Raw genomic sequence first — 55,993 nt, 5'->3', positions numbered from 1 at the left:
GTCTTCGCTGCCGAGACCAACCGGAGATTCCGCCATCGGATCGTGCTCGACCCGGCCACCGCGGACCCCGACAACGTCTGGCTCGGCGTCACGTTCCGCACGTCGAAGACCTATGTGGACGTGCGTGCCGGGCAGGCTGTGCTGGCCGACGGCACCCCGCTGACGTCGGCCGACGAGGACGAGCGTCTCGAGATGTTCCGGCTGCGTCGCCGGGAGAACCAGGAGACCGACTTCGCCTACCCCCGCCTCACCTGCACCCTGAGCCCGAGCGACCTCCGGCCGCCGCTACCTGCCTACTTCATGACTGCGTAGCGCACGATCGCCAGGCCGTTGTCGAACCCGGTGGCCTCGATCAGCTTCAGGTCGTGCTGGTCCTCGAAGATGCGGGTGCCCTTGCCGCGTGACGCCGGGCAGACCAGCATCCGGACCTCGTCGACGAGGCCGGCGGCCAGCATCGAGTGCATGAGCTTCAAGCTGCCCCACAGCCAGATGTTCTTGCCCTCCTGCTCCTTCAACTCGCGGATGGTGGCGGCCGGGTCGCGGGTCACGGTCGCGGCGGGGAAATCGCCCCAAGGGGCGTCGTCCAGCTTCGAGGACGCGACGAACTTGGTGTGGCTGTTGAGCTTCCTGCCCCACTCGCCCTGGTCCTCGGCGTAGGGCCAGTAGTCCTTGGACATGGCGTAGGTGTTGGCGCCGAGGATCATCGTGTCGACCGAGTCGATGAACCCCATCATGTTCGTCTTGTAGGGGGTTTCGACGTTGTCGTCGAACGGTTCGGCGGCGACGAAGCTGAGCCCGCCGTCCGCTTCCGCGGCGATGTTGTCGACGGTGACCCACTGCTGGACGATGAGCTTGCGCATGGTGACTTTCCCATCAGGTCGGATTCGGGGAACGGGTGGCGCCGAGGACGATGTTGGTCGGCCGGCGACATGACGTCCAATGCCAAATCCCCGGGAAACACATCAACGAACCTGATGAACGTCGCCCCGCTACTGCCAGTGCCGGTCCCCGAGCAGCGCCGCCTCGGCGCCTCCGTCGGCGAAGATCACCTGGCCGGTGACGAAGTGGTTGTCCGGGCCCGCCAGCCAGTCGATGAGGTGCGCGATCCACTCCGGTCGCCCGGGGAAACCGCCGAGGGGTTGCGGCGCGGCTGCCTCGACGGCGGCCCGCACCGCGTCGTCGTCGAGGATCCAGGCGGCGGCCGGGGTGTCCACGACACCGGGGGCGACCGCGTTGAGCGGGATGCCGGCGCCGGCCCACTCGGGCGTCGGCGCGGCCCGCCGCACCCACGCGTTCAGCGCACGCTTGGCGATGCCGTAGGCGGTGTCCCGCAGCGCCGGATCGGCGGCCACCAACGCGGTCGCGGTTGCTTCGTCGCCGTCGGCGCAGGCCCGCAGCACGCGTTCGTCCGCCCGTTCCAGTGCCGCGGTCGACGATACGGCGACGGCCCGCGGAGCCGGGCTGCCGGCCAGCAGGGGGCGCAACCCCTCCAGCGTCGCGACCGTGCCGAAGAAGTTCGTCTCCATCAGCCCGGTGCGGCCGCCGCCGGCGATCGCCAGCACCGCATCGATCTGTCCGCGCGCTGCCACCTGCTCGACGAGCGACCGGCGCCCGGCCGGCGTCGAGAGGTCGGCGACGACCTCCGCATCGTCGAGGTCGCAGCCGATGACCGTCGCCCCTTGCTTGCGCAGGATCGCCGCGGTGGCGGCGCCGATGCCCGACGCCGAGCCGGTGACGACGTACGTCCGCCCGGTCATCGGTCGTCCCGCCCCGCGCCGCCTTCGGCCGGTTCGACGAGGAACGGTCCGGCTTTGCGTCGGAAGTGCACCCGGCTGCCCACTTCGGCGAGGACGATCAGCGCGGCGAGCTTGAGCCCGCCGGTCAGCGGGACGCTGTCGACCGGCAACGTGTAGGCCAGCACCACCGTGCTCCCCGCGTCGAGCAGCAGTGCGGAGCCCCAGATGACCGTGCACGTGCGCACCACCTGCCGGAAGGCCGGCTCGGCGCGCCACGCGTCGTTGATGCGATCGCGCAGCGCGCCGCCGGTGAACAGCCGCAGGGCGTTCAGGTAGTACGGCGTCCGCCAGAGGGTGACGAGGATCCAGACGCCGGCCACCGCGGTGAGCACGCCGTCGCGGGCCAGCAGGGCCCGCGGGCTGCCGGTCAGGAAGGACAGCGCGACGCTGAGCAGCAGGACGGTCATGACCAGGCCGGCGATCATGTCGATCCGCCGCTTCGTGATCACCGAGTGCACCGTCGTGGCGGCCGGCGCGACCAGGCCGAGCATCAGGGCGAGCCACTGGTCGACGCCGGCCGCGCGCAGCCCGTAGAAGATCGCCATCGGGGCGGCCGCGTTGACCAGCAAGCTCATGACTATCACGCGTTGTGGGTTGCCCGTGCTGACGGGCGCACTGTTGACCATGCAGTCAATAATACTGACCGCAGGGTCAATAGCAAGGGTGTTCGAGGCCGAGGCGCATGGTGTGGGTCGGTGTCAGCTCCTGGTCTGCATACCGCCGAGCAGGATCTCCGCGAGCTTCGCCGCGTAGTCGTGCGGCTCGACGTCGGGATGCTCTTCGAGGTAGGCGAGCATGATGTCGATCGAGCCCTGGTAGGTGACCGCCATGACCCTGGTGTCGAAGTCGCCGAGGCTGCCTTCGGCCTGGCCGCGGCGGAAGAGGTCCTCCTGCCCGCGGTAGGTCTGCTCGTAGAAGTCGGCGGTCACCCGTTCGCCGTCGGTGCCGCGCAGGTTCTGCGCGATGCGGGTGAGCGCGATCAGCTCGGTGCGGCGGGTACGGATCTGCTCGGCGGCGGCGCGCAGCGCGGCCCGGATGATGTCGGGCACGGGCAGGCTGAGGTCGAGCGCGTCGACGATGTGCCCCCGCAGGGTGTCCATCGTCGCCTTCGCCGTCTGCTCCATCAGGTCGTCCTTGCCGGCGAAGTAGTGCCAGACCAGCCCCTTGGCGACGTCCGCACGTGCGGCGATCCGGGTCAGCGAAGTGCTCTCGTAGCCGCGTTCGGCGACCTCCTGGATTGTCGCCACCATGATCTGTCGACGCCGCTCGTCCTCGCTGAGGCGCTGGCGCGGGCCGCGCTGCGGGCGGGGAGCGGTCGGCTTCGGCAAGGGCTCCCCGTTCACGGCGGGGATGCTACTGGCCGGCGCGGGTGGCGACGTGTGACGCGCGCACCGGTCGGGTACATGCACGAATGCCCATTTTGAACCGAATCCGTGCCTTCCTCCGGAGCCCGCAGGGCCGCCGGGTCACCGAACAGGGGCGCCGGATGGCGTCCGACCCGCGCAACCGCGAGCGGCTGCGCAGCTTCCTCTCACGTCGGCGCAGCCGCTGATCAGCGCTCGCGCGGGGCGTCCGCGAGGGTCTGCCGCAGCCAGCCGATGATCGTGGTGAGCGCTTCGGGGAGCCTCGTCACCGCGCAGTGACCCGTGCCGGGCATGAGATCGACGACGGTGTCGCGGCAGCCCTGGAACACGAGCGTGTCGTGCTGCGGGACGTGGACGTCGTCGGCTCCGTTGACGACGAGCATCGGGCCGTTGCGGTCCTGGTCGAGCAGCGGGCGCAGGGTGAACGGGGCGAGGCGTTCGGAGATCTCCTGCGGGCTCGGCGGGTGGTCGAAACCCAGCGCGTTGCCGACGATCCCGTCCATCCCGAACCGGTTCGGGCCGGCGCCGCTGAAGGCCGCTTCGACCGGGCCGCCGAGCACGACGGCGGCGTCGACGTCACCGGCCAGCCCGGATCGTGCCGAGAAGTGGCCGCCCATCGAGATGCCGACGTGCGCCACGCGGCCGTCGCCGAGGCCTCGGGCGTGCGCGACGAGCCCACGAACGACCTCGGCGCCGCCGGCGCCGGTCATGGGCACCGACGACTCGCCGGTACCTGGGATGTCGAAGGCGAGCACGCGCAGGTGCAGCCGGGCGGCGAGCAGCACCATGATCCCGTGCACGTCCATCTTCCACGTGTCCACACCGCCGCTGGCGATCACAACCGGGCCGTCGGGGTCGAGATCGGGCGGTGCGAACAGGTGCACCGGCACCGGGGTGGTGCCGCCCTGGTAGGGGAGCTGCAGGGTCTCGCGGTGGAAGTGTACGCCGAAGCCGGGTGCTGCGAGCTGGTACTGCTCGAGCTGGTTCGCCAGCGCGGCACGCTTGGCATCGTCGGCGAGCGTTGGGAACTTGGCCCACCCGTAGGCCAGCGCCGCTCGCTGGTGCGATCCGGCGTCGGCGTAGGACCGGGCGAGCGTCGACCATTCCGTGGCCCAGCCGCCAGGAGCCTCGGTCCACATGTCGGTGACTGCGGCGCGCACGGCGTCGACGTCGGTCGGCGGCAGCCCGCCGTTGATCATCTGCGGGTAGCGCTCGGTGAACAGGTCCTGCGGGTCGAGCGGCCAGCGGAAGGGCACGACGTCCAGCTTATCCGGTTGCATGTAGAAGCACCGGCAATTCCACCAGCAATTTGCGGACCGAATTGTTCGGACGGTCTCGCGGAATGTGCTTGATCCGGTACTGTCGAGGATGGCGCCCTGCTCCAACTGCTGCTGACTTTCGGGAACGCCGTTTGCGAACGGCGTCCGCGAGCTGCTAACCTCTTTGCGAACACTGATCGCAAAGAGGAGTCGGCCATGGGCACTCGATACGCGCACAACGGGGCCGTCCGCATCGCCTTCGAAGACCTCGGCGGCGCGGGCGGCGAGCCGTTGCTGCTGGTCATGGGGCTGGGCGTATCGCGGGTCCGGTGGCCGGAGGGGTTCGTGTCGGCGCTGGTCGAGGCGGGTTTCCACGTTGTCGCCTACGACCAGCGCGACGCGGGGGAGTCCAGTCGGCTCGTCGACGCCGAGCAGGTGCACCCGTTCGTCGGGCTCTTCCGGCGCCGGGCCGTCGCCTACACGGCCGAGGAAATGACCGACGATGCGGTGGCCGTGCTCGACGCGGTCGGGTGGACCTCCGCCCACCTCTTCGGCCATTCGCTGGGCGGGCTGCTCGCCCAGCGCATCGCGCTGCGCCACCCCGACCGGGTGCGGACGATCACCGTGTCCGCGGCCATGCCGAGCGATGCCCGCGGCCTCGCCCAGCTGCGGCACGTCCGGCTCGGGTTCGTCGTGTGGGCGGCACGGCTGCGCACGCCCGAGGGCCCCGAGGGTGAGATCGCCGCCGGGATGGCGATGGCGCGGCGGATCGCGTCACCCGGCTACCCGTTCGACGCCGCGGGCGCGCGGGCGACCGTCGAGCGCGAGGTCGAGATCGCGCGCGGCGCCCACGACAGCGACGCGATGGGGCGCCAGACGGGCGCGACCTGGCACGGTGGCCGGCTCGCCGACGTTCGGGTCCCGACGCTCGTCCTGCACGGCGAGCAGGACCCCGTCGTCCGGCCGTCGGCGGCGCGCGCCACCGCTGCAGCCGTTCCGGGTGCCCGGCTGGTCCTGCTGCCCGGCGTCGGCCACGACCTGCCGCGCGAGTTGTGGCCGCAGATCGCGGGCGAGGTTGCTGCGCTCGCCGAACGCGCGAACGCCTGATTCGCGTCCCGCCGGCGGTCGTGTTCACGACGACGCCGCACCACGCGCACGCTCAGGTCGTGGCGGTTTGCAGCGGGCGGTAGCTCGCGATGACGACGCCGGTGTGGAGGTCGGTTTGCTCGGTCAACTCCAGCTCCACACGGGGCCGACCCCTGGCGAAGAGCTGCTGACCGGTCGCGAGCACGATCGGGCAGATCCAGAGGTTCAGCTCGTCGACGAGACCGTGTTCGAGCAGGGACCACATCAGCGTTGCGCTGCCGTACATCATGATGTCCCCGCCGTCTTCTGCTCTGATCTTCGCGAGCTCTCGGACGGCATCTCCCTTCAGCAGTGTCGCGTTCCACGTGAGCGGCTCGGCGAGCGTCGTGGAGGCGACGAGCTTGGGCATGTCGTTGAGCCTGTCCGCATACGGCCCGGAGCTGTTCGGCCACGCCTTCGAGAACATCTCGTAGGTGCGTCGACCGCACAGGAAGTAGTCACAGGAGTTCAGGCGCTCGAGTGAGCGCATCGCGCCCACCTCACCGAAGTACCGGTTGGCCCAGCCCCCGTGCTCGGATCCGGCCATTCCACCGGGGTCTTCGACGACGCCGTCCAGTGTCACCAACGTCGAAGCAATGATCTTGCGCAATGGATCTTCTCCTCGAAACGCAGCGGATGGATCACGGGCCTCAGTTCACGGGCGTGTACGTGTTCACGACGATGCCGCACGCGTAGGACCTGGAGCGGTCGAGCGTGAGTCGGAGACCGCCGGGGACGGACCGGAACGGTGACTCACCGCGGCCGACCGCCGTCGGGTTGATGTAGAGCTGGTATTCGTCGACCACGCCCGCGGCGGCGAGCGCGGCAGCGAATCCCGTGCCGCCGACGGCGATCATGTCGGCGCCCGGCCCCGCCTTGAGGCGCGTGATGGTCGCAGCAAGCTCGCCTCCTGCCCACCGGGTGCGCGGCCATCGGAAATGACCGCTTTCGGCAGTGGAGAACACGATCTTCTCCGCGTCGCCGACCTTTCGGGCGAAGGCGAAGTCGGGCTCGTCGGGATGACTCTCAGCGGTTCGCCCCCAGTGGTCGAGGTAGCCCTCCTCGACCATTTTGCGGCTGAGGAGTATCCGGTCGACCGCGCGGAACGTCTCGTTGAAGTCCCGCTTGAGCTCGTCGTCCCAGGGCCAGTTCTGCCCCCAGTCCCAGACCTGCCACTGCACCGCCGGGTCGGCCGCTTCGACATAGCCGTCGGCGGACGTCTGCATCTGCACGATGAGCCTGCTCACGCGGGAACCCCGGCCAGTGTGCTGCGCGCCCAGTCCCGAAGCGACGTGGTCGTCGTGGTTTCCTCGTCGCGAGGTGTCAGCGCCCACGGCTGGGCGTCGTTGAAGCTGCGGGCGGTCTCGACGAAAGCGTCGGCGAAGGACGGCGACATGCCTGATGCGAGCATGCCCGTCCGCGCCGCGTCGTAGCTGAGTTGCTCGTACCCCACACCGGGCAGCCCGGCGGCCTCCGCCAGGATCGCCGTCGCCTCCGTCATCGTGAGGTCGGCATGGCCGTGGATCTCGTGGACGCCGAGCCGCGGATGGAGCTGCGTCAGCAGTTCGGCGGCCCGTTGCCCGACGTCGCGCGCGGCCACCGTCGGCATCGGCCGATGAGCGGTGAAGGGGGTGCGGAACACGCCGGTGTTCTCCGCCTGTGCCCTGAAACCGAGCCCGTCGGTGAAGTTCTCCATGAACCAGCCCGCACGCAGCACGATCGGCTCGGGGACCGAGCAGTCGTGCAGCCGCTCCTCCATCAGGGCCGCGCCGAGGGATGTGCCGCGGCGCAGGTGCGCGTTCAGCCCGCTGAGCAGCACCACGCGAGGCACGCCGCTGCCGCGGATGGCGCCTTCGAGCCGTTCCGCGGTCGCATCCTCGCGGGCGTGCAGATCAACGCTGGCAAGGTCGAACGGAACGATCACGAACGCCCCGTCGGCATGCTCGAAGGCGCGCTCGAGCGCCGCGGCGTCATCGACGCCGAGCCCGCGGCTGCGGGCAACGGCCCGTACCTCGTGGCCATGGCTGATGAGGAGTCGCTCGACCACGCGCCCCGTCTTGCCCGTTGCGCCGACGACGACGTACGTGCGGCGCTCACCCGACTGGTGGTTCTTCATCACTGGTGCACCGCCGTCGCCGCCAGGGCCGCGATCGCGAATGTCATCATCGTTGTCTCCTTCGTTCGGTGACGACGATGCCGGGTGATGATCGATAGGTCCAATGCCAATTCTCGCCGGGACGTATGCCTAGAACTTATGCATGCTGCGCGAACCTCAGTCGAGGCAGAACTCGTTGCCCTCCGGGTCGGTCATCACGATGAACCCGGCTTCCATCGGGGGAGCGGGCTCGACACGGCGCACCCGGGTGGCCCCCAGCGCGACGAGCCGCGTGCACTCGGCCTCCAGCGCGGCCATCCGCTCCTCGCCCACGAGGCCGGGGGCGGCGCGCACGTCGAGGTGGACGCGGTTCTTCACGACCTTGCCCTCCGGGACCTTCTGGAAGAACAGCCGCGGGCCCCGCTTGTCGGGGTCCTGGAGGGCGGATCTCGAATCGCGCTCGTCGGCCGGCACGCCGATGCTGTCCAGGAAGTCGTCCCACGCGGCCAGCGGGTCGGCCCCCTCGGCCAGCTCGACGCCGGGCGGGGCGGGGTGGACGTAGCCCAGCACGTCGCGCCAGAAGATCGACAGGGCCCGCGGGTCGTGGGCGTCGAACGTGACCTGGACGTGGCGGCTCATCGGCTGCTCCGTTCCTCGGGGGTGGGTGCGCGATCATCGTCCCGCGGTGGGTTCGCGGAACTTGGTCCGGTCCGGCCGGCGGTACTTGGCACTGGCCTCCCGCCGTCGTCGTCGTCGATGGTGGTCGTCGTGATCGAGTTCCGCCATTCGACCTCCGTCTGGGAACGGTTCCCGCAGCTCGTCCCAGCGGTGCTGCGGGTCGAGGGGTTCCGCGGTGACAACATGGCCGGGCCGGCCGTCGACTCGCGAGTAGCAGCGCACGTCGCCCGGGCGATCGAGCGGCTTGCCACCACATCGATCGCGGAGCTGCCCGAGGTCGGGTCGTGGCGGCGGGCGTTCGCGGAGATGGGGCTCAAGCCGACGCAGTACCGCTGCGCGTCGGAGTCGTTGCTGCGGCGGTTGGCCAAGCACGGCTCGCTGCCGCAGGTGCATCCGCTGGTCGACCTGTGCAACGCGGTCTCCGTTGCGTTCGCGATCCCGGTCGCCGTGCTCGACCTGGGCAGCATCACCGGTGCGCTGGAGGTCCGGCCGGCGTCCGGCGACGAGCGCTACGAGACGTTCTCCGGGGAGATCGAGCACCCTGCGCCCGGGGAGATCGTGTTCGTCGACGCCGCCGGCGATGCGCACGCCCGCCGCTGGACGAACCGCCAGAGCGGTGCATCGGCGGTTCGCGCCGACACCACCGACGTGCTGATCGTGGCCGAGGGCCTGCACCCCTCGGCGTCGCGGGACGTGCCGCGGCTCGCGGAGGTGCTGGCCGCCGAGCTGGCCGAACTCTGGGGCCTCACGGCGAAGATGGACGTGCTCAGCCGCGAGCACCCGACCTTCGCCGCGTAGGCGCGCTGAGCGCGTTCAGCATGCTCAGGATGTCGGCGACGAGGCGGGCCGTGCCCCGGCGGCGGCGCCAGGCGACGACGGCCACGACGGCTGCGCAGGCAGCGGGCAGGACAATCGTCTCGGGGCCGAGCCGGATCCCGCTGATCACCGTCGCGATGAGCATGTGGACGACCAGCGCCGTCGCGGCCGCGCCGCAGATCCGCGGGATCAGCATCCCGATCGCCGCGGCGATCTCGAGGATCCCGATCAGGTAGGTGCCGAGGGTGTCGAAGCCGAGCGCGGCGTACGCGGCGACGTACTGCGGGTCGGTGCTGAACTTCGGCATCGACGCCATCAGGTAGAAGGCGGCGAGCACAACCTGCAGCACCCAGCACCACATGGAGCTGGACCGGTACGCGGTCGATCGGGCGGTCATGGTGGCTCCTTCGCAACGGACCGCGGAGGTCGCGGTGTTGCTCGGGACGTCGAAGCCGCCGGCCGGGTCCGGACACGCCCATCGGGAATAGTGAGGTGCGCGTCCCCGAACTCTCGACGAAGGAGCTGCAGGCGCCATGCTGGTCGCGTACAACTTCACCCGGATCGCCGTGCTCGTGCGGCGGTGGTTCGAGATCTCCGCCGAGGCCGTCATGGAGCACGGCGCCCGCGTCGAGCTGCAGCTGCTCGCCCCGCAACCGCACCGCGGAACCGAGTCGGCCGCGCAGCGGACCGTCATCGACGAGGCGTTCTGGCGTGCCGACCTGTTCGGCCGCCTCGACCGCCCGGCGGACCCCTTCTCCGCAGCGCACTACCACCCGCGGTTCGACGGGATCGAACCCAGCGAGCGCGTCTGGTCGGCCGAGCTCACCGCCGACCCGTGGGAGTGGCTGGCCGGGCAGCTCAACAGCGTCGAGGACCGCCTGCGGGAGGCCGGCCTCGACGCGGGGATCGCCGCCGACGACGCCGACGAGATCCGCGCGTTCGTCCCGGACATCGTGGCAACGGCACAACGCTTCAGCCCTGAGCGGCCGGCGACCCGCGACGACGACTTCCGGCTCACCCGCGACGCCGCCGAGCGCGTCCGGCGGATGCTCACCCTCATCCCGGACCCGGCCCTGATCGACCGCGACTACCTCGGGCCGTGGATCCGGCAGCCCTGATCGGGGATGGGCACCCGATGGCGACCGACGCACCACCCACGGCGTGGAACGCGATCCCGCTTGCCGACCGCATGGGCTGGGCGCGCCGGCACATGCGGCGGACGGCCGCGGCGGGGGCCGCCCTGCCACCGATGCCCGACGTCCGGCTGGCGGCGACGGTGCACGTCGACCTCAAGTCGGCGCTGATGATGGTGGCCTGCGTCGAGGCCGGCGCGCAGGTGAAGGTGCACCCGGCCGACGCGGCCACGACGCGGGCCGACGTGGTGGCGCACCTCGCCGGCCTCGGCATCCCGATCGCCGACGTCGCGACCTGCGTGGCGTGGCGGCCGACGCACACCCTGGAGATGGGCGGCGACATCGCCGTGGCCGCCGGCCCGGGTTCGGGCATCCGCGCCGGCATCGAGGTGACCCGCACCGGCCTGACCCGCCTGGCCGCCGCCCGGATCGACCATCCGGTCTTCGACCTCGACGGCGTGCCGCTCAAGCACGACCTGCACAACCGGTTCGCCGGCGTGCCGCTCAAGCACGACCTGCACAACCGGTTCGCCGTCGGCACGAGCACGTGGCACGCGTTCACCGCGCGCACCAACCTCTCACTGCACGGCCAGGTCGTGGGCGTAATCGGGTTCGGTGAGGTGGGCGCCGGGCTCGCGCACGCTGCCCGGACGCTCGGCGCGAGGGTCGTCGTAGCCGAGCCCGATCCGGCCCGCGCCACGATGGCTGCCTTCGGCGGCTTCGAGGTCGCCGCGCTGCCGGAGACGGCCGCACGCGCCGACGTGCTGGTGACGGCGACCGGTCGCGACAATGTCGTGTCCGCTGCCGTCATCGGCGCGCTGAAGGACGGCTGCATCCTGCTCAACGCCGGCCACTCGGCTGCCGAGATCGCGGTGGCTGCGCTGGGCGCCGGCACGCCGGTGCTGCCGCACGTCACCCAACACCGCGTGGAGGGGCGCGCCGTCTTCCTCTTCGCCGGCGGCCACATCGCCAACCTGGCAGCGGGCGACGGCGACAGCCTCAACGCCTTCGACGTCACCGCGGCGCTGATGACGGCAGCCATCGGCTGGACCGTCGAGCACGGCACGGACCACCCACCCGGCATCCACCCGCTCCCCGACGCAGCCTGGCGGCCGGCGATCACACTCGACGGATGAGTCGCCACCTCCGGCCCGGTGAGTCGACACTTCTGGCCCGGTGAGTCGACACTTCTGGCCCGGTGAGTCGACACCTCTGGCCCGGTGAGTCGACACTTCCAGCACGGCGAGTCGGCACCTCCAGCACGGTGAGCCGGCACTTCTGGCACGGCGAGTTCCACGTTTCGGCGGGCGAGTCGCGCGTTCCGGAGCGGTGAGTCGACGCCTTGACTACGGCGGGTCGCCCGCCGGGGTTGACCGTCGACAACGACGTTATGGCTGATGTGAGCGCTCACAAACCGCCAAAGCGTCGTTGTCGACGCTCGGCCGGCGGCGGCGGGTGCGGGAGTTGGGGCTGGGCCGGGCGCGAGTCGGGAGCGGTGAGTCGCGCGTTTCGGCGGGTGAGGCGGGTTCTTGACGTGGCTCGTCGGGTGGGTTCGTGGCGGATGGTCTCGCGGCTGTGGTGGTCCTGTCGGGCTTGGCGGTCGCGTTCTTCAAGGGCGCCCTCGCCGGGCGGGCAGATCTCCGGGATGGTTGGGTCGTGCCATCCCGTCGACCTCTTGGGGGATACCACACGGCCGCCCGTGGGCGGAGCTTGCTTTGTTGTGTTGCGGTTTTGTTGAGGGCCGCCCACGGGCGGCCGTGTGGTGGGGATTTCCCAGGTCGACGGGATGGCACTCTCAGCCCCGCCTGTGGGTGGCGGCACGCCGGTTTGGGCGACCTCGCAGAGCTCGTTGTGTTCTCGCAGAGGTTGTGCGGTCTGCGACGTCGCACCTGGGTCTGCGCGGTCGGAAACGGCGTCCAGATTTGGGGGGTGTAGATAAGTACACTCTTCGCGTCTCAGCCTTCATTCACTGGCCGATGATCTTCAATCCGACTAAAATGGAGTCATGTCCCCGGGTCTCGACGCCACACTCGACGGTATCGCCGAGTTACAGGTCGAGGCTGCCACCGGAACGTTCCCCGATAGGTTTCTTGCCTCCCGGGATATGGAACGGGTGGTCCGGGAGATCGACCGGTCGCGGGTGCAGTTCGTCGCCGATTTTCTGCGGGAGGGTGGGTTCGGGTCGCTCGGCTACCGGGCGCCGATCGGTGCTCTCGCGGACTCCTGGAACATCGACTGGGGCACGGCCCGCCAGTACGTGAACGCCGCGCAGAACCTGTGCCCGCAGGTGGGCTTGACCGGCACCGTCCTGGAGCCTCGGATGCCGATCTGCGCGGCGGCGTTCGCGGCCGCGAGGATCGGGTTGGGGCACGTCGATGTGATCCGGAAGGTGCTGGAGTCCGGTGAAGCGTCCCGACTCAGCGCCGCCATGTGTGATGAGGTCGAGCGGCGGGTCGTGGAGTACGCCCTGCTCAACCGGCCGTCGGAAGTTTTCACGTTCGGGATGGACGTCGTGCGCGGTCTGGACCAGGACGGACCCGAACCCGACGACGGACCGGAGTCCGAGGTCAACGAGCTGTCCATCACCCCGCACCCGGACCGGCGCGGCGGGGTGATCAAGGGGCGGTTCGACAACGCGGTCCTGTTCGCCACCATCGCTACCTTGATCGACGCGAAGTCGAAGCCGGCGGGATCGGATGATCAGCGCAGCAGCAAGCAGCGCCAGGCCGAAGCGTTGGCCGACGTCTGCGGGTATGTGCTGGACCACGGCGATGTCCCGCAGTCCGGTGGGCACCGGCCCCATCTCAACGTGCACATCCCGCTCGCCGAGCTGGAAGCCCGGGTGCGGACCGCGATCCTGGACTTCGGTGGCTACATCAGCACCAAAGACCTGCGGCAGCTCGCCTGCAACGCGGCCGTCATCCCGATCGTCATGAACAGCGACAGCCAGCCACTCGACATCGGCCGCCTCTCCCGGGTGATTCCTGACGGAATGCGACGAGCCGTGGCTGCCCGTGACCGTGGATGCGCACGGTGCGGTCGCCCGGCGAGTTGGTGCGACATCCACCATGTCGTCGAATGGCAGAACGGTGGACCAACCGAAATCAACAACCTCGTCATGCTATGCCGAATGCATCACCGGGAGATTCATTCCACTGAATGGATCGTCCGAATGGTCGACGGGATTCCCGAATTCATCCCACCCAGGTATGTCGATCCGGATCAAGTCCCGCGCCGAAGACCGAATCTTCATGTCCTGGCCGCTTGATCCGCAGCTGCTCCGCCGCCGGCGGGTCGAGTTCGCGGAGGATCGCCTCGGCCCGGTGGCGTGCGTCGGCGTCGCCGAGCAGGTCGGCGAGCCGGGCGTACGTGCTCGCCTCGCCGTACCGGTCGCCCACGGTCGCGAACACCGCCAGCGCGTCCCGGTAGGCCGACTCCGCCGCCGCGCGGTCGCCGCGGCGCTCGTGCATTTCCGCCAGGCAGGCCAGCGTGTGCGCCTCGTACGCACGGTTGCCCACTTGCCGGTGCATGGCCAGCGCCCGCTCGCCGTCGGCGAGGTCCGCCGAGTACCACGCAACGTCGGTGAGCGCCATCGCCTCGCCCGCGACGTGCCCGGCCGCCCGGAACAGCGCCAGCGCCGACCGGGCCGCGTCCGACGCCGCGGGCTCGTCGTCCTGCAGCCCGAACGTGAGGTTCTTCGCCAGCGCCGCCGACGCTGCCGCGCGGCTCATCCCGAAGGCCGACCGCCGGACGTTGACCGACCAGGGCCATGTCGGAGCCCCTGAGGTGCTGGGTCCCGTCCTCGAATCGGCCTTCCGCGGCTGATCCGACGTTTCAGCGATGTGCGGAAGCGGGGACAGAGGGTTCACAACTGTTGTTCGCCGACACCACGGACGAAACGGAGCTCCTGATGACCGCGATCGTCGCCGCCGTACTCTTCGGACTTGCGCTGATCTTCGAGCTCGCCGGCTTCAGCCTGTCGGTCATCACCGCCACGGTGCTCGTCACCGCCGGGCTGCTCTGCGTCGCGCTGCACCTAGCGGGCGTCGGCAGCTCGGTGCACGTGCGCAGCTACCGCCGGCGCAGGTGACCGGGTGGCCGCCCGGCGCGGCACAACGAGATCGGCGGGCGGCACCGGGTACGTCATCTCCCGCGCCGTGTCGACCGCGACGGCCCGGCGCGTCGGCATGATCACCGCGAGGACGACCAGCGACCCGACGATGATCCCGGCCGTCAGGAGGATCGCGGTCGGGTCGCCGCCGGTGTTGCGGACCGTGCGGATGCCGGTGACGACGAGCACCCACAGCAGCGAGATCGGGATCAGGACCCGCCAGCCCATCCGCATGAACTGGTCGTAGCGGAGCCGGGGCAGGGTGCCGCGCAGCCAGACGAACCCGAAGAAGAACACGCCCACCTTCAGCAGCACCCAGAACGCGCCCCACCAGCCGTCGTGCGCCGGCGCGGGACCGCCGAGGAAGAGCGTTGCGGCCATGGCCGAGAGCGTTGCCATGTTCGTGTATTCGGCGAGCATGTAGACGGCGAACTTGAGTGACGAGTACTCGGTGTGGAACCCGCCGACCAGTTCCGACTCGGCTTCGGGCAGGTCGAGCGGGGCCCGGTTGGTCTCCCCGACCATCGCGATGCAGAACAGGACGAAGCTGGGCGCGAGGAGCAGGACGAACCAGGTGTCGTGCTGCGCGGCGACGATGTCCGCGGTCGAGAGCGACCCGCTGTGCAGGATCACCGCCACGACCGACATCCCGAGCACGATCTCGTAGGAGATCACCTGTGCCGTCGCCCGCAGCGCGCCGAGGAGCGGGTACGGCGAGCCGGACGACCAGCCCGCGAGCACGATCCCGTAGACGCCGATCGAGCTGCACGCGAGCACCACCAGCACGCCGACGGGCAGGTCCACCAGCTGCAGCACCGTCGGCTCGCCGAAGATCGTCACCTTCCCGCCGAAGGGGACGACGGAGAGCGCGAGGAACGCGGGCACCAGCGCGATCATCGGGGCCAGCGGGTAGATGAACCGGTCGGCGGCGGCCGGGCGGATGTCCTCCTTGAGGGCGAGCTTCAGCCCGTCGGCCAGGCCCTGCAACACGCCGAACGGCCCGGCCCGGTTCGGACCGGGCCGCTGCTGCATGCGACCGACGATCCGGCGCTCGCCCCAGCTGCCCAGCAGCGTGAACAGGATCGCGAACACGAACAAGGTGACGACCTTCGCTGCGATCAGCCACAGCGGGTCGTCGAGGAGGAGCTGCTGGGTCCGGGTCACGAGGCCTCCCACTGGTTACGCAACTGCTAGTTGCGAAACTGAGGGTAGCGCAACTGGCATGATGCGGCGGGTGACCCCTGAAGTGCGCAAGGCCGGGACCGGCGCGGGCGGTCGCCCGCGTGATCCGGAGCTCGGCCCGGCGGTGCTCGCCGCCGCGGCCGAGCTCGTCGTGCGCCGCGGCTACCACGGCGTGCGGATGGAGGAGCTCGCCCAGCTCGCCGGTACGACGAAGACGGCCATCTACCGGCGCTGGCCCAGCCGCGCGGCCGTCCTGCTCGACCTGGTCGCGCAGCGCATGCCGCCGCCGGTCGAGGTGGACGCGGTGCTGCCGTCGGGTATGGCGGGCAGCGCGGAGAACGAGGACGTCGTCGCGGCCAGCCGCCTGCTGGCGCGGTCGCTGTCCGACCCGGCCGTCGTGCACTGCGTGATGGGGTTGCTCGCCGAGGCCGTGCACCAGCCGGAGCTGGGCGCCCAGTTCCGCGCGAAGCTGATCGAGCCGCAGATCGCGGCCGCCGACGCGCTCGTGGCCGCGGCGAAGAAGGCAGGACGTTGCCCGCCGTGGGTCTCCGGGGCGCTGCTGGCCGACATCATGACCGGCTCGGTGCTCCAGCACGTCGTCGTCCGCGGTCAACCGGCCGACGACGCGTTCTTCGCCGAGCTCGCGCAGTTCGTCGGGAACGCCCTGCGCTGAGCTGGGCCGTGCCGTTTCGTCCAAACGGCGACGCGACTGATCGACGATTCGTCCATCGGAGCGGGGCGGCTCCCGTGGCTACGGTGCGGCATCGCATCGCCGCCACCGAGGAAGGTGCCGCCGCCATGACACTTCCGGACCTGTCCGCCGCCCCGCCGGTCACCGAGGTCGAGCAGCACGGCGTCGAGCGCATCCCCGACGCCGAGCGGAACGCGAAGCCGCTGGACCTGTTCCGGTTGACCTTCGGCGGGGCGAACACGTTCGCAACCGCGTTCCTCGGCTCGTTCCCGATCCTGTTCGGGCTCTCGTTCTGGCAGGGGCTGACCGCGACGGTGCTGGGGCTGGTGGTCGGTGCGGTGATCCTGAGCCCGATGGCGCTGTTCGGGCCGCGCAACGGCACCAACAACGCGGTGTCCTCCTCGGCGCACCTGGGTGTGCACGGGCGGATCGTGGGGTCGTTCCTCTCGCTGCTCACCGCGATCACGTTCTTCTCGATCTCGGTGTGGAGCTCGGGTGACGCGCTCGTCGGAGCGGTGGACCGGATGACGGGCGGCACGTCCTCGATCCCCGCCTACGCGGTCGCGTACGGCGTGTTCGCGGTGCTCGTGCTGGTCGTGTGCATCTACGGGTTCCGGTTCATGCTGCTGGTCAACAAGATCGCGGTGATCTCGGCGAGCGCGCTGTTCCTGCTCGGGATCGTGGCCTTCGGGGGGTCCTTCGATCCCGGTTACGCCGGATCCTTCGCCGACGGCACCGCGAGCCCCGGTTTCTGGGCCGCGTTCATCGGGGCGGCGCTGATCGTCGTGGCCAACCCGATCTCCTTCGGCGCGTTCCTCGGCGACTGGAGCCGCTACATCCCGGCGCGGACCCCCGCGATCCGCTGCATGGGCGCGGCCTTCTTCGCCCAGCTGGCCACGCTCCTGCCGTTCGTCTTCGGGCTGGCCACGGCCAGCATCATCGCCGCGCAGGCGCCGGAGTTCTTCGCAGGCGCGCCCAACTACGTCGGCGGGCTGCTGGCGATCTCGCCGGCGTGGTACTTCGTGCCGCTCGTCCTGCTCGCGGTCATCGGCGGGATGTCCACCGGCACCACGGCGCTGTACGGGACCGGGCTGGACTTCTCCAGCATCTTCCCGCGGCTGTCGCGGGTGCAGGCCACGGTGCTGATCGGCGTGGTGTCGATCGGGCTGATCTTCCTGGGGCGGTTCGCGTTCGACGTGGTGCAGAGCGTGTCGACGTTCGCGTCGCTGATCATCACGTTCACCGCGCCGTGGATGGTCGTGATGCTGATCGGGCTCGCGACACGTCGCGGCTGGTACGACCCGGAGGCCCTGCAGGTGTTCAACCGGCGCCAGCGCGGCGGCCGCTACTGGTTCGACCACGGCTGGAACTGGCGCGGGCTCGGCGCGTGGCTGGTCGCGGCGACGCTCGGGCTGCTGTTCACCAACATCTCCGGGCAGTTCGTCGGCCCGCTGGGCAACCTCGTCGGTGGCATCGACATCGGCCTGCCGCTCTCCATGACCGTGGCGGCGGCGCTCTACCTCGCCCTGCTGGCGCTCTTCCCGGAACCGGACGGTGTCTACGGCCCGGCGGGGCCCTGGCTCGTCCGCTCGACCGACCGGCCCATCCCGCCGATCACCAGCACGGCCTGAGCCATCCCGCAGGTCCCACCGCACATACCGGATGGTGTCGTCACACAGGTCATGACCTGTGTGACGACACCACCGGCTGTGTGACGTCAGTCCTCCAGGAGGTCCTCGATCGTGATGGGGATGTGGCGCACTCGCGTGCCGGTGGCGTTGTGGACGGCGTTCGCGACCGCGGCCGCCATGCCGACCACGCCGATCTCGCCCAGCCCGCGCGCGCCGAGCGGGTTGTGCAGGGTGTCGGGGTACTGCACGAACTGGACGTCGACCTCGGGGATGTCGGCGTTCACCGGGATCAGGTAGCCCGCGAGGTCGCCGTTGGCCAGCCGGCCGTTCCCCTCGATCTCCAGGCCCTCGTGCAGCGCGGCCGAGACGCCCCAGATCATGCCGCCGATGATCTGGCTGCGGGCCGCCTGCTCGTTGATGATCCGGCCGGCGTCGAACACACCGAGCATCCGTGACACCCGGACCTCCCGCGTCCACCGGTGCACCCGGACCTCGCAGAACTGTGCGCCGAACGAGCTGAACGAGTGCTTGGTCAGCTCCTCGCCCGGTGCCGAGGAGCCGATGGCCGCGATCGACGGGCGCCCGGTCGCCTTCAGCACCTCGCCGAACGTGAGGCTCCGACCGTCGGCGGCAAGCACGTGGCCGTCGGCGTAGCTGACCTCTACGCCCTCGAACGGCGCCCCGGGCGCGGCGGCCAGCGCGAGCAGGTCGTCGATCACCTTCGGGGCGGCGACCATGATCGCCGAGCCGGCGCTCGCGGTGGCCGTCGAGCCGCCGGACAGGCCGCCGGCAGGCAGTGTCGAATCGCCCAGCTGCGCGGTGACCCGCTCGGGTGCGATGTCGAGCGAGCTCGCGCCGACCAGCGCCATGACGGTCAGCAGGCCGGTGCCCGGGTCGGCGCCGCTGGTCGCGACCTCGGCCGTGCCGTCGTCGCGCAACATGACCTGGACGGACGCGGGGAACCGCAGCGCCGGGAACATCGCGGTGGCGGTGCCGAGGCCGACGAGCCAGTCGCCCTCGACGCGGCCCGTCGGCGTGCGCTGCGCCCAGCCGAACCGGGCCGCTCCGGCGGCGTAGCACTCGTCGAGATGCTTGCTCGACCACTGCAGGTCCTTGCCGGGCGGCGCGAGCGAGCTGTTGCGCATGCGCAGCTCGATCGGGTCCATCTCCAGCGCGACGGCGAGCTCGTCCATCGCGCTCTCCAACGCGAACGATCCCGGCGCCTCACCCGGTGCGCGCATGAACGTCGTCGGCGGGATGTTCAGCGGCACCATCTTCTGGCTGATGGCGACGTTCGGCGTCGTGTACCACTCCCGTGAGGTGCCGTGCGAGGTCGGCTCGATGAACGACCGGTCCATCGGCGTGCTCGACCACGAGTCGTGGCGCAGCGCGACCAGCGTGCCGTCCCGCTCGGCGCCGATGGCGAGCCGCTGCACGGTCGCTGGACGGCCGGCGGTGGCGGTGAAGACCTGCTCCCGGGTGAGCGCGGCCTTGACGGGCCGGCCCAGCTCGCGCGCCGCCGCGGCGGCCAGGAACGCGGGCACCGCGGTGTGGCCCTTGCCGCCGAACGCCCCGCCGACGAACGGGTTCACGGAACGGACCGCCGAGTGCTCGACGCCCAGCGCGTCCGCCAGCGAGATGGCCTGGAGGTTGGCGGCCTGGTTGCCGCTGTGGACTGTCAGCCGCTCGCCCTCCCAGATCGCGACGGCCGAGTGCGGCTCCATCGCGGCGTGGTTCTGCGTGGCGGTGGAGTACATCGCCTCGACGACCACGGGGCTGGCCGCCAGCGCGTGCTCGATGGACTCGACGTCGGGGGCGAGCACGGCGAGCGAGGGCGGCGAGCCGTCCCTGGCCGGAGGTGCATCCTCGGCCGTTGCGAGGCCCGCCGCCATCGAGGTGAGCGCCGGCAGCTCGTGGTAGGCGACCTCGACGAGCGCCGCCGCGTCGCGGGCCTGCTCGAAGCTCTCCGCGACGACGAAGCCGATCGGCTGGCCGTAGTAGGCGACCTCGGTGTTCTGCAGCGGCACCCACGTGCTGCCGAGCATCGAGACCGGCGTGTGCAGCTCCAGCGGCTCGAACGGCGTGTACACGGCGACAACACCGGGGGCGCTCTTCGCCGCCGCGACGTCCATGGCCGCGACCTCGCCGTGCGCGATCGTGCTGAGCACGACGTAGCCGAACAGCATGCCGGGGACGTTGTGGTCCGTCCCGTACCTCGCCTGGCCCGTGACCTTCATCGGGCCGTCCAACCTGGTGGTCACGCCCGTTCCTCCTGCGTCAGTTCGAGCAGCGCGCGGACGACGGTCCGCCGCAGCAATGGCACCTTGAAGCCGTTGTGCGACAGCGGTCGGGCGCCCTCGGCCGCCCCCGCCGCCGCGTCCTCGAACGCCTCCTGCGTGACGGGCGCGCCGCGCAGGGCCGCCTCCACCGTCGGCAGCCGCCACGGCACGGTCGCCACGCCGCCGACCGCCACCCGGGCGTCGACGATGCGCGAGTCCACGACGTCGAGGGCGACCGCCGCGGAGCAGAGCGCGAACTCGTAGGACTGCCGGTCGCGCACCTTCACGTACGTGGAGCGGGCGGCCCAGTCGAGCCGCGGCACCAGCACCTCGCTGATCAGCTCGCCGGGGCGCAGGTCGTGCTCGACCTCGGGGGAGTCGCCCGGGGTGCGGTAGAAGTCGGCCAGCGCGACGGTGCGTTCCCCGCCGGTGCGGACCAGCCGGACCTGCGCGTCGAGCGCCACCAGCGCGACGGCCAGGTCGCTGGCGTGGGTGGCGACGCACGAGTCGCTCGTGCCCAGCACCGCGTGCATGCGGTTGCTGCCCTCGATCGCGGGGCAGCCGCTGCCGGGGTCGCGCCTGTTGCACGGCATCGCGACGTCGCGGAAGTAGCTGCAGCGGGTGCGCTGCATCAGGTTGCCGCCGATGCTGGCCATGTTCCGCAGCTGCTGCGACGCGCTCGCGAGCAGCGCGCGCGTGATCATCGGGTAGACCCCGGCATGGGCGGCGACATCGCTCATCCGCTCCAGTGCACCGATCCGCAGCCCATCTGAAGTGCTGATCCCGTGCAGTGGCAGCGCGTTGATGTCCAGCACGTGCTCGGGGGTCAGCACGTCGAGCTTCATCAGGTCGACCAGCGTCGTCCCGCCGGCGAGGAACGTGCCGGGTGCGGCGAGCGCGGCGTCGACGGTATCGGGTGCGGTGAGCTCAAACCGTCGCATCGGCCTGCCTCACCTGCTCGATCGCCGCGACGATGTTCGGGTAGGCCGCGCAGCGGCACAGGTTGCCGGACATGAACTCCCGGACGTCCGCGACGTCCTGCTCGACCGCGGCGACGGCCGACATGAGCTGGCCCGACGTGCAGAACCCGCACTGCAGGGCGTCCTGGTCGACGAACGCCCGCTGGACGGGTTGCAGCTCGTCGCCGTCGGCGAGGCCTTCCACGGTCGTGACCGGCTGCCGCACGGTTGCGGCCAGCGTCAGGCACGAGAGCACCGGCTTGCCGCCGACGTGCACGGTGCACGCTCCGCACTGTCCCCGGTCGCAGCCCTTCTTCGGGCCGGTGACGTCGAGGCGTTCGCGGAGCGCGTCCAAGAGGGTCACGCCCGGCTCGACGTCCAGTTGTTGGGGCTTACCATTGATCTCGAGTGAGATGTCCACTGATGTCTCTTTCCGCGGGCACTCCGCCGAGGAGACGTCGGCGGGGTCCGGTGGTGGGGGGTCGAGCGGTTTCGGCGCCACCACCAACGCTAGCGGATGTTTATCCGCTTCGCCACGGCGTCGGTGATCCTATGGAGGGGCGATGACGGGATCGGTCAGCCACCGCCGCGCGGACACCCGGCGCAACCACGACCGCATCCTCGCCGCCGCCGCGCAGTCGATCACCGCGGGAGACCTCTCGTTCAACGCCATCGCGAAGCAGGCCGGCGTGGGCGTCGGGACCGTTTACCGGCACTTCCCCACGCAGGACGCGCTCGTGCTGGCCGTCTACGAGCGCGAGGTGCGCCAGATCGTCGAGATCGTGCCGGCGCTGCTGGAGTCGCAGAGCCCGGAGCAGGCGTTCCGCACCTGGGCGACCGAGCACCTCGCGCGCTACATGATGACCAAAAGAGGACTGGCGGCCGCGCTGAAGGCCGCGAGCGCGTCGGCGGAGGGTGTGGTCGCCGACGCGTACAAGGCGATGCACGGCGCGGCGTCGATGCTGGTGGAGGCGAACGTCCGGGCCGGGACGGTGCGCGCGGACATCGACCCCGGGACCGCGCTGCGCGGCCTGGCCGGCCTGATGTTCCTCGACCCGGACGACGACTGGCGAGGCGACGCCGAGCGCCTCACCGACCTGATCTGGCAGGGGATGGCCGCCCGCTGACGACGGGCGGCCCGTGCTCAGCCACTGGGAGAAGCCGCTGATCAGCGGTCTCCCGAGTGCCTTGTCGATCACATCACGGCGGGCCCGACAACCCGGGTAGGGGAATGCTCCCAGCCGGTGCGGGGAGCCCGACTTGACGAGGGTTCAGCGGCGACCTACTGTCGAGCCCGCTTTCCAACAACGCAAGTCAACTTTCAGATAATGAAAGGAATTAATGAGTACAGCGGTGGAGAAGAACACGCTGTCCTCCGCGCTCCGCGTTCTCGACGGCCTGCGGGTCATCGCCCACGCCCGGGGTCCGGTTCCCCTCGCCCAGCTGGCGGCCGAGCTGGGCACCTCGGAGGTCGCGGCGTTCCGCGTCGCCTCGACCCTGATCGCCGGCGGGTACGTCCGCCAGGCCGGCCCCGGTGCCGGGTACGTGATGACGTGGCAGGTCGTCGAGATGTCGCGGATGCTGCTGGACCGCACGAACCTGCGGAAGGTCGCCGAAGGCCGCCTCTCGACGCTCGCGGACCACTACACCGAGTGCATCACGCTCGCGATCCCCGACGGCGATCACGTCGTGTTCGTCGACAGGATCAACGGTGACCTGAACGTGCACTTGTTCTGCGACGTCGGCAAGCGGTTGCCGCTGCACGTCGGGGCCGCGTCCCGCGCGGTGCTGGCGCACGCGCCGCAACCGTTGATCGACGAGTACCTGGCGGGTTCGCTCGCGCCGTTCACGGACGCGACCCCGACCGATCCCGATCTCGTGGCCCGCGACCTCGCGGAGATCCGCGATGTCGGTTACGCCATCAGCGCCGGCGACGTCGAGGTCGGGATCTCCGCGGTCGCGGCACCGATCCTCAACGCGCGGTCGGAGGTGCTCGGTGCAGCGGCGATCGCGAACATCAGTGCGAAGTGGAGCGACGACGACGTCCTAGAACGGGGACGGCGCATGGTCGAGGTGTGCCGGGAGATCTCCCGCGACGCCGCCGAGCTCACACAGGCATTCCGACTGAACCGGAAGAAGGGCAACTGAAGTGAACGCGCAACTCGCCCCGGTGGGCAACCGCGTCCTGTTCGAGAACGACTCCATCCGTGTGTGGCTGGTCGACGTGGCCGCGGGCGGTGAGCTCGCGCTGCACCTGCACGAGAACCCGTACCTGCTCGTGAACCTGACCGACGGCCGGCTGGAGGTGCACAACGCGAACGGCGAGCCGGTCGAGCGCGCGCTCAGCGGCGAGACCGTCGAGTGGCACGGCGCGGGGGAGCTGCACAGCTTCACCAACATCGGTGCCCACCGCTACAAGAACATCCTCGTCGAGGTCCTCGGAGGTGCCGGGTCGTGACGACGATCTCCGGCGGCCTCGCGGCGCAGACGCGCTGGATGGACGCCACCGACCAGGCAGATCTGCTCCGGTCGGGCGAGGTGTCCGCCGCGGAGCTGCTCGAAGCCGCGATCGAGCGGATCGAGGCGCTGGACCCCACGATCAACGCGGTCGCAATGCGGTGGTTCGACCACGCCCGGGCGACCGTCGCCGCCGGGCTCCCGGCCGGCCCCTTCACCGGCGTCCCGTTCCTGCTCAAGGACTTCGTGGCCCCGTACGCCGGGCAGCCCGAGTCCAACGGGAACATCCGGTTGAAGGAGCTCGCCCTCCCGGCCCCGGCCGACTCCACGCTCGTCGCGCGGCTCCGTGCGGCCGGTTTGGTCACCGCGGGGCGCACCACGTCACCCGAGTTCGCCGCCCTGCCGACGACCGAGTCGACGGCCTGGGGACGCACCCGCAACCCGTGGTTGCTCTCCCACTCGACCGGCGGTTCGAGCGGTGGTGCCACCGCCGCCGTGGCTGCCGGGATGGTGCCGATCGCGCAGGCCTCCGACGGTTCCGGCTCCATCCGGATCCCGGCGGCGCTCTGCGGACTGGTCGGGCTCAAGCCGTCCCGCGGACGGATCAGCGCCGGCCCGTACGCCGACGAGTCGGGGCCGGCGGTCTTCCTCGGCGTGAGCCGCACGGTCCGCGACACCGCCGCGTTGCTCGACGCGGTGCACGGCCCCGGCGTCGGTGACCTCGTTGTCGCCCCGCCGCCCAGCCGTCCCTACGTCGAGGAGCTGCGCACCGATCCCCGCCCGCTCCGGATCGGGGTGCTCGACCGCGGGTCCTTCGGCGTCACCGTGCATCCGGAGATCGTCGCCGCCGTCGCGTCCACCGCGCGGCTGCTCGAATCGCTCGGCCACCACGTCGAGCTCGCGTACCCGAAGGCGCTGGAGGAGACCGCGCTCGACGACCGCAGCACGGTCGGGATCGCCGCGACGAGCCCGATGCTGCTCTCGCTCGCCGGCCTCGCCCGTGCGCTCGGGCGGGACCTCACCCCGGCCGACATGGAACCCCTCAACTGGGAGCGCTACCAGCGGCTGCTTGCGATGAGCGCGTCCGAGCACGTGCTGGCGCTCGCGGCGGCCACGCGGTTCCGGCGGAGCATGCTGCAGTGGTGGGCCGACGGGTTCGACCTGCTGCTGACCCCGACCACGGCGATGCCCGCCGCCCCGCTCGGCACCTTCGACGAGGGCTCCGAGGAGGAGCTCGCCCCGCTGGGCGACCCGTACATCGCGTTCACCCGCGCGTTCAACATCACCGGCCAGCCGGCGATCAGCCTCCCGGCCGGCCGGACGACCCTGGGCTTGCCGATAGGTGCGCAGCTCGTTGCTGATCACGGGCGTGAGGACGTGCTCCTCGCGGTCGCGGCCCAGTTGGAGCGGGCGCGCCCGTGGAAGGACGAGCTGCCCGCCCTGTAACAGCTGGATCGCGCCGGTCCTGTTCCCTGATCCGCTTCAGTAACCTCGCGCCGGGGTGTGCGGTGAAGGTAATGGGGGGGTGTTGCCCGCGTGGCTCTCGAATCGGGCTCGCAGCTAGCCGGCTACCGGCTCGACGCGCTGATCGGACGGGGTGGCGAAGGAGTCGTCTACCGCGCGACGCACCTGCGGCTCGACCGAGCGGTCGCGCTCAAGGTGCTTTCCGGCGACCTGGCGCACGACGAGGGCTTCCGGCGGCGATTCGAGCGCGCGGCGCGGCTCGCTGCGATGCTGGAGCACCCGAACGTCATCACGGTGCACGATGCCGGTGAGGCGGACGGGCGGCTCTACCTCGCGATGCGGCTCGTCGAGGGTCGTGACCTCAGCGCGTTGATCGCGGAGCACGGCCCGCTGGGGTTGGCGGAGACCTGCCGGCTGCTCGCACAGGTCGCTGCCGCACTGGACGCCGCGCACGCCAAGGGGATGGTGCACCGCGACGTGAAGCCGGCGAACGTGCTGGTGGAGCGCGACGGGCGGGCCTACCTCTCCGATTTCGGCCTGACCAGCAGGCACGACGTGAGCGTGCAGAGCCTGCAGCTGGTCGCGGGGACGCTCGCGTACATGGCGCCGGAGCGGTTCGAGGTGGGCAGCACGCCGGAGCCGTCGATCGACGTGTACGGGCTGGGGTGCACCGCGTACACGTGCCTGCGTGGTGCGCCGCCGTTCGACCGGACGACGTTCGCCGAGATGTTCAGCGCGCACCTCACTGCGCCGCCGCCGGCGCTGAGCCGGGACGACCCCGCTATACCGACGGCGGTCGACGCGGTGCTGGCGAAGGCGATCGCCAAGGTTCCCGCGCAGCGGTACCGGACCTGCGGTGAGTTCGTGGCTGCGCTCTCGGAAGCTGGGCTCGCGGGGCCGGGCCCGTCCCTGCCACCCCGGCCGCTGCAGTCGTCCCAGCCGCCCCCGCTGCAGGCCTGGTCGCCGCCGGTGGACGGGTACACGGTTCCGGTGCCGCCCCGATGGCCGGTGGAGGCGCCGACGGACCTGCAACCCCCTGGTCGCCGCCGGGGCCTGCTGGTCGGGATCGCGCTGCTGGCCGTCGTCGCCGTCCTGGCGACGGCGGGGCTGCTGGTGTGGCGAGGCGGTGGGGCACCGGGCGCCGGGGCGCCGGCGGCAGCGCCGCCACCACCGGTTGCGGCCACGGTGCTGACGGACCGGATCGCGACGATGGCGGCGGACAAGAAGGGGAACGTCTACTTCACTTACGCCCGCGAAGACCGCGTCGACCGGCTGACGCCGGCGGGCGCGATCGAGCCGGTCGCCGGGACCGGCGATCCGGGTTACACCGGCGACGGCGGGCCCGCGACCGCGGCGAAGCTGGACACCCCGCGAGGGCTCGCCATCGACGACAGCGGCAACCTCTACATCGCCGACAACGCCAACCACCGCATCCGCAGGGTCGACCCGGCGGGGACGATCACCACGATCGCCGGCAACGGGACCGCGGGGTACACGGAGGACGGAACCGTCGCGCTCGGCGCGGAGATCAACGCTCCGCTCGCGCTCGCGCTCGGCGCCGACGGCAGCCTCTACTTCTCCGAAGGGAACTTCCCCCGGGTCCGGCACATCGAGGCGGGCGGCCGGCTGACCACGGTTGCGGGCAACGGGCGGAACGAGTCGACGGGCGACGGCGGGTCGGCGGTCCAGGCGGGCTTCATGTCGGGCCGCGACCTCGCCGTCGCTGCCGACGGCACCGTCTACATCGCGGACAACTGGGACTACCGCGTGCGCCGGGTGACGCCGGACGGGAAGATCAACACGGTCATCGGTGACGGGACCAGCAACCCGGCCCGCGACGGGGTGCCGGCAGCCGGTGAAGCGCTCGCCGTGACCGCCATCGCGCTCGGTACCGGCGGGAACGTCTTCGTGGCCGGCCGGTACAGCGTCCACGAGATCGACGCGACCGGCGTCGTCCACACTGTTGCGGGCACCGGGCGGGCGGGCTTCTCGGGCGACGGCGGGCCGGCGCGGGGCGCGGCGCTCGCCGAGCCCGTTGCGGTGGCGCGCGGCGCCGACGGATCGTTCTACGTGGCGGACGACCGCAACAACCGCATCCGCAAGATCGACGGCGCGGGGATCATCAGCACGGTTGCGGGCGGCGGGCCCGGCTACCCCGGTGACGGCGGACCGGCGACGAAGGCGAGCCTCGACGGGCCGGCGTTCATGTGCCTCGACCCGAACGGGCGGCTAGTCCTCTCGGAGACCAGCGGCGCCAGGGTGCGACGGATCGACCCGGCGGACGGGACGATCACGACCGTCGCCGGCACCGGCGTGCCGGGCTTCTCCGGTGACGGTGGAGAGGCGACGGCGGCGCAGCTGAACCACCCGCGTGGGGTCGCCTGCGGCGCTGACGGTGGGCTGTACATCGCCGACACCGACAACAACCGGATCCGCCATGTCACACCCGACGGCGTGATCTCGACGTTCGCCGGCAACGGGCGGTCCGACCTGTCCGCCGACGGGGGTCCGGCCGGATCGACCGCGGTCGCCGACCCCACCTCGATCGTGCTGGCCCCGGACGGCAGCCTGCTGATCGTCGAGCGCTCGTCGGCGCGCATCCGTCGGATCGACCCGGCCGGGAACGTCAGCACCGTCGCAGGGACAGGGACGGACGGGTTCTCCGGCGACGGCGGCCCGGCCGCAGCGGCCCAGTTCGACAACCCGTATGCGCTGGTCCGCGCCCCGGACGGGGTGCTGTTCGTCGCCGACAACAACAATCGGCGGATCCGCCGGATCGGCACCGACGGCGTCATCACGACGTTCGCCGGCACGGGGACCGCAGGCGCAGCGGGCGACGGCGGGCCGGCGCGCTCGGCGCAGTTGACGGCGCCGAGCGGGGTGCTCCTCGACGCCGACGGAGGGTTGCTCGTCGCCGATGAGGGGAGCCAGCGGGTCCGCCGGATCGCCCCCGACGGAACCATCTCGACCGTGGTGGGAACGGGATCCACCGCGTTGAGCATCGTGCCGCGGGATGCGCTCCAGACGAACCTGAACCGGCCCGGCGGGTTGGCCTCGGCCCCCGACGGCGGTCTCTACCTGGCGGCCTTCGGCGCTGATCTCGTCTACCGGCTCGACCGCGGCAGCGGCACGGTTTCCCTGTTCGCGGGAGACGAGTGGTGAGGCCTCCTGGTCGTACCCTGCTTTTGTGGAGGTCGTCTCCAGGCGCGAAGAGTCCGAGCTGGGTTCCTGGACGCAGCTGACCTGGCAGCCGAGCGCGCTCGCCGGACTCGTCGAGTACATCTGGCTGTTCGACGGGCAGCTCGCGCAGCGGCGGGAGCGCTTCTACCCGACGGGTGATCTCGACCTGATCGTGCAGCTCGACGCGCCCTTCCGGGTCGTCGACGGCGATTCCGTCACCGACAACCCGCTGACGAGCCTCACCGGGCTCATCCTGAGCCCGCTCGTGATCGAGACCCCCGCCGTGCGGTCGCGGGTGCTCGTCGTCCGGCTGCGGCCCGCGGGGGCGCTGGGCATGTTCGGTGTTCCGCTGGACGAGCTCACCGGCGCCACTGCGGATCTGACCGAACTGATCGGCGCCGAGGCGCGTCGCCTCGCCGAGCGCCTCGACGAGGCGAGCTCCGATCAGACCCGGCTGGAGCTGGTCGGGCGCTGGATCACGGATCGGCTCGCGGATCGGCTCACGGGCAGGTTCGGCACCGATCCCCGCGTGGCGTATGCCGTCGCCGAGATCGAGCGGGCCGGTGGGCGGATCCCGGTCGCGAGCATCCTCGACCGGATCGGGGCCTCGCCGAAGCGCTTCACCAGCCTGTTCGAGGCCCAGGTCGGGGTGAAGCCCAAGCTGTTCTCCCGCATCGTCCGGTTCCGAGGGCTGGCGGCGGCGCTGCGGGACGGGGCGGATTCGTTCGGCCGGACGGCGATCGCGCACGGGTACTACGACCAGTCGCACATGAACGCCGAGTTCAGGGAGTTCGCGGGGATGTCCCCGAGCCGGTTCCTCGCCGCCACGCAGTACCCGGAATCGATGAGCCTGGCCGACTGCGCAACTGACTGACGTCTTCTTTTTTCCAAGACCGCGGGTCGGGGCTGCTCCTACCGTCGGCGCATGTCCGATTCGAACTTCGCAAGCGTGGTGGCCGTCCTCCCCGTCACCGACCACGAGAAGGCCGTCGCCTGGTACCAGAGCTGGATCGGGCGGGCCCCCGACCTCGTACCGATGGAGGGTGTCGCCGAGTGGCAGCTGACCGGGAACGCCTGGATCCAGGTGTCGGTCGACCCGGAGCCCGCCGGCCGCACCACGGCCGTCGTCGGCGTGCTGGATCTCGATGCGCAGCGCGCCGCGTGCGCGGCCGTCGACGTCGCCGTGGGGGAGATCAACGACTACGGGTTCGTGAAGACCGCGGAAGCGGTCGACCCGGCCGGCAACAAGATCCTCTTCGTGCAGGAGGTGGATCAGGGCTAGCCGGCCCCCGAATCTCCCCACCGTTTTGTGCACTTGCGCGCCTGCGGAGCGCGCAGATGCACAAAACGGTGGGGAAGTTCGGGGTGCGTCGGGGCATCCCTTCGGACGAGAGCGGGCGGCGCCTCCACCATCGGCCGATGACACGGGCGGGCGGTCGCGTCGAAGCTCGTGGATTCGGCCGCGATCCGGCCGACGACTGCTCCGGAGAGGATGACGTGAATATTCTCGTACTCGGACCTCTGGACGTGAAGAACGCGGACGGCTGTGTGGTGACCCCACCGGCGCTGAAGCTGCGCACCCTCCTCGCTGTGCTGTGCGTCCACGCCGACCGGGTGGTGTCCACCCAGCACCTCATCGACGCGCTGTGGTCCGGCGCGCCGCCGCGCACCGCGGAGTCCGCCCTGCACGTCTACGTGTCGAAGCTGCGCAAGCACCTCGTGGCCACGGGGAGCCGGGTCGGTGAGCTCGCGACCCGATCACCCGGCTACGTCCTGGATCTCTCCGCCCACCAGCTCGACCTGCGCGAGTTCGACGCGATGACGTTGCTCGCGCAGCAGCTGGAGGGCGCCGGCCGGCTGGAGGAGGCGTCCCGCACGCTGGAGTGCGCGCTCTCGCTGTGGCGGGGGCCGGCGCTGGCCGACATGCGGGAGATGCCGGTCGTCGACGCGCTGGCCCGCCAGCTCGACGAGCGCAGGCTGGTCGCCTCCGAGCGCCGGTTCGAGCTGGAGCTCGCGCTGGGGCGCCACTCCCGCCTGATCAGCGAGCTGTACGGGGTGACCGCCCTGCATCCGCTGTGGGAGAACCCGTACTACTTCCTCATGATCGCGCTCTACCGCAGCGGTCGCACCGCCGAGTGCCTCATGGTCTACAAGCAGGTCCGGCACGCGCTGGTCGACTCGCTCGGCATGGAGCCGAGCTCGCGGTTCCAGCGATTGCACCAGGCGGTCCTGGACCGGGCGGCCTGGCTCGACGATCCGGCGATGCTGCAGGCGACCGCCTGACTCCGGTCAACTGCCCAGCGCTGATCATCGGAACGCGTCCGCGATCCGTTCGAGCGCCTCCTTGATGACGTCCTGCGGTCCCGAGAAGGAAAGCCGGACGTGTCCCTCGCCGCCTTCGCCGAAGGCCGAACCGGGGGTGACCGCCACCCCGGCCGTGGTGAGCAGCCACTCGGCGAACTCGGTGTCGGAGCCGCGGCCGGCACCGCTGATGTCGGCGAAGGCGTAGAACGCGCCGTCGGGAGGGGTGCAGGTGACGCCGGGGAGGGCGGCGAGCCCTTCGACGATCATCGTGCGGCGGGCTGCGTACTCGTCGACCATGCGCAGCAGGTCGCCCTGCGGTCCGGTCAGCGCCGCGATGCCGCCCTGCTGGACGAACGACCCGGCGCAGCCGACCGTGTGCTGGGCCGCCTTCAGGACCTCGGTGATCACATCGGTCGGCCCCGCGATGTAGCCGAGCCGCCAACCGGTCATGGCGTACGCCTTCGAGAAGCCGTTGACGGTGAGCGTGCGTTCAGCGCAGCCCGGCACGGCGGCCATGCTGATGTGCCGGCCGCGGTAGATGATCTTCTCGTAGATCTCGTCGGCGACGATGGCGAGGTCGTGCTCGATCGCGAATGCGGCGAGGTCGGTCGCTTCCTGCTCGTCGAGGACGTGCCCGGTCGGGTTGTTCGGGGTGTTGATCAGGATCGCCCGGGTGCGCGGGCCCACCGCCGCGTCGAGCAGCTTGCGGGTGAGGCGGAAGCCGCCGTCCGCGCGGAGCGGCACCGACACCGGCCGGGCCCCGACGAGGTGGGCCATCGAGGCGTAGCTGACCCAGCTGGGGGTCGGGATCAGGATGTCGTCGCCCGGATCCAGAATTGTGGTCAACGCGAGGAACAGCGCGTACTTCGCCGAGGGTGTGACGATCACGTCGGTGCCCGGATCGGTGCTGATCCGGTTGTCGTCGAGCAGTTTCTCCGAAATTGCCGTGCGCAGTTCCGGCAGGCCCCGGCTCGGGGTGTAGTGGGTGAATCCGGCGTGCACCGAATCGGCCGCGGCTGCCGCAATGTGTTCCGCGGTCGGGAAGTCGGGGTCACCGCCGCCGAGGTCCAGTACCGCCTTCCCCTCGGCGCGCATCGACTGCACGAGGTCGTGCACGGCGTACGTCGCCGAGCCGCCGATCCCGGCCAGCCGCTGTGACGTCCTGATGCGGGAGGCCCTCACGGGCGCCCGCCGGGCGGGAGCGCCTCGTCGACCGAGGTGATCGTGGCGTACCGCGCCAGCACCGTCAGCGCCGCGTCGTGCAGCTCCTTGCCGGCCGTGGCCGTGGCGTCCTCCAGCACCTCGACGCGGTAGTCGCGGTCGGCGGCCGCGCTCGCCGTGGAGAGCACCACCAGCTCCGTCGCCACCCCCGTGAGCAGCAGCGTCTCGATCCGCTGCGTGCGGAGCAGCACGTCGAGGTCGGTGCCGAAGAACGGGTTGATCCGGTGCTTGGCGACCACCGGCTCGCCTTCCCGCGGGGCGAGCGACTCGTGCACCTGCGTCGCCCACGTGCCGAGGGTGAGCCGGCGCTCCACCCGTGCGGTCTCGAAGATCGGCGAGCCGGTGGGGCACTCGGGATGGCCGGGGGAGAAACCGACGACGACGTAGATCACCGGGATGCCCGCGGCGCGGGCGCGGGCGATCGCGGTGGCGGCGTGTTCCAGCACACCGCGCGTGGTGACCTGCTCCAGGTAGCCCTCCGCGGCGTAACGACCGTCGGGATGCACGATCTCGTTGATCAGATCCATCACCAGCAGCGCGCTGCGCGGGGCCATTCGTCCACTCCCAAAGGGCTGGTCCGGGTTGATTCGAGCCTAAGCACCGCCGGCCCGACGTGTCCAATGCATGAATGACTTTCATGGCTTCATGAACTGCGCGGTGTTGATCGCCGGACGCCGATGGTGTTGAGCTTTCCGGGTGCTCCCGAACCATGCGGAGGTAATTGTGGCGGCAGCGCCGTACCGGATCGTCGTCGTCGGCAGCGGCCCCCGCGGGCTGTCGGTGCTGGAACGGCTCGCCGCCCGGCTCGCAGACCCGCCCGTAGAACCGCTGGGCCGTCGGCCGATCGAGCTCTGTGTGATCGACGACGTCCAGCTCGGGTGCGGCCGGATCTGGCGGACCGACCAGCCCGACTGGTTCCTGATGAACACGATCGCCGAGGAGGTCTCGGCGTTCTCCGGCCCGCCCGACGACGGCCCGGTGCGGCCGGGCGCCGGGCCGTCGCTCGCCCAGTGGTGGAGCGTGGACGACCCGGACTTCCCCGGGCCGGGCAGCTTCGCGTCGCGAGCGCGCTACGGGCGCTACATGGGCATGGTGCTGGCCTCGATCAGGGCCGCCCTCCCGGCCTCCGTGCGCCTGCGCGAGGTGCTCGACCGCGTGATCGACCTCGAACCCGAGGGCGACCGCTACCGGCTGACGCTGGTGGGTAACGAGCAGCTGGTCGCGGACCGGGTCGTGCTGGTGACCGGGCACGCGACGCCGGAGCCGTTCGGGCCGGAGGCCGGCCTCGCCGAGTTCGCCGGTGCTCACCCGGGCCTGCGCTACCTGGTGGGCGACTCCGCGGCCGACATGCCGCTCGACGCCGTCCCCGCCGGCTCCGCGGTCGGCGTCATCGGCCTCGGCCTCTCCTTCTACGACGTGCTGGCGGCGTTCACGCTCGGCCGCGGCGGCCGGTTCACGGATGACGGCCGGGGTGGGCTCACCTACCACCGCAGCGGCGAGGAGCCGGTGATCGTGGCCGGGTCGCGCGGGGGGATGCCCGTGCCGGCCCGCGGGCGCAACCAGAAGCACCACAACCACCGCTACACGACTGTCCTGTGCACCGTGGAGCGCGCCCGCAACGGCAAGCCGCACGGCGCCGTGGAGTTCGGCGCCGACGTGCTGCCGTGGCTGATCGCCGAGGTCGAGCTCGTGTACCGGGCTACGGCGTTGCGTCGTGCCGCCGGCCCCGAGGCGGGAGCGGCGTTCCGGGACGCGGTGGTGGCAGCCGCCCGGTCCGGGCTCCCGGACGTGCCGGCGATCGCCGCCGCGCACGGCGCTCCCGACCTGCCCCGGATCGACCTCGACCGGCTCGCGAGGCCGTTCCGCGGCCGGAGCTTCCGAGATCCCGACGGTTTCCACGCCGCCCTGCTCGGCCACCTGCGCCAGGACCTCGTGGAGGCCGAGGACGGCAACGTCGGCTCGCCGCTCAAGGCGGCGCTCGACGTCCTGCGTGACACGCGGGGCCTGATCCGCGAGCTGGTGGACTTCGGCGGCCTCACCCCGCGGTCGCACCGCGACGAGTTCCTCGGCTGGTACCAGCACCGGGTGGCGTTCCTGGCCGCCGGACCGCCGCGGATCAGGCTCTACCAGTTCGTGGCGCTGGTGGAGGCCGGGGTGCTACGCATCGCCGGGCCCGCGACGAGCTTCGCCGCCGACGCCGACCGTGGCCGGTTCGTGGTGTCGTCCCCGCAGGTCGCAGGCTCGGACGTCGAGGTGGATACGCTCGTCGACGCCCGGATCCCGATCCCGGCCCTGCACCGCGACCCGTCCCCGTTCACGACCGCCCTGCGGGCGCGCGGGATCTGGACCGGCTACTGCAACGGCACGTTCGAGACCGGGGGAGTGGCCGTCACCGGCAGCCCGTACCACCCGATCGGCCGCTCCGGGGAGCCGGCCGCAGGCCTCTACGTCCTGGGCATCCCCACCGAGCACACCCGCTGGTTCATGCAGGGCGGCAGCAGCCGGCCGGGCTTCTGGACCGACTTCGTCCGCGACGCCGACGCGATCGCCGCGGACGCACTGGCCGGGGCCGCAATCATCGAGGTGGTGGCGCCCTCACCGGCCCCCGGTCGGGACGACCTCGGCCGCAGCCCGGTGCCAACCGGCGTCGCGGGCGACTGACAGCGCCGTCGCGACGAACGCCTCGACGCCCGGGGTGGGGGCCGGGCGCACCCCGATCGCGAGCTGCCGCGTGACGGGCGGCGAGAAGGGCAGCACGCAGAGGTCGGGCAGTGCCATTTGTAGGGCCGTTGGTAGGGCCGTGGGAGGGGCGGCGGGCAGCGCCAGCGCCGGGAGCACCGTCACGCCGAGCCCTTCGGTGACCATCGCGACCAGCGCGGCTATGTCGTGCACCCGGAACGACACCGCAGGCTCTGTGCCGGCTCCGCGGAACACCGTGCGCAGGATCGGCTCCATCCCGCCGAACGGCATGATGATCGGCTCGTCGGCGAGCTCGGCCACGGTCAGCTCGGTGCTCGCGGCGAGCCGGTGCCCGCGCGGCAGCACGGCGAACACCTCGTCCTGCAGCAACGGGACGGTGGCCAGGTCGGGTTTGGGCAGCTGCACGATGCCGACGTCGACCTCCTGCTCCCGGAGCCAGTGCGCGATCCGCGCGTCGACGCCCTCGCGCAGCGTGATCCCGAGATCGGGGTAGCGCGCGCGGAGCTCCGTCAGCAGCCGGGGCAGCAGCCGCGCGGAGAAGCTCTGGCTGGTGCCGACCCGGATCGAACCGCGCATGTCGGGCGGCGCGCTCGCCTCGTCGCGCATGCGCTCGGCGTGCAGCAGCGTCGCCCGGGCGTGGTGCAGCACGCGCACCCCGACGTCGGTCAGCTCCACGCCCCGGCGGTCCCGCCGCATGAGCGCGACCCCGAGCTCGGCTTCCAGGCCGGCGATCGCGTGGCTCACCGCCGACTGGCCGATCCCCAGGGCCTGCGCGGCCTTGGTGAAGCTGCCGGTGTCGGCGATGGCGACGAACGCGGCGCACTGGGAGAGCTTCATGTGCTCAGCGGGTGGTGGGCAGCGCAGGATGCCGGGACGCCTCGTAGCGGACTATGAGCTCCTCCTCGCGCAAGGTCATCGCGATGGCGTCGAGCCCGTGCAGGAGCCGCTCCCGGACGTCCGGGTCGAGGTCGAACGCCGTGACGTTCCCGGCGCAGCGCACCTGCAGCCGTTCGAGATCGACCGTCACCGGCTCGGCCGGGTCCGCCTCGACCGCCGCCCAGATCTCCTCGACCGCCTCGATCGGCACCGTGACCGTGAGCAGGCCGTTGAGCAGCGAGTTCTCCCGGAATATGTCGCCGTAGCGGGGCGCGATCACGGCTCGGAAGCCGTAGTCCTGCAGCGCCCACACCGCGTACTCCCGCGACGAGCCGATACCGAAGTCGTTGCCGGCCACCAGCACCGTCGCACCCCTGTGCCCGGGTCGGTTGAGGACGAAGCCGGGGTCGTCGCGCCAGTCGGCGAACAGCGAGTCGGCGTGCCCGCTGCGGGTGGACCGGACGCAGAACCGGGCCGGGATGATCTGGTCGGTGTCGACGTTGCTGCGCCGCAAGGGCGCGGCGGTGCCGGTGTGCACGGTGAACGGGCGCATGTTCTCTCCCATTTCGCTCCCTGCGCTACAGGTCGGCGGGGGCGGCCAGCCGGCCCGCGATGGCGGTCGCCGCGGCGACCGGGGGCGAGACGATGTGCGTCCGGGCGCCCTTGCCCTGCCTGCCCTCGAAGTTGCGGTTGGTGGTGGAGGCGGCGCGCTGTCCCGGCTGCAGCCGGTCCTCGTTCAGCGCCGCGCACATCGAGCAGCCCGCCGCGGCCCGGAAGTCCGCCCCGGCCTCGGCGAAGACCCGGTCGAGGCCCTCGGCGACGGCCTGCCGGCGCACCGCCGCCGAGCCTGCGACGATCATCATGTGCAGGCCGTCGGCCACCCGCCGACCGCGCAGCACGTCGGCGGTGGCGCGCAGGTCCTCGATGCGGCTGTTCGTGCAGGAGCCGACGAAGACGGTGTCGATCGGGACGTCGCGCATCGGCGTCCCGGGCTGCAAAGCCATGTAGTCGAGCGCGCGGCGCGCCGCGGCGCTCTCCTCCGGGTCGGCGAAGTCGGCCGGGGCGGGGACCCGGCCGCCGATCGGGACACTCTGCGCGGGGTTGGTGCCCCAGGAGACGTACGGGTGCAGCGCGGCGCCGTCGATGACGACCGACGTGTCGAAGCGCGCATCCGGGTCGGAGCGCAGCGCGGTCCACCCCCGCACGGCGGCGTCCCAGGCGGCCCCTTGCGGCACGCCGGGACGTCCGCGCAGGTATGCGAGCGTGGTGGCGTCGGGGGCGACCATCCCGGCCCGGGCGCCCGCCTCCACCGACATGTTGCACAACGTCATCCGCGATTCCATGGACAGGTCGGCGACGGCCGCGCCGCGGTACTCGATCACGTGGCCCTGCCCGCCGGCCGTGCCGATCGTCGCGATCAGGGCGAGCACGAGGTCCTTCGCGGTGACGCCGTCCGGGAGCCGGCCCGTGACGGTGATGTCGAGGTCCTTGAAGCGCCGCAGCTGGAGGGTCTGGGTGGCAAGCACGTGCTCGACCTGGCTCGCGCCGATGCCGAACGCCAGCGCGCCGAACGCGCCGTGGGTCGTGGTGTGCGAGTCGCAGCAGACGATCGTCATGCCGGGGCGGCTGAGCCCCTGCTCGGGCCCGATGACGTGCACGATGCCCTGGCCGGGATCGCCCAGGCGGTGCAGCGGGATCCCGAACTCCGCGCAGTTGCGGCGCATCAGCTCCGACTGGCGCCGGCCGTCGAGATCGCGGATGGGGCGGTCGATCCCGATGGTGGGGGTGTTGTGGTCCTCGGTGCCGAGCGTGAGGTCGGGCCGGCGCACGCCCCGGCCCGCGGCGCGCAGGCCGTCGAACGCCTGCGGGGTGTTGACCTCGTGCAACAGGTGCAGGTCGACGTAGATCAGGTCGCTGCCCGTGGCCACGCGGTGCACAACATGGGAATCCCACACCTTCTGCGCCAATGTTGATCCCATAAGCGCATCGTGCCCGCGGCGGGATGCGTCCCGCTTAATTCTCCCCATACTGCCGCTTATCTGCCTGTTGAGCGCCGTACCGCGGGGGGCGCCCGTAGGTAGTCTCGGCGGGATACGCCGGCGTCTCGGGGGGAGGAGCGCTATGTCCGTGCGCGCATTGCCGTACACGTGGCTCGACGTGGGGGATCGGGTAGAGCCGGAGATCCGGGTGCTGCTGGCAGATCATGATCCGATCTCCCGGCACGTTCTGAGCAGCGTGCTCAGCACGTCCTGGCAGCTACGGGTGGTCGCCAGCATCGATTGTGGACGACCGGTGCGGGAATGGCCGTTGGCGAATGTCGACGTGGCCGTTCTCGGGGTCGGTCCGGTGGGTGATCACACGCACACAGCGCGTGAGTTGGTGGCGCATCAGGTCAAGGTCCTGCTGGTCGGGGTGGGGTGGAGCAGGCGCCGGCTCGACTCCGCATTCGCCTCGGGGGTGGCCGGGTGCGTCGTCAAGGACATGGAGGTCGAGCGGTTGAGCGCGGCCACCCGGGCCGTCGCGTCGGGGCACGTGGTGCTCTCGCCCGAGTTGCTCCAGCTCTACACCGGTGGCGGCGGCACGCCTGTGGCCGCCGGGACGGCCGAGAGCCACGTCCCCGACCACCTGTCGCTGCGGCTGCTTACGAGCAGGGAGCGCGAGGTGCTGGCGATGCTCGCGACGGGATGCACCACCGCGGAGGCCGCGGCGAAGCTCAAGGTCTCGCCAGCAACGGTCAAAAGCCACGTTTCGCACATGCTCACGAAGCTGGGTGTGCGCAACCGGCTCGAGGCGGTGCTGCTGATGCAGCGCGTGCTCGATTCTCCGGAACCGGTCGAATCTCCACCAATGGTGGAGGCCGCACCGCGCAGGTCCACTCTCGAAGGGCTCTCGACCGCTCGGGGATGAGGTGGCGCAGCGCCTGGTCCGGCCGGCCGATGACACGGGGAAGGCGCTGCGTCGAAGCTCGGTGACGACCACAAGTCGCTCTCCGAGAAACGCGAGTCATGGAACCCTTCTACGTTCTCGCCGATGCCGAACGCGAAGAGTTGCGGGACGCGGCGAATGCTGTCTCCAAGAATCCGTACGAGGACTACCCGGCTTTCTCCAGTGCGGTTCGCGATGTCATCGACCGGGGCGCGGTACCGGCGTTCTTCGCCGATGCCTGCGCCCGGATCCGGGCCGACCGGGCCGCCGGGACGTCCGAGGTGCACGTCCTGCGCAACTGCCCCATCGACGCGGTCATCCCCGCTCTGGACCTCGACGATCCGGTGGCCGACAAGTACCGCAAGAAGACCACGTTCCTCGGTGAGGTGCTGCTGGAGCTGTTCGGGCAGCTGTGCGCCACCCCCTTGCTGGCCTACGGGAGCCGCAACAACGGCGACTTCTTCACCGACGTGATCGCGATCAATCGCTATAGCGGCCAGCAGACCGGGTTCAGCGACAGCGAGCTCGTCTTCCACAACGACCGCACGGCGCACGACGTCCGCGCCGACTACACGGCGCTGCTCGGGCTGCGCTGCCCGGAGGGGGACTTCATCTACACCGGGTTCGTCGGCAGCGCGCAGCTGCTCGACCAGCTCGACGAGCAGGAGCAGCAGGCGCTGCGCGAACCGTGGTTCATCACCCCGTTCGACGTCTTCTCCCGCGACACCAACACCAAGCAGACGGTCTCGGAGAAGCACGCGATCTTCGTGGGAGAGCGCGGCGTCCGCTACCTGGACACGACCACCACGGTGGCGCCCGACAGCCCACCCGAGGCGAAGGACGCCCTGCTCGCGATGAAGAACGCGCTGGTCAGGGCGCCGAAGACGCGACACCGCATCGTCACGGGCGACCTGTTCACCTTCGCCAACCAGGACGGCCTGCACAGCCGGGAGAAGGTCGAGATCAACGACCCGGAGCGGGCGAAACAGCGCTGGCTGCTCAAGACATATGCCTTCCGCGACGACGCGGCGGCCGATCGACACGCGCACCGCTGGCTCGGTGGCGTCAGAGGACGGGTGGCGGACTGATGACCGAATCGACAACGACCGAATCGACGACGACCACGAACACCGCGGACTCCCTGGGTGAGCTGCTGCCGCGGCTGTTCACCGGCGCGGCCGACGGCCCGTTCGGGCACCGCGACCTGCACTTCGAGCCGCTCGTCACCGACGGGCGGGTCGGTGCGGAGATCTGCTGGCTCTACTCGACCAAGGAGACCGGCGAGAACGGTCCGGCGGCCGCCGTCGTGCGCTACCTGCCCGGTGCCGCCGCACCCGCGCACCTGCACTCCGGGCACGAGGTGATCTACGTCTTCAGCGGGGAGCTGGAGACCGACGACGGCACGTACGGCCCGAACAGCCTGCTCGTGATGCAGCCGGGCAGCGTGCACTCGCCGCGCAGCCCGAAGGGCTGCATGACGTTCGTGGTCTGGGAGAAACCGGTGAGGCGGCTGTGAGCGCCTCCCGGCGGGTGTCGATCTTCGACACCACCTTGCGCGACGGTGAGCAGGCCCCCGGCAACGCGATGACGCCGGCGGAGAAGCTCGACCTCGCCCTGCGGATCGAGGCGCTGGGCGTCGACACCATCGAGGCCGGCTTCCCGGCGTCGTCGCCGAGCGAGTTCGAGGCCACCGCACGCATCTCCGCGGCCCTGTCCACCGCGCGGTTCACGACGTTCTGCCGGGCGGTGCGGTCCGACGTCGACACGGCCGTCCAGGCGGGCGGGACGGCGAACCACCAGGTCCAGATCGCGGCAACGTGCAGCGATCTGCACCTGGAGCACAAGCGGGGGATCACGCGGGAGCAGGCGGTCGAGGAGCTCGCCGACGCCGTGGCGTACGCCGCCAAGCTGGGCGTCGAGTCGATCTCCGTCGGGATGGAGGACGCCAGCCGCGGCGCGCCCGACCTGCTGCGCTCGATCGTCGAGACCGGCATCGAGGCGGGCGCGACGTGCTTCGTCGTCGCCGACACGTCGGGCGCGCTGACGCCCGGCGAGTACGGCGACCTGATCGCGTCGATCCGCGAGTGGGCGCCGTCGCCGCTGCGGATCTCCACGCATTGCCACGACGACTTCGGGCTCTCGACGGCCAACGCGCTCGCCGGCGTGCAGGCGGGCGCCGACGAGGTGCAGGCCACGCTCGGCGGGATCGGCGAGCGGGCGGGCAACACCCCGCTGGAGGAGTTCGCGGCGCTGCTCGCCTACAAGCGGGAGAGCCTGGGCCTGCACACCGACATCCGGCTCGACGCGGTGTACGAGGCGTACACGGCGCTGCGCGCGGTGATCGGGCTGGACGAGCCGCGCAACAAGGCCATCGTCGGGACGTACGCGTTCGGCACCGCCGCCGGCATCCACCAGCAGGGGCTGCTGCGCAACCCCGCCACCTACGAGTTCGTGGAGCCGGCCCGGTTCGGCCGGCAGCGCTCGATGCTGATCGGGCGGCACTCCGGCCGTGCCGTGCTGCGCCACCTGCTCGACGGCATCGGGGTCGAGGTGGACGACGAGCGGTTGGAGGAGCTGTACCGCGTGCACGTGACCGACCGCGTCGGCGGCGATTGCGAGGAGCTGGACGTGGTGGCGCAGCGCCTGCGCGCCGCGCTGACATGAGGCCGCGCTGACATGAGCCGGGAGGCCCGATTGATCCAGCTGCTGACCCCCGACGGCGAGCGCGTCGATCACCCCGACTACCCGCTCGACCTCACCCCCGACGAGCTGCGCGGGCTCTTCCGCGACATGGTGCTGACCCGCAGGTTCGACGGGGAGGCGACCTCGCTGCAGCGGCAGGGCGAGCTGGCCCTCTGGGTCTCCTTGCTCGGCCAGGAGGCCGCGCAGATCGGTTCCGGCCGCGCCATCCGCGCCGCCGACCACGTCTTCCCCAGCTACCGCGAGCACGGCGTGGCGTGGTGCCGCGGCGTCGACCCGATCGACCTGATGGGCATGTACCGCGGGGTCACCAACGGCGGCTGGGACCCCGCCGAACACAACTTCCACCTGTACACGATCGTCATCGGCCCGGTGGCGCTGCACGCGACCGGCTACGCGATGGGGGTGGCGAAGGACGGCGCCGACATGGCCGTCATGTGCTACTTCGGCGAGGGCGGCGGCAGCCAGGGTGACCTGTCGGAGGCGTTCAACTTCGCAGCCGTGAACAACGCGCCGGTGGTGTTCTTCTGCCAGAACAACCAGTGGTCGATCTCCACGCCGTTCGCGAAGCAGTCCCGCGTGCCGATCTTCCAGCGCGCCGCGGGCTTCGGCTTCCCCGGAGTGCGGGTCGACGGCAACGACGTGCTCGCCTGCATGGCCGTCACGAAGGCGGCCGCCGAGCACGCCCGCAGCAACGGCGGCCCGATGCTGATCGAGGCGCTCACCTACCGGATGGCCGCGCACGCCACCTCCGACGACCCCACCCGCTACCGCATCGCGGAGGAAGGCGCGGAGTGGGAGCTCAAGGACCCGATCCACCGGCTCAAGACGTACCTGATCAACGAGCGGCTCGCCGACGACACCTACTTCGCGGACGTGGAGGACGAGGCCGACGAGCTGGCCGTCCACGTCCGGGAGGGTGTCCGGTCCATGCCGAACCCGCATCCCGCCGAGTTCTTCGACCACGTCTACGCCGGCGAGCACGCGCTCATCGACGAGGAACGGGCCGAGTTCGAGGCGTACCTGGCATCGATCGAGGGGGCCTGAGCATGGCGGCGGCGACGATGGTGAGGGCGCTCAACCAGGCGTTGCGCGACGCGCTCGACGCCGACCCCAAGGTGCTGGTCATGGGGGAGGACGTCGGGAAGCTCGGCGGGGTCTTCCGGGTGACCGACACGCTGCAGAAGGACTTCGGCGAGGACCGCGTCACCGACACCCCGCTCGCCGAATCGGGCATCGTCGGCACCGCGATCGGGTTGGCCCTGCGCGGCTACCGGCCCGTCGTGGAGATCCAGTTCGACGGGTTCGCCTTCCCCGCGTTCAACCAGTTCGTGAGCCAGCTGGCGAAGCTGCACGCGCGGTCGATGGGGAAGATCCGGTTGCCCGTCGTCATCCGGATCCCCTACGGCGGCGGCGTGGGCGCGATCGAGCACCACAGCGAGTCGCCCGAGGCGTACTTCGCGCACACCGCCGGCCTGAAGGTCGTCACGCCGTCGAACCCGACCGACGCCTACTGGATGCTGCGCCAGTCCATCGAGAACGACGACCCGACGATCTTCTTCGAGCCGAAGCGGCGGTACTGGGAGAAGGGGGAACTCGACGTTTCTGCGGCGCCGCTGGGGTTGCACCAGGCCCGCGTCGCCGAGCCGGGCGCCGACCTGACGCTCGTCGCGTACGGGCCGATGGTGGGGCTGTGCCTCGAAGCGGCTGCCGTGGCGGCCGAGGAGGGGCACGACCTGGAGGTCGTCGACCTCCGATCGCTCTCGCCGCTCGACTTCGACACCGTCCAGGCCTCGCTGGAACGCACCGGGCGCATGGTCGTGGTGCACGAGGCACCGGTGTTCTTCGGCAGCGGCGCGGAGATCGCGGCGCGGATCACCGAGCGCTGCTTCTACCGCCTGGAGGCGCCGATCTTGCGGGTCGGCGGCTACCACTCGCCGTACCCGCCCTCGCGGATGGAGGAGGAGTACCTGCCCACGATCGACCGGCTGCTCGACGCGGTGGAGCGGGCTCTGAAGTACTGACCCTTACTTCATGGTGGCGAGCAGCACGCCGACCCCGGAGATGGCCAGGCCGATGATCGTCAGCGGCTGGAGGGTCTGGCCCAACGTCAGCCAGGTCAGGATCGCGGTGACGGCCGGGGTCAGGAAGAACAGCGTGCCCACCTTGCTCGCGGACGACTTGCGCAGCATCAGGTTGAGCAGCACGAACGTGCCCACCGAGTTGACCAGCACGATCCAGCCGAGGGCCAGGGCGAACGAGCCCCAGTCGGTGATGTGCGGGGTCTCCAGCACCAGCGTGAGGACACCGATCACCGGGGCGCTCACGATGAACTGCACGGCGGTGCCCGAGCGGACGTCGAGGTCGGCGGCGAACCGCTTCTGGTAGACCGTGCCGACGGACAGCCCGAGCAGCCCGATGATGCAAAGGATCATGCCGGCGACGGAGAAGCTGACCCGGTCGACGACCGCGAGGATCACGCCGACGGCCCCGAGCACGAACCCGAGCCACTGGCGCGGCCCGATCCGCTCGTGCAGGAAGGTGGCGGCGAGCAGGGCGATCACCACCGGGTTGAGGCCCTGCCACAGCGCCACCACCGCGGCCGGCAGGCCCGTCGACAGCGCGGAGTAGAACGCCCCGAACTGCACCGCCTGGATGAGCAGGCCGGAGACGGCGATGTGCGCGAGCTTCACCCCACGCGGCCACGGCGCCCGCGTCGTGAGCGCGATCAGCGCGAGGAGGATCCCGGCGGCGGCGAACCGCGAGAACGTCAGCAGGAGCGGGGGAGCGGCGCCGACCCCGATGACGCCGGCGATGAAGGCGCTGCTCCACAGCACCACGAACACCGGTGGGACGACCATCGCGGCGCGGGAGGGCCGTGGTGGGGCGCCCTCCGACTGGCTCAAATCCGACGACACGTGGCTCCCCCGCCTAACCGATCAGTGTGGTTATGGACCCTAGACCCGGGCGCATAACCTGTCCAGGTGGTTACTCTGGTGCCGTGGACTTCCTCTTCATCAGCGGGGATGTGGCCCTCGACTACGCCGGGACGGTGGCGCACCGGCGGACCGACCACCACGATCTGCTGACCTCGCCGGCCGAGCTCGCGCGCTGGTCGGTGGCTTCCGGGCTGGTGGCGGAGCCGCCCGAGGTTGACGCGGCCGCGTTCGCCGAGGCGATCGACCTGCGGGAGGCGATCTACCGGCTCGCGTTCGCCCGGCAGGCCGGGGTGCGCACCGATGGGACGGACCGCGCGCTGGTCAACGCCGTTGCGGCGGGCGTCCCGACGGCGGTCGCCCTCACCGCCGCGGGTGAGGTGCACCGGGTGGGCGGGATCGACGCTGTGCTCGCGACGCTCGCCCGGGCCGCGGTCGAGCTGCTCGGCGGCCCGCTCGCGCCGTCGATCAAGGAATGCGTCGGCGGCGAGTGCACCCGCCTCTACGTGGACGGCTCCCGCCGCGGCACGCGCCGCTGGTGCGACATGCGCGAGTGCGGCAACCGCGCAAAAGCAGCAGCGTTCCGCGCAAGGACGCGTTGACAACGACGTTTTGGCTGTTGTGAGCGCTAACAAACAGCCAGAACGTCGTTGTCGACGGACACTCAGCACTCCGCGAGCAGGAGGTTGGCGCGCAGGGCCGTGAGCGGGCGGCGAGCGGCGTCGATGGCGTCGACGAGGGCCGCCGCCCGCGTGCGGGCCGCCTCGCGCTCGGTCGCCGAGGCGCCGGCGAGCAGCAGCCGGACAGCGGAGTCCTCCTCGATCAGCGCGATCGTCGTCGTGATGCCTTTGTCGTGCGGGATCGATCTCGGCGCCAGGACGTGCGCGGTGTCGACCAGATCGGGGTCGATGCCCGACCGGATCCGCTCGTTGGTGATCCGCGCGGCGAGCCGCGGCAGGTCGAGGTCCGCCGCGACCCGCTGCCCGGCGGCCAGCCGCTGTGCCGCAACCGTCCGGTCGCCGACCGCGGCCGCGACCCGGGCCCCGGTCGCGTAGCGGGCGATCAGGAAGTCGACGCCGCCGCCCGCGGTGCCGATCCGGTCGCTCTCGTCGAGCAACCCGGCGGCCTCGTCGAGCTCACCCATCTCGTAGCGCAGCTCGCCGAGCAGCGCCCCGGCCAGCCGCGCGGCGTGCGAGTTCGGGCCGAGCGACGCGCTCGCCAGCTCGACGGCCTCCTGGAACGCGCCCGCCGCCGCGGCCATGTCGAGCTGCTCCCTGGCCGCGATGCCGGCGTAACACCGGCCGTAGATCGCGACGTACGGGCCCATCCGGGCGTGGTACGGCGCGGCGAACTCCTGCCAGCGCAGTGCGGCGTCGAAGTCGTAGCGGAGTGTTGCGGCGATGGTCGCGACATTCGCGGCGGCCCCTGCGACACGCGTCGGCAGGGCGTCCGGCCGGCTGAGCGCGTCGGCGAGGAGCGCGTCGACGACGTCGAGCCGGTCGGCGAAGACCTCGCCGACGCTGCGCAGCACGTCGGCCTCGGTGCGCAGGTCGATGCGCTCGGCATCGGGCAGGTCGGACCGGTCGAGCGCGGCGTGGAACCGGGTCAGCGCCGCGCCGGTCGCCGCGGGGCGTTGCAGGAGCGCGTTCGCCCAGGCGACGACGAGCTGGATCCGGGGCCGGGCGCCGGCGAGGCGCTGCGGGAGCTTGGCGACGATCCCGAGGTAGGTCGTCATCTCGCCGCGTTCCAGAAGGTTGGTCTCGTCCCGCTCGACCAGGTCGAGTGCGGCCTCGGGCCCGTCGGCGGCGAGTGCGTGGTCGACGGCCTCGTTGAGCATGTTGTGCTCGTCGAACCAGCTCGACGCGATCCGGTGCAGGCCGTCGACCCGGTCGTCGATGTCGCCGTCGCGGTCGCGTTCCAGCCGGGCGCGCAGGTAGTCGCGGAACAGGTGGTGGTAGCGGAACCACGTGCGATCGGCGTCGAGGCGCTGCAGGAACAGCCCGCGCGCCTCGACCTGCTCGAGCACGGCCTGCCCGCGCCTGTTGCCGGTCAGCGCCGAGGCGAGGCTGCCGCAGGTCCGCTCGGTGATCGAGGTCAGCAGCAGGAACTCCAGCAGCTCCGGCTCCAGCGCGTCCATGACGTTCTCGGCCAGGAACTCGCCGATGTCGTCGTCGCGCCCGGAGAGGTGCCCGATGAGCCGGGCCGGATCCGCGCCTCCGCGCAGGGACAGCGCCGCCAGCTGCAGCGCGGCGACCCACCCGTCGGTCGTGGCGGTGAGCGCTTCGACCTGCGAGCCCGCCAGGCGCAGCTGCCCGACATCGACGAGCAGCGACCGCGACTCGGACGGGTCGAACCGCAAGGCGGCCGCGTCGATCACGACGAGCTCGTCGCGCACCCGCAGCCTGCCCAGCGGCAGGCCGGCCCGTGATCGGCTGGTCACGATCACCCGCAGCCGCTCGCCGGCGTTCTCCAGGAGGAACGCCAGCGCGGCGACCGACTGCTCGTTGCCGACCCGGTGCCAGTCGTCGATCACCAGCGCGACGTCGGCCTCGCCTGCGTCGATCCGGTCGACCAGCGCGGTCAGGACGTACCGGGCCGCCTCGTCGAGGTGCTCGGCCAGCAGCTGCGCGAGGTCCTCGGCCAGCTGCGGGCGGATCCGGCGGACCGCCTCGATCAGGTGCGACAGGAACCATACGACGTTGTCGTCGTCCTCGTCGACGGTCAGCCAGGCCCCCAGGACGCCTTCGGCGGCCAGCACGTCGCGCCACTGCGCGGCGAGCGTGCTCTTGCCGAACCCGCTGGGCGCCTGGATCAGCGTCAAGCGGCGCGCCCGGGTCCCGCGCAGCGCCGTGATCAGCCGCTCCCGGGGGACCAGCGTCACCGCGGGTGTGGGTGGCGGCCGGAACTTCGCGGCCGGCGCCGGGGGAGTGGTGGGCGTCGGGGCCGGGCCGCGGTGCGTCCCGGTCGGGAATCCGGTTGCGACCCCGGTTGCGTGCCCGGTTGCGACACCGGTCGCGCCTGGGTCGGCGCGCCGGGCCGGTGCGGCCTGGATGTCGGCGGGCAGCGCCATGTCGTCGACCACCAGCTGGTGCCGACGTTGCGCCGTGCGCAGCTGCTCGCCGAAAGCCGCGGCGGATGCGGGCCGTCCGGCGGGGTCGGCGGACATCGCCTGCTCCACGAGCCGGCAGACGTCGTCGGGGACGCCGCCTTCCCGCAGGTCCGCCACCGGCTGCGTGGTGAGCCGCACGAAGTGCGCGAAGAGCTCCTCGCCGGAATGCCGTTCGAACGCCGCGTGCCCGGTCAGCGCGCAGAACAGCGTCGCGCCGAGCCCGTAGACGTCCGAAGCCGGCGTGGGGCGGCGACCCCGCAACAGCTCCGGAGCGGTGAACCCGGGTGACCCGGCGACGGCGTCGGCGGAGGTCTGGAAGCCGCCGGTGATGCGCGCGATGCCGAAGTCGGTGAGCTGGGGCTCGCCGTACTCGGTGAGCAGGATGTTGGCCGGTTTGACGTCGCGGTGCAGTGTGCCGGCCCGGTGCGCGGCCTCCAGCGCCCCGCAGATCTTGACGCCCAGCCGCAGGCTCGCTGCCCAGTCCAGCACACCCTTCTGCCGGATCCGCTCGTGCAGCGAGCCCTTCGGGTGGTACTGCATGACGATGTACGGGCGGCCCGACGCCGTGGTCCCGACCTGCATCATCGTGACGATGTGCGGGTGCCCGGACAGCCGTCCCATCGCCCGCTGCTCGCGCAGGAAGCGCTCCAGGTTGTCCGGGTCGACGTGCGAGGTCAGCACCTTGACCGCGACGGTCCGGTCCAGCTCCGGCTGGCCGCACCGGAACACCGCACCGAACCCGCCGCGCCCGATCTCCTCGGGGTCGACGAACCCCTCGGCGTCCAGCTCGGCCCGGACGTCCGGAACAGCGTCGTTCGGTGCGGGTGGTCGCTGCGTCCTGCCCTCATCGGAGTCGGCCATCGCACCGCGAATAATCGTCGTGACGTCGCGGCCGGGCAACAGCCGGCGCGACAGCTGGCCGGAGTCAGGCGGGTGGCCGGCCGAATCGGAGGACCAGGCCGAGCGCCGCATCGCGCAGCGGGAGGCATCGGCGCACCCCGACGGCCCGGTTCATGAGCCGCGACATCCGGGCCAGCCGCTGCGTCGGCGGCCGGCGTTCGCGGTCGTACGAGGCCAGTGCCAAGGCCACGTCGGGGTCGTGGACGAGCTGCTCGGCGAGCGACAGGCCGTCGACGATCGCCTCGCAGGCACCCCGTCCGAGGTCCGGGGTCATGGCGTGCGCCGCGTCGCCGATGAGGGCGACGCGTTCCGTGACGTACGACGGCAGCGGCGGGTCGAGGTGGTGCAGGTCGTGGTGCAGCACCTCGTCCTCGGTGACCAGGTCGAGCACTGCGCGGACGTCCTCGTGCCAGTGCCCGAACCGTTCCTTCAGCGCGGCCACCTCGTTGCCCGGCTCGCGTTGTCCCTCCGGCGCGTGGGCGGTCGCGAACCAGTTCGTGCGCCCGCCCTCCTGCCCGGTGATCCCGAAGATGGCACCCCTGCCCAATGTCTGGGCCGTTACGCCGAGGTCCGCGGGTACCGCGCCGCGCCAGACCGTGTGCCCGGTGTAGCGCGGGCGGAACCCCGGGCCGAAGAGGGCGTCGCGGACGCGGCTGTGCAGGCCGTCGGCGCCGACCACGACGTCGTACCCGGCCAGCTCCCGTACGTCGGGTGCCTCCACACCGAACCGCAGGGGTCCCGCGGCCGCGGCGAGCACCCCGAGCAGGGCGGGTCGGGAGATCAGATGCACGGCGTCGCCGCTGCGGCGTTCGAGTGCCGCGCTGTCGATGGCCCCGATGCGGCTGCCGTCCGGTCGCAGGAACACCGCTCCCGACTGGGCACGGCCGATCGTGCGGACCGTCGCGCCCACCCCGAGCGTGTCGAGCGCCTTCAACGCTGCCGGCCAGATGCCCAGCGCGGTGCCCGTTGTCGGGTGGGTCGCGGCGCGTTCGAGCACGTCGACCCGCCAGCCGTTGTGGCGCAGGTGGATGGCGGTCGCGAGGCCGCCCCCGACGATAGCCGCTGATCTCATCATGAACCTGACGGTACTATCTTCATAGTGAAATGGCACTAGAAACATAGTGAGGTGACGTGTCCCGACGGGAGCAGGTGCTCGACACCGCGGTCGAGGTGCTGGGCGGGGGAGGCATGCGGCGGCTCACGCACGGGGCCATCGACGCCGCGGCCGGAGTGCCTGCCGGGACGACGTCGAACGTGTTCCGGACGCGCGACGCGCTGGTCAGCGGACTGGTGGCGCACATCGAGGCGCTCGACCGCGCCGAGTGGGCCGGGCTCGCCGGGACGGATCCGCCCGCGGACGCGGACGCGCTCGCCGAGGCGCTGGTCGGGTTCGTCCGGCATGCGGTGGGCCCGGCCCGGGCCCGGACGGCAGCCCGCTACGCGCTCTTCCTGGAGAGTCTCGCCCGCCCCGAGCTGCGTGCCGCATTGCTGCGCAGCCGAGCCCAGTTGGTGGAGTGGGCCGCTTGGCAGCTGCGCGAGCTGGGCTCCCCGGCGCCGCACGAGCACTGCCGCATGTTGCTCGACCACCTCGACGGCGTGATCCTGCACGAGCTGGTGCTGCAGGCCGGCGGCGATGTCGAGACGGGCATCCGCGCGCTGCTCCGCGGCCTGCTCGGCTGAAGACGATCACCGTCAGCCGCTCGTGGCGCGCCGGTCGTAGCGCCTGCGGGCCAGGCCGTACGCGGTCCGGAGCAGCTCGCGGGCGAGCTGATCGGTCCGGGGTCCCGGTTCGACGATGGCCATCCAGCCGAGTGGCCCGTAGACCGGGTGCGGGAACAGGACGTCGGTGCCGCTCGGGTCGATCGCGTGCGGGGGCTCCTCCTTCGGGTCGTGCCCGAGCCGCGTGCGGAACTCGTCGCTCCCGGCGAAGATGTTCAGCCGGAACGCCCCGGGACGGTCGAGGCGGGAGCGGCGGTCGTCGGGGTAGTCCTTCGTCACGATGGTCGCGAAGGGCTGGGATCTCGGCACGACGCCGTCGGGTGCGTAGTAGAAGAACGTGTCGCCCCAGGCGATCTCGGGCGAGCCGTCGCCCGGCTGGGGTTGCAGGGTCAGGAGGCCACCCTGCTGCTCGAGGAACTCGATGATCTCGGCGATGCCCATGTGTTCTAGTGTCAGCTTGAAGTGCTTGTGTGGACTTCGCTCGGGCGTTCCAGGGAGAAACTCGTGTCAGGTCGCAAGTCCGGGCTGCGGACCGCCGACGTGGCCAGGGAGTCGGGCTACTCGGTGCAGCAGATCCGCGACCTGGAGAGCGAGGGTGTCCTGCCGGCCGCACCGCGCACCGGCTCGGGCTATCGCGTCTACGGCGAGCAGCACGTGCACGCCGCGATCGCGTACCGCGGTTTCGCGGCCGGGATCGGGCCCGTCGACGCGAAGGCGGTGCTGCGTGCCGCCCGGTCCGGACAAGGTCCGGAGCTGCTGGCGCTGGTCGACGCGGCCCACGCCCGGCTCCACGCCGAGCGGCGGGACGTCGCGCTGGCCCGTCGTGCGGCCGCCGTGATCACCGCGGAACGGGTCGACGACGCGCTCCCCTCGGACGTCATGACGATCTCCGAGCTCGCCGATGCCCTCGGCGTGCGGACGTCCACGCTGCGGCACTGGGAAGCCGAGGGCCTGGTGTCCCCGCGCCGGGCGCCCGGCGGGGGAGCACGCACCTACGTGCCCGTCGACGTCCGCGACGCCCGGATCGTCCACCAGCTCCGCATGGCGGGGTACGGCATCGCCCCGCTCCGCACGCTGATGCCAGAGCTGCGCCGTGCGAAGCGGTGGGACGAGGTGCGCACGATGCTGGCCGACCGCGACGCCGCCATCGACGCGCGATCGGCCGCGCTGATCGCCGGGACGGCGGCGCTGCACCTGAGCTCCGGTCAGGCCGCCTTCGCGACCGCGCGGGCGTAGTCGGCGAAATCGGTGGCCGGCCGGCCCAGCGCGCGCTGGACGCCGTCGGTGACGTGGGCGTTGCGGCCGTCGAGGATCTCCTGGAACACCGCAACCGTGCCGGCAACGGCGTCGGTCGGCACCCCGTCCCCGACCAGCGCGTCGGCGAACTGGTCGAAGGTGATCGGTCGGTAGCGCAGCGGCCGGCCGACGGCTGCCGACAGCTCGGCGGCGGCGTCGCCGAAGGTCAGCAGCCGGGGCCCGGTCACCTCGTAGACCTGGCCGATGTGGCGCTCGTCGGTCAGCGCCGCCACCGCGACCGCGGCGACGTCGTCGGCGTCGATGAACGGCTCGGCCACCTGCCCGGCCGGGAACGCGAGCTCGTCGTGGCGGAGGAGGTCGGTGAGGAAGCCGTCGTCGAAGTTCTGCGCGAACCAGCTGGCCCGCACGATCGTCCACTCGGCACCCGACTCGCGCAATGCCCGCTCCGCCTCGAGCGCGTTCTGCGAGCCCCGCCCGCTGAGCAGCACCAGCCGGCGGGTGCCACGGGCCAGTGCCTCCTCGGCGAACGACCGGATGTGCTCGGCGGCGTCCGGGTCGCCGATGTCGGGGTGGTAGCTCAGGAACGCGGCGGCGACACCGTTGAGGGCCGGGCCCCAGCTGGATGTGTCCTGCCAGTCGAACCGCGGCCGGCTCGACCGCGTCGCGATCCGGACCGGCACTCCGCGGCCCGTCAGCTGCGCGGCGACCCGGCGGCCGCTCGTACCGGTGCCACCGACGACCAGGGTTGGTGCTGTGTTCGTTGTCATGAGGGAAGTCAATCGGGAGGCGGCGGTGCGGAACATGGTCGAGGGAGCCACGTTCCATGTCTGTCCGTCTACCCTGGGCGGGTGGACGCGCTGGCGAACCTGCTGGACGGTCCGCGGGGCCGGGAACCCGTGCTGGTCCGGATGATCATGCAGCCGCCGTGGTCGGTGCGCGTGCAGGACGAGGCGCTCCTCGGCATGATCGCCATGTTGCACGGGTCGGCCTGGGTGGTGCCGTCGGCGGGCGAGCCGTTGCGGCTCGACGCCGGCGCCGTCGCGGTGCTGAAGGGCCCCGATTCGTTCACCTTCGCGGACAGCCCGACCGCGTCCCCGCAGGTGGTGATCAACCCCGGGTGGCGACCCGCCACCGTCGACGGCACGGATCTCGGGTCGACGATGGATCTGGGCGTGCGCGCTTGGGGCAACGACCCCGAAGGTTCGACGGTGGCGTTGCTGGGCTGCTACCACGTCAGCGGTGAGATCAGCCGCCGGCTGCTCGACGCCCTGCCGCAGGCCCTGGTGCTGACCCCGGCACTGTGGGAGTCGCCGCTGCTGCAGCTGCTCGACACCGAGATCGGCAAGGACGAGCCGGGGCAGCAGGCCGTCCTGGACCGGTTGTTCGACCTGCTGCTGATCGCCGCGGTGCGGGCCTGGTTCGCGCGACCCGACGGGCACGCTCCGGCGTGGTATCGCGCCCACCGCGATCCGGTGGTCGGCCGCGCGCTGCGCTTGCTGCACGACCGGCCGTCCAGCCCGTGGACGGTGGCGAGCCTGGCCCGCACGGTCGGCGTCTCCCGCGGGCTGTTCGCGCGCCGGTTCGCCGAGCTCGTCGGCGAACCACCGATGACCTACCTCACCGGCTGGCGCCTCGCGCTGGCCGCCGACCTCCTGCTCGAACCCGGCGCCACGCTGGAGGCCGTCGCTCGCCGGGTCGGATACAGCAACGGCTTCGCGCTGAGCACCGCTTTCAAACGGGTGCGCGGCGTCAGCCCGGCCCGGCACCGGCAGGGCAGCGATCAGAGTCTTCAGAACAGGTCGTAGGTCGGCCAGGTCCCGACCTTGCCCTTCAGCTCGGTCAGCATCGCGTCCATCGCCCCGGTGATCTTGCTGTTCGGGACGGGGTCGCGGGTGTTGGCGAGGGCCGCCCAGTTGAAGCCGTCGTTGCGGCGCACCAGGAGCGTCCCCGTGCCGGGCAGGCTCCCGTCGTGGAACCAGTTCTTGTCGCTGTGCACCCACCAGCCTTTCGCGTACCCCGAGCCGCCGGCGGGGACGGGCTTCGCGGTGGACGCGGTGGTCATCGTGGTGATCGACGCGGCGCTGAGGATGTCGGGGCGCGTGCCGAACCCGTCCACCCTGGTCACGAACTTCATGAGGTCGTTCGCGGTGGCCAGCCACCCGCCGTGGGCGTCCATCCGGTCGACGCGCCAGGTGTACGGGGTCTCGCCGCCCTGCCCGTAGTAGACGACCTCGCCGTTGCGCCGGTCGGCGAGGGTGTTGCCGGCCGGCTGCATCGCGGTGATCCCGCACGGCGCCAGCACGAGCTCCTGCACCGCCGTCGTGTACGGCTTGCCGGTGACCCGCTCGATCACCCGGCCGAGCACGCAGTACCCGAAGTTGAGGTACTCCCACTTCTGCCCCGGGGTGGTCGCGAGCGGGCGGTTGTCGAGCATCGCCGAGATGAGCGCAGCGTGGTCGAAGTCGGGGTTCTGGAACATGGGGTCGTCGGGGACGTTGTTCCAGCCCGAGGTGTGCTCCAGCAGGTGCTGGACGGTGATCGTCTCGACGTTCGCCTTGTACGGCTGCTTGCCGTACGTCGTCCCGAGGAGCCCGCCGGCGCCGAAGACGGTGTCGGTGAGCCGCAGTCGTCCGGTCTCGATCAGCTTCATGCAGGTCACCGAGGTGACCTGCTTGGAGATGCTGGCGATGCGGAACAGGCTCGCCGGGGTCACCTTCGTGCCGCTCGCGGTGTCGGCCAGCCCGAAGCCCTCGGAGTAGACGAGCCGACCCTCCCGGGTGATCGCGATCTGCATGCCCGGCACGGACCACGTCTTCATGAACGCGGCCACGACGTCGGACATGGCCTTGAGCTCGTTCGGGGAGAACTGGCGCTTCTCCCAGACCCCGGCGAAGAGCGGCTTGATGGCGCCCCCGGCGGCCCTGACGTGGACGGGGCGGAAACCCTGGTCGGTGGCCTTGGTGAACTCGGCCTGGTACTGGCCGGAGACCAGCCCGTGCCGGGCGATGAACGGCGCCCCGCCGGCCTGCTCCCAGATCGCGGCGTACCGCACGTCGATGCCGACGGCGTAGGGGCTGATCCGGACCGGCCGGTAGCCGTCCTTCGTCACCCGCTCGAACTCGGCCTGGTAGTCCGCGGGGGTGAGGTTGTGCCTCGCGACCAGTGCAGGGCCGCCCGTCTGGTGCCAGATCCCGGCGAACCGGGCCTGGCCGCCCTCTTCGTAGCCGCAGACCTCCACCGGCCGGTATCCGTCCTTGGCGAGCCTGTCCCACTCGGCCTGGAAGGCGTCGGCGGTGAGGCCGTGCCGGGCGACCAGCGCCGGGCCGCCGACCTTGTGCCACAGCGCGGCGAACCGGGCCTGGCCGTTGATGCCGAAGGCGCTGATCCGGACCGGCCGGTAGCCGTCTCCGGCCTGCTTCTCGAACTCCGCCTGGTAGGCGTCGGGGGTCAGGCCGTGGCGGGCGATCAAGGCGGGCCCACCGGTCTTCTCCCAGATCGCGGCGTAGAACTCCCGGCCGGCGTCGGCGTACCCGCAGACGTCCACGGGCCGGTAGCCGCCTCTGGCGAGCCGGTCGAACTCGCTTTGGTACTGCGGGGCGGTCATGTCGTGCTTCGCCGTCCAGCCGGGGTCGGGCGGTGGGGCGAACGCGGGCAGCGCGAGTGCCGCGGTCGGGATGCCGCACGCCGAGAGCAGGCTCCCCACCCCGGCGAGCGCCGCGGCCGCGCCGAGCGCGCGCAACACCTCTCGGCGGCTCGTCACCGGCAGCGCGGTGGGGCGGGTGGAGTCGTCGCGGATGTCGGTCATGGCGGTCTCATTCGCTCGCGGGGTGCCTCTGACCAGCATCGCGAGGAATCTCAGCGCGGCATCAGTAGTGCACTACCTGTTCCGCGCAGTGGAGCGAGGACCTCCGCACCGAACCGTCGGACGTTGTCGAGCGTGCGGGCAGGATCCCCGGTCCCTTCGACGAGGAACGCCATGCGTTCGAGGCCCGTCGCGCGCAGCGTCGCGGTGAGGCGTTCGCGGCAGCGGGCCGGCGAGCCCACCGGATGGATCCGGATGAGGTGCTCGGTGTACTCGTGCGGGTCCCGCGTGCGGTGCGGGTGGCCGTCGGCGCGGCGGTACGAGGCGAGCCCGGGGCCGAGCCAGCCCGGCAGCGCCGCGCGCAGCGTCGACTCCGCCTCGGCGTCGGTGTCGGCGACGTAGGCGACGCCGACGCCGATGTGGTCACACCGCGCGGTCCCGTGACGGGCGATCGCGCGGGCCTTCTCGGTGTCGTCCGCGTGCATGCCGAGCAGCAACGGAAGCCCGCGTGCGGCGGCGAGGTCGACGGTGGCCGCCGATGTCGCCGCCAGTAGCACCTGAGGTGCGCAGCCGTTCTGCGGACGGGGCACGACCGGCACGGTGGGGAAGGGGTAGCGGGGTCCGTGGCCGGTGACGGTCGGCCCGGCCAGCGCGTCCAGGAGGAGGTCGAGCGACTCCGCCATGCCGGCCTCGAACGCGCCGGCCGGCGCGCCGAAGACCTGCAGGTCGATCCACGGCCCGCCGCGCCCGACCCCCAGCCGGAACCGGCCGTGTGAGAGCTGATCGAGCAGCAGCGCCTGCTCGGCAACCGCAACGGGATGCTGCGTGGTCATGACGGTGACCGCGGTCCCGACGGCAACCCGCTCGGTCACGCCGAGCAGGTGCGCCGCCATCGTCATCGCCGAGGGGCACAGCCCGTACGACTGGAAGTGGTGCTCGGCCACCCACACCTCGTCGAAGCCGGCCTGCTCGGCGGCGACCGCCGTCGCCACCGTGGCGTCCAGCACCTCGGTCGAGGTCATGCCGGCGAACTGCGCGGCGGGCAGGAAGACGCCGAACCGCAACGCGGAATTCATCTGCACCTCCGTGGGACTTGGTCCGGGTCGACCCATCTGGGTGGGATGAACTCCGGTAGGCCATCCACTATTCGGACGAACCATTCCGTGGCATGGATTTCCCGGTGATGCATCCTGCACAACATCACCAAGTTGTTGATTTCAGTGGGTCCACCGTTCTGCCATTCGATTATATGGTGGATGTCGCACCAACTCGCCGGGCGGCCACATCTCGCGCATCCGCGGTCACGGGCGGCGACGGCTCGTCG

General features: G+C 71.4%; 56 protein-coding genes (1 of these 56 cut by a window edge). 28 read left to right on the top strand and 28 right to left on the bottom strand.

Translation table 11 applies throughout. The features are described 5' to 3' along the window. Positions 1-312, top strand: the final stretch of a protein-coding gene (locus LL648_RS33075) for an alpha-ketoglutarate-dependent dioxygenase AlkB (protein ID WP_232666735.1). 1,677 nt of this gene lie to the left of the window's left edge; 312 of the gene's 1,989 nt are visible here — the last part of the coding sequence; its start codon lies beyond the left edge, outside the window; its stop codon occupies positions 310-312. Here LL648_RS33075 and LL648_RS33070 read toward each other — a convergent pair. The 5 genes from LL648_RS33070 to LL648_RS33050 all read right to left on the bottom strand — a co-directional run bounded on the left by LL648_RS33070 (position 294) and on the right by LL648_RS33050 (position 4,440). Continuing rightward, entirely contained in the window at positions 294-860 is a 567-nt protein-coding gene (locus LL648_RS33070) for a dihydrofolate reductase family protein (RefSeq protein WP_232666734.1), read from the bottom strand. The two genes, LL648_RS33075 and LL648_RS33070, sit on opposite strands and share 19 nt — an antisense overlap. A gap of 129 nt (positions 861-989) precedes the next feature. Beyond that, positions 990-1,757 (bottom strand): SDR family oxidoreductase, encoded by a 768-nt coding sequence (locus LL648_RS33065; protein WP_232666733.1) that lies wholly within the window; start codon positions 1,755-1,757, stop codon positions 990-992. Further along, on the bottom strand, positions 1,754-2,422 hold the full coding sequence (locus LL648_RS33060) for a VC0807 family protein (RefSeq protein ID WP_232666732.1): 669 nt from the start codon (positions 2,420-2,422) through the stop codon (positions 1,754-1,756). The genes LL648_RS33065 and LL648_RS33060 overlap by 4 nt, the downstream gene beginning before the upstream one ends. A gap of 72 nt (positions 2,423-2,494) precedes the next feature. Further along, positions 2,495-3,139, bottom strand: coding sequence for a TetR/AcrR family transcriptional regulator (locus LL648_RS33055; RefSeq protein ID WP_232666731.1), 645 nt, complete (start codon positions 3,137-3,139; stop codon positions 2,495-2,497). A gap of 209 nt (positions 3,140-3,348) precedes the next feature. Continuing rightward, a complete protein-coding gene (locus tag LL648_RS33050) occupies positions 3,349-4,440 on the bottom strand; it encodes an alpha/beta fold hydrolase (protein ID WP_232666730.1) in 1,092 nt (363 codons plus the stop codon). Between the two features lie 195 nt (positions 4,441-4,635). On the opposite strand from LL648_RS33050, the gene LL648_RS33045 reads away from it, so the two are divergent. Beyond that, complete coding sequence (locus LL648_RS33045; protein WP_232666729.1) at positions 4,636-5,526, top strand: alpha/beta fold hydrolase; 891 nt, start codon at positions 4,636-4,638, stop codon at positions 5,524-5,526. Between the two features lie 52 nt (positions 5,527-5,578). On the opposite strand, the gene LL648_RS33040 is transcribed toward LL648_RS33045, so the two are convergent. The 4 genes from LL648_RS33040 to LL648_RS33020 all read right to left on the bottom strand — a co-directional run bounded on the left by LL648_RS33040 (position 5,579) and on the right by LL648_RS33020 (position 8,278). Further along, entirely contained in the window at positions 5,579-6,154 is a 576-nt protein-coding gene (locus LL648_RS33040) for a dihydrofolate reductase family protein (RefSeq protein ID WP_255687028.1), read from the bottom strand. Positions 6,155-6,194: 40 nt separating this feature from the next. Next, entirely contained in the window at positions 6,195-6,791 is a 597-nt protein-coding gene (locus LL648_RS33035) for a dihydrofolate reductase family protein (protein ID WP_232666728.1), read from the bottom strand. Next, entirely contained in the window at positions 6,788-7,660 is an 873-nt protein-coding gene (locus tag LL648_RS33030; protein WP_441344311.1) for an NmrA family NAD(P)-binding protein, read from the bottom strand. The genes LL648_RS33035 and LL648_RS33030 overlap by 4 nt, the downstream gene beginning before the upstream one ends. 156 nt (positions 7,661-7,816) lie before the next feature. Then, positions 7,817-8,278 carry a VOC family protein gene (locus tag LL648_RS33020; protein WP_232666725.1) on the bottom strand — a complete coding sequence of 154 codons (462 nt, stop codon included), beginning with the start codon at positions 8,276-8,278 and terminating at the stop codon, positions 7,817-7,819. A gap of 129 nt (positions 8,279-8,407) precedes the next feature. Here LL648_RS33020 and LL648_RS33015 point away from each other — a divergent pair, with 129 nt between their 5' ends. Continuing rightward, a complete protein-coding gene (locus LL648_RS33015; RefSeq protein WP_308190424.1) occupies positions 8,408-9,115 on the top strand; it encodes a B3/B4 domain-containing protein in 708 nt (235 codons plus the stop codon). Here the strand turns inward: LL648_RS33015 and LL648_RS33010 are convergent. Further along, positions 9,084-9,530: a DoxX family protein gene (locus tag LL648_RS33010; RefSeq protein ID WP_232666724.1), complete on the bottom strand. Its 447-nt coding sequence runs from the start codon at positions 9,528-9,530 to the stop codon at positions 9,084-9,086. The two genes, LL648_RS33015 and LL648_RS33010, sit on opposite strands and share 32 nt — an antisense overlap. A 136-nt stretch (positions 9,531-9,666) precedes the next feature. Here LL648_RS33010 and LL648_RS33005 point away from each other — a divergent pair, with 136 nt between their 5' ends. From LL648_RS33005 to LL648_RS32995, 3 genes are all read left to right on the top strand, one after another. Beyond that, positions 9,667-10,251 (top strand): hypothetical protein, encoded by a 585-nt coding sequence (locus LL648_RS33005; RefSeq protein WP_232666723.1) that lies wholly within the window; start codon positions 9,667-9,669, stop codon positions 10,249-10,251. 17 nt (positions 10,252-10,268) lie between these two features. After that, positions 10,269-11,402 (top strand): NAD(P)-dependent oxidoreductase, encoded by a 1,134-nt coding sequence (locus LL648_RS33000; protein ID WP_232666722.1) that lies wholly within the window; start codon positions 10,269-10,271, stop codon positions 11,400-11,402. Between the two features lie 869 nt (positions 11,403-12,271). Further along, complete coding sequence (locus tag LL648_RS32995; protein ID WP_232666721.1) at positions 12,272-13,534, top strand: HNH endonuclease signature motif containing protein; 1,263 nt, start codon at positions 12,272-12,274, stop codon at positions 13,532-13,534. On the opposite strand, the gene LL648_RS32990 is transcribed toward LL648_RS32995, so the two are convergent. After that, positions 13,461-13,997: a hypothetical protein gene (locus LL648_RS32990; protein WP_232666720.1), complete on the bottom strand. Its 537-nt coding sequence runs from the start codon at positions 13,995-13,997 to the stop codon at positions 13,461-13,463. The genes LL648_RS32995 and LL648_RS32990 overlap by 74 nt on opposite strands. 179 nt (positions 13,998-14,176) lie before the next feature. Here LL648_RS32990 and LL648_RS32985 point away from each other — a divergent pair, with 179 nt between their 5' ends. Beyond that, positions 14,177-14,356 carry a hypothetical protein gene (locus tag LL648_RS32985; RefSeq protein WP_232666719.1) on the top strand — a complete coding sequence of 60 codons (180 nt, stop codon included), beginning with the start codon at positions 14,177-14,179 and terminating at the stop codon, positions 14,354-14,356. On the opposite strand, the gene nuoH is transcribed toward LL648_RS32985, so the two are convergent. Beyond that, positions 14,303-15,541, bottom strand: a complete 1,239-nt coding sequence (gene nuoH / locus LL648_RS32980) for an NADH-quinone oxidoreductase subunit NuoH (protein WP_232666718.1) — start codon at positions 15,539-15,541, stop codon at positions 14,303-14,305. The two genes, LL648_RS32985 and nuoH, sit on opposite strands and share 54 nt — an antisense overlap. Before the next feature lie 70 nt (positions 15,542-15,611). Between nuoH and LL648_RS32975 the strand changes: the two genes are divergently transcribed. Both LL648_RS32975 and LL648_RS32970 read left to right on the top strand, forming a co-directional pair. Continuing rightward, entirely contained in the window at positions 15,612-16,232 is a 621-nt protein-coding gene (locus LL648_RS32975; RefSeq protein WP_232666717.1) for a TetR/AcrR family transcriptional regulator, read from the top strand. Positions 16,233-16,357: 125 nt separating this feature from the next. Beyond that, entirely contained in the window at positions 16,358-17,881 is a 1,524-nt protein-coding gene (locus tag LL648_RS32970) for a purine-cytosine permease family protein (RefSeq protein WP_232666716.1), read from the top strand. Positions 17,882-17,967: 86 nt separating this feature from the next. Here the strand turns inward: LL648_RS32970 and LL648_RS32965 are convergent, their stop codons facing one another. The 3 genes from LL648_RS32965 to LL648_RS32955 are packed head-to-tail and all read right to left on the bottom strand — an operon-like array spanning position 17,968 to position 21,540. Next, a complete protein-coding gene (locus tag LL648_RS32965) occupies positions 17,968-20,142 on the bottom strand; it encodes a xanthine dehydrogenase family protein molybdopterin-binding subunit (RefSeq protein WP_232666715.1) in 2,175 nt (724 codons plus the stop codon). Then, a complete protein-coding gene (locus LL648_RS32960; RefSeq protein ID WP_232666714.1) occupies positions 20,139-21,101 on the bottom strand; it encodes an FAD binding domain-containing protein in 963 nt (320 codons plus the stop codon). Before LL648_RS32960 ends, LL648_RS32965 begins: the two co-directional genes overlap by 4 nt. Next, positions 21,088-21,540, bottom strand: coding sequence for a (2Fe-2S)-binding protein (locus LL648_RS32955; RefSeq protein ID WP_232666713.1), 453 nt, complete (start codon positions 21,538-21,540; stop codon positions 21,088-21,090). The genes LL648_RS32960 and LL648_RS32955 overlap by 14 nt, the downstream gene beginning before the upstream one ends. A 142-nt stretch (positions 21,541-21,682) precedes the next feature. Between LL648_RS32955 and LL648_RS32950 the strand changes: the two genes are divergently transcribed. From LL648_RS32950 to LL648_RS32915, 8 genes are all read left to right on the top strand, one after another. Beyond that, on the top strand, positions 21,683-22,246 hold the full coding sequence (locus LL648_RS32950; RefSeq protein ID WP_232666712.1) for a TetR/AcrR family transcriptional regulator: 564 nt from the start codon (positions 21,683-21,685) through the stop codon (positions 22,244-22,246). A 214-nt stretch (positions 22,247-22,460) separates the two neighbouring features. After that, positions 22,461-23,267, top strand: a complete 807-nt coding sequence (locus LL648_RS32945; protein ID WP_232666711.1) for an IclR family transcriptional regulator — start codon at positions 22,461-22,463, stop codon at positions 23,265-23,267. 1 nt (position 23,268) lies between these two features. Beyond that, on the top strand, positions 23,269-23,577 hold the full coding sequence (locus tag LL648_RS32940; protein WP_232666710.1) for a hypothetical protein: 309 nt from the start codon (positions 23,269-23,271) through the stop codon (positions 23,575-23,577). Further along, entirely contained in the window at positions 23,574-25,022 is a 1,449-nt protein-coding gene (locus tag LL648_RS32935; protein WP_232666709.1) for an amidase, read from the top strand. The genes LL648_RS32940 and LL648_RS32935 overlap by 4 nt, the downstream gene beginning before the upstream one ends. Positions 25,023-25,112: 90 nt before the next feature. Beyond that, on the top strand, positions 25,113-28,202 hold the full coding sequence (locus LL648_RS45495) for a serine/threonine-protein kinase (RefSeq protein ID WP_232666708.1): 3,090 nt from the start codon (positions 25,113-25,115) through the stop codon (positions 28,200-28,202). A gap of 25 nt (positions 28,203-28,227) precedes the next feature. Beyond that, positions 28,228-29,094: a helix-turn-helix domain-containing protein gene (locus tag LL648_RS45490; RefSeq protein ID WP_232666707.1), complete on the top strand. Its 867-nt coding sequence runs from the start codon at positions 28,228-28,230 to the stop codon at positions 29,092-29,094. A 51-nt stretch (positions 29,095-29,145) separates the two neighbouring features. Then, positions 29,146-29,502: a VOC family protein gene (locus LL648_RS32920; protein ID WP_232666706.1), complete on the top strand. Its 357-nt coding sequence runs from the start codon at positions 29,146-29,148 to the stop codon at positions 29,500-29,502. Positions 29,503-29,768: 266 nt separating this feature from the next. After that, complete coding sequence (locus tag LL648_RS32915) at positions 29,769-30,503, top strand: AfsR/SARP family transcriptional regulator (protein ID WP_232666705.1); 735 nt, start codon at positions 29,769-29,771, stop codon at positions 30,501-30,503. Positions 30,504-30,527: 24 nt separating this feature from the next. Here LL648_RS32915 and LL648_RS32910 read toward each other — a convergent pair whose 3' ends face one another. Next, positions 30,528-31,706 carry a pyridoxal phosphate-dependent aminotransferase gene (locus LL648_RS32910; protein WP_232666704.1) on the bottom strand — a complete coding sequence of 393 codons (1,179 nt, stop codon included), beginning with the start codon at positions 31,704-31,706 and terminating at the stop codon, positions 30,528-30,530. After that, positions 31,703-32,299: a cysteine hydrolase family protein gene (locus LL648_RS32905; protein WP_232666703.1), complete on the bottom strand. Its 597-nt coding sequence runs from the start codon at positions 32,297-32,299 to the stop codon at positions 31,703-31,705. Before LL648_RS32905 ends, LL648_RS32910 begins: the two co-directional genes overlap by 4 nt. 169 nt (positions 32,300-32,468) lie before the next feature. Between LL648_RS32905 and LL648_RS32900 the strand changes: the two genes are divergently transcribed. Beyond that, complete coding sequence (locus LL648_RS32900) at positions 32,469-34,406, top strand: FAD/NAD(P)-binding protein (protein WP_232666702.1); 1,938 nt, start codon at positions 32,469-32,471, stop codon at positions 34,404-34,406. Here LL648_RS32900 and LL648_RS32895 read toward each other — a convergent pair. From LL648_RS32895 to leuC, 3 genes are read right to left on the bottom strand one after another with little or no spacing between them, the layout of a single operon-like run. Further along, positions 34,341-35,282 carry a LysR family transcriptional regulator gene (locus LL648_RS32895; protein WP_232666701.1) on the bottom strand — a complete coding sequence of 314 codons (942 nt, stop codon included), beginning with the start codon at positions 35,280-35,282 and terminating at the stop codon, positions 34,341-34,343. The genes LL648_RS32900 and LL648_RS32895 overlap by 66 nt on opposite strands. A 4-nt stretch (positions 35,283-35,286) precedes the next feature. Next, positions 35,287-35,874 carry a 3-isopropylmalate dehydratase small subunit gene (leuD, locus tag LL648_RS32890; RefSeq protein ID WP_255687038.1) on the bottom strand — a complete coding sequence of 196 codons (588 nt, stop codon included), beginning with the start codon at positions 35,872-35,874 and terminating at the stop codon, positions 35,287-35,289. A 25-nt stretch (positions 35,875-35,899) separates the two neighbouring features. Further along, the gene (gene leuC / locus LL648_RS32885) at positions 35,900-37,300 is read right to left on the bottom strand and encodes a 3-isopropylmalate dehydratase large subunit (RefSeq protein ID WP_232666699.1); all 1,401 of its coding nucleotides are present in this window, start codon (positions 37,298-37,300) and stop codon (positions 35,900-35,902) included. A 142-nt stretch (positions 37,301-37,442) separates the two neighbouring features. On the opposite strand from leuC, the gene LL648_RS32880 reads away from it, so the two are divergent. The 6 genes from LL648_RS32880 (at position 37,443) to LL648_RS32855 (ending at position 42,970) form a co-directional block, all read left to right on the top strand. Further along, the gene (locus LL648_RS32880; protein WP_232666698.1) at positions 37,443-38,228 is read left to right on the top strand and encodes a response regulator transcription factor; all 786 of its coding nucleotides are present in this window, start codon (positions 37,443-37,445) and stop codon (positions 38,226-38,228) included. Between the two features lie 98 nt (positions 38,229-38,326). Further along, entirely contained in the window at positions 38,327-39,334 is a 1,008-nt protein-coding gene (locus LL648_RS32875) for a TauD/TfdA family dioxygenase (protein WP_232666697.1), read from the top strand. Then, positions 39,334-39,762, top strand: a complete 429-nt coding sequence (locus tag LL648_RS32870; RefSeq protein WP_232666696.1) for a cupin domain-containing protein — start codon at positions 39,334-39,336, stop codon at positions 39,760-39,762. Before LL648_RS32875 ends, LL648_RS32870 begins: the two co-directional genes overlap by 1 nt. Continuing rightward, positions 39,759-40,910 (top strand): LeuA family protein, encoded by a 1,152-nt coding sequence (locus LL648_RS32865; protein ID WP_232666695.1) that lies wholly within the window; start codon positions 39,759-39,761, stop codon positions 40,908-40,910. The genes LL648_RS32870 and LL648_RS32865 overlap by 4 nt, the downstream gene beginning before the upstream one ends. 30 nt (positions 40,911-40,940) lie before the next feature. Then, a complete protein-coding gene (gene pdhA, locus LL648_RS32860) occupies positions 40,941-41,993 on the top strand; it encodes a pyruvate dehydrogenase (acetyl-transferring) E1 component subunit alpha (protein WP_232666694.1) in 1,053 nt (350 codons plus the stop codon). Between the two features lie 2 nt (positions 41,994-41,995). After that, complete coding sequence (locus tag LL648_RS32855) at positions 41,996-42,970, top strand: alpha-ketoacid dehydrogenase subunit beta (protein WP_232666693.1); 975 nt, start codon at positions 41,996-41,998, stop codon at positions 42,968-42,970. 3 nt (positions 42,971-42,973) lie between these two features. Here the strand turns inward: LL648_RS32855 and LL648_RS32850 are convergent, their stop codons facing one another. Next, positions 42,974-43,864 carry a DMT family transporter gene (locus LL648_RS32850; protein WP_232666692.1) on the bottom strand — a complete coding sequence of 297 codons (891 nt, stop codon included), beginning with the start codon at positions 43,862-43,864 and terminating at the stop codon, positions 42,974-42,976. An 83-nt stretch (positions 43,865-43,947) separates the two neighbouring features. Between LL648_RS32850 and LL648_RS32845 the strand changes: the two genes are divergently transcribed. Further along, a complete protein-coding gene (locus LL648_RS32845; RefSeq protein ID WP_232666691.1) occupies positions 43,948-44,484 on the top strand; it encodes a CGNR zinc finger domain-containing protein in 537 nt (178 codons plus the stop codon). A gap of 62 nt (positions 44,485-44,546) precedes the next feature. Here LL648_RS32845 and LL648_RS32840 read toward each other — a convergent pair whose 3' ends face one another. Together LL648_RS32840 and LL648_RS32835 are read right to left on the bottom strand one after the other, a co-directional pair. Beyond that, on the bottom strand, positions 44,547-47,852 hold the full coding sequence (locus tag LL648_RS32840; protein ID WP_232666690.1) for a serine/threonine-protein kinase: 3,306 nt from the start codon (positions 47,850-47,852) through the stop codon (positions 44,547-44,549). Positions 47,853-47,916: 64 nt separating this feature from the next. Then, the gene (locus LL648_RS32835) at positions 47,917-48,966 is read right to left on the bottom strand and encodes an FAD-dependent monooxygenase (RefSeq protein ID WP_232666689.1); all 1,050 of its coding nucleotides are present in this window, start codon (positions 48,964-48,966) and stop codon (positions 47,917-47,919) included. Between the two features lie 56 nt (positions 48,967-49,022). Here LL648_RS32835 and LL648_RS32830 point away from each other — a divergent pair, with 56 nt between their 5' ends. Further along, complete coding sequence (locus LL648_RS32830) at positions 49,023-49,571, top strand: TetR/AcrR family transcriptional regulator (RefSeq protein ID WP_232666688.1); 549 nt, start codon at positions 49,023-49,025, stop codon at positions 49,569-49,571. Between the two features lie 12 nt (positions 49,572-49,583). Here the strand turns inward: LL648_RS32830 and LL648_RS32825 are convergent, their stop codons facing one another. Then, a complete protein-coding gene (locus LL648_RS32825; protein WP_232666687.1) occupies positions 49,584-50,051 on the bottom strand; it encodes a DUF6194 family protein in 468 nt (155 codons plus the stop codon). Positions 50,052-50,114: 63 nt separating this feature from the next. Here LL648_RS32825 and LL648_RS32820 point away from each other — a divergent pair, with 63 nt between their 5' ends. Next, entirely contained in the window at positions 50,115-50,846 is a 732-nt protein-coding gene (locus tag LL648_RS32820; protein ID WP_232666686.1) for a MerR family transcriptional regulator, read from the top strand. On the opposite strand, the gene LL648_RS32815 is transcribed toward LL648_RS32820, so the two are convergent. After that, positions 50,816-51,634, bottom strand: coding sequence for an NAD(P)H-binding protein (locus LL648_RS32815; RefSeq protein ID WP_232666685.1), 819 nt, complete (start codon positions 51,632-51,634; stop codon positions 50,816-50,818). The two genes, LL648_RS32820 and LL648_RS32815, sit on opposite strands and share 31 nt — an antisense overlap. Positions 51,635-51,715: 81 nt before the next feature. Here LL648_RS32815 and LL648_RS32810 point away from each other — a divergent pair, with 81 nt between their 5' ends. Beyond that, positions 51,716-52,672 carry an AraC family transcriptional regulator gene (locus tag LL648_RS32810; RefSeq protein WP_232666684.1) on the top strand — a complete coding sequence of 319 codons (957 nt, stop codon included), beginning with the start codon at positions 51,716-51,718 and terminating at the stop codon, positions 52,670-52,672. On the opposite strand, the gene LL648_RS32805 is transcribed toward LL648_RS32810, so the two are convergent. The 3 genes from LL648_RS32805 to LL648_RS32795 form a co-directional block, all read right to left on the bottom strand. Then, positions 52,657-54,672 carry a serine hydrolase gene (locus LL648_RS32805; protein WP_232666683.1) on the bottom strand — a complete coding sequence of 672 codons (2,016 nt, stop codon included), beginning with the start codon at positions 54,670-54,672 and terminating at the stop codon, positions 52,657-52,659. The two genes, LL648_RS32810 and LL648_RS32805, sit on opposite strands and share 16 nt — an antisense overlap. A 50-nt stretch (positions 54,673-54,722) precedes the next feature. After that, entirely contained in the window at positions 54,723-55,745 is a 1,023-nt protein-coding gene (locus LL648_RS32800; RefSeq protein WP_232666682.1) for an LLM class flavin-dependent oxidoreductase, read from the bottom strand. Beyond that, positions 55,742-55,993, bottom strand: a 252-nt coding sequence (locus tag LL648_RS32795) for an HNH endonuclease signature motif containing protein (protein WP_255687021.1), incomplete at its 5' end; no start/stop codon positions are given. The genes LL648_RS32800 and LL648_RS32795, both read right to left, overlap by 4 nt.

It is taken from the genome of Pseudonocardia sp. TRM90224, assembly GCF_021245725.1.
Classification (GTDB): Bacteria; Actinomycetota; Actinomycetes; order Mycobacteriales; family Pseudonocardiaceae; genus Pseudonocardia.
This window is presented reverse-complemented; position numbering and strand designations above follow the sequence as displayed.

Coding starts and splice junctions, on each gene's coding strand:
- LL648_RS32870 (WP_232666696.1), top strand. CDS start 39,334: ATGACCGAATCGACAACGACCGAATCGACGACGACCACGAACACCGCG.
- leuD (WP_255687038.1), bottom strand. CDS start 35,874: ATGCGCCCGTTCACCGTGCACACCGGCACCGCCGCGCCCTTGCGGCGC.
- LL648_RS32815 (WP_232666685.1), bottom strand. CDS start 51,634: ATGACAACGAACACAGCACCAACCCTGGTCGTCGGTGGCACCGGTACG.
- LL648_RS33005 (WP_232666723.1), top strand. CDS start 9,667: ATGCTGGTCGCGTACAACTTCACCCGGATCGCCGTGCTCGTGCGGCGG.
- LL648_RS32800 (WP_232666682.1), bottom strand. CDS start 55,745: ATGAATTCCGCGTTGCGGTTCGGCGTCTTCCTGCCCGCCGCGCAGTTC.
- LL648_RS32970 (WP_232666716.1), top strand. CDS start 16,358: ATGACACTTCCGGACCTGTCCGCCGCCCCGCCGGTCACCGAGGTCGAG.
- LL648_RS33050 (WP_232666730.1), bottom strand. CDS start 4,440: ATGCAACCGGATAAGCTGGACGTCGTGCCCTTCCGCTGGCCGCTCGAC.
- LL648_RS33065 (WP_232666733.1), bottom strand. CDS start 1,757: ATGACCGGGCGGACGTACGTCGTCACCGGCTCGGCGTCGGGCATCGGC.
- LL648_RS33045 (WP_232666729.1), top strand. CDS start 4,636: ATGGGCACTCGATACGCGCACAACGGGGCCGTCCGCATCGCCTTCGAA.
- LL648_RS33000 (WP_232666722.1), top strand. CDS start 10,269: ATGGCGACCGACGCACCACCCACGGCGTGGAACGCGATCCCGCTTGCC.
- LL648_RS32990 (WP_232666720.1), bottom strand. CDS start 13,997: ATGAGCCGCGCGGCAGCGTCGGCGGCGCTGGCGAAGAACCTCACGTTC.
- LL648_RS32950 (WP_232666712.1), top strand. CDS start 21,683: ATGACGGGATCGGTCAGCCACCGCCGCGCGGACACCCGGCGCAACCAC.
- LL648_RS33010 (WP_232666724.1), bottom strand. CDS start 9,530: ATGACCGCCCGATCGACCGCGTACCGGTCCAGCTCCATGTGGTGCTGG.
- LL648_RS33020 (WP_232666725.1), bottom strand. CDS start 8,278: ATGAGCCGCCACGTCCAGGTCACGTTCGACGCCCACGACCCGCGGGCC.
- LL648_RS32920 (WP_232666706.1), top strand. CDS start 29,146: ATGTCCGATTCGAACTTCGCAAGCGTGGTGGCCGTCCTCCCCGTCACC.
- LL648_RS32895 (WP_232666701.1), bottom strand. CDS start 35,282: ATGAAGCTCTCCCAGTGCGCCGCGTTCGTCGCCATCGCCGACACCGGC.
- LL648_RS32945 (WP_232666711.1), top strand. CDS start 22,461: ATGAGTACAGCGGTGGAGAAGAACACGCTGTCCTCCGCGCTCCGCGTT.
- LL648_RS32985 (WP_232666719.1), top strand. CDS start 14,177: ATGACCGCGATCGTCGCCGCCGTACTCTTCGGACTTGCGCTGATCTTC.
- LL648_RS32880 (WP_232666698.1), top strand. CDS start 37,443: ATGTCCGTGCGCGCATTGCCGTACACGTGGCTCGACGTGGGGGATCGG.
- LL648_RS32840 (WP_232666690.1), bottom strand. CDS start 47,852: ATGGCCGACTCCGATGAGGGCAGGACGCAGCGACCACCCGCACCGAAC.
- LL648_RS32905 (WP_232666703.1), bottom strand. CDS start 32,299: ATGGCCCCGCGCAGCGCGCTGCTGGTGATGGATCTGATCAACGAGATC.
- LL648_RS32960 (WP_232666714.1), bottom strand. CDS start 21,101: ATGCGACGGTTTGAGCTCACCGCACCCGATACCGTCGACGCCGCGCTC.
- LL648_RS33030 (WP_441344311.1), bottom strand. CDS start 7,660: ATGAAGAACCACCAGTCGGGTGAGCGCCGCACGTACGTCGTCGTCGGC.
- LL648_RS32995 (WP_232666721.1), top strand. CDS start 12,272: ATGTCCCCGGGTCTCGACGCCACACTCGACGGTATCGCCGAGTTACAG.
- LL648_RS32825 (WP_232666687.1), bottom strand. CDS start 50,051: ATGGGCATCGCCGAGATCATCGAGTTCCTCGAGCAGCAGGGTGGCCTC.
- LL648_RS33070 (WP_232666734.1), bottom strand. CDS start 860: ATGCGCAAGCTCATCGTCCAGCAGTGGGTCACCGTCGACAACATCGCC.
- LL648_RS32805 (WP_232666683.1), bottom strand. CDS start 54,672: ATGACCGACATCCGCGACGACTCCACCCGCCCCACCGCGCTGCCGGTG.
- LL648_RS33060 (WP_232666732.1), bottom strand. CDS start 2,422: ATGGTCAACAGTGCGCCCGTCAGCACGGGCAACCCACAACGCGTGATA.
- leuC (WP_232666699.1), bottom strand. CDS start 37,300: ATGGGATCAACATTGGCGCAGAAGGTGTGGGATTCCCATGTTGTGCAC.
- LL648_RS32835 (WP_232666689.1), bottom strand. CDS start 48,966: ATGATGAGATCAGCGGCTATCGTCGGGGGCGGCCTCGCGACCGCCATC.
- LL648_RS32875 (WP_232666697.1), top strand. CDS start 38,327: ATGGAACCCTTCTACGTTCTCGCCGATGCCGAACGCGAAGAGTTGCGG.
- LL648_RS32855 (WP_232666693.1), top strand. CDS start 41,996: ATGGCGGCGGCGACGATGGTGAGGGCGCTCAACCAGGCGTTGCGCGAC.